The organism is Latilactobacillus sakei (assembly GCA_002953655.1).
GTDB classification, from domain to species: Bacteria; Bacillota; Bacilli; order Lactobacillales; family Lactobacillaceae; genus Latilactobacillus; species Latilactobacillus sakei_A.
The window spans coordinates 1,325,965-1,383,635 of record CP025839.1; the positions used below are offsets into that span (position 1 = coordinate 1,325,965).

Below are 57,671 nucleotides of genomic sequence, written 5' to 3' on the forward strand. Positions count from 1 at the left end.
TTTTTTTACAATCGCTTCATTAATTACGTTACTAATCTGTTCAACCGACATCTTAGCAAGATGCGTTCGGTGTAACTGCACGTCAGCAGCACTGGCTTCCTTGGCACGTACAGAAGTATGGTCACTTAAATAAAAGCCTTGCCACTTCATCATGCCTCGATCGTGATAATCATGCTTCAGAAATTGTGTCACTAGCTTATTATCAAAATACTCAGTCATAAGCATTGCCCCCTGCATGACCGCCAACTAATCCGGCTCGTTCAATTGCCGTTGCACCTTTGAGTTTACTTGATAACTTCACTAAAGATGTAAAGCCAAACTTCTGTCGAATTTCATCAACGGTTTGATCCAATTGCTGTTGCTTTAAATGACGTAATTCCGGATCAAAAAGATCCAACTGTTGCGCATCATCGTCAATCAATTGGCTACACGTTAGGCTAATACGGCGAATGGTTTGATGCTGCCACTGTTCTCGAAATAGTTGAAGCGCCGTTGTAATGATTTCATGATTGCCATTCGCGGGTTCCACTTTTAACGACCGCCCGAAACCTGAGCGCCTACTACTTTCATTTTCGGAAAAAGAAAAACCAATCCCTAAACTAATTACACACGCTTGTTTATGATGTGCACGCAAGCGGGCCGCAACTTGCTCAGCGAGTTCTCGGATCACCACTTCGATTTCCGCTTGTAAAAAATAATCCCGTGGTAAGATCTGGCTATTACCATAGGAGCGCTCTTTGGGCATGTATTTTTGATGAACAATTGCGCGATCTATCCCCCAACTGAAAGCAAATAATTGGCTGCCAATAATCCCCATTTTTTGTTTTAACTCGTATGGATTAGTATGCGCTAAATCAGCCATCGAATGAATATGTAATTGGTTTAGTTTGCTCGCTGTCTGCTGCCCAATTGACCAAACGCGTGCCAAATCCGTTACCGGCCACAACTTATCAGGCACATCTTCATAGTGCCATTCCGCAATTAAACTGTGGTTATGTTTAGCTTCCAGATCTAAAGCAAGTTTGGCAAGCAACGGTTTATCGCCTATACCAACTGTCAAATAAATACCCGTTTCTTTTTTTACCGCCAGTTGGATCTGGCGTGCTACTTCATAAGGGGTTTGACCAAAAAGATGCCAACTTGCCGTTATATCCAGTAGTGATTCATCAATCGAATAAGGTTGAATATCTTCTTCAGCCGTGAATCTCTGAAAAATACGATTAATCCTTAAATTTTCTTGGATATAAAGGTTCATCCGCGGTTCCGCAATAATAAGCCGTTTATCATGGATTGGCACTTGCGTCGCTCGGGTCACATTACTAATGCCAAAAAGTTGTTTCGCTCGAGGACTAGCTGCTAATACCAAACCACTACCAGCATTTTTGGCAGTAGACATCACCACCAGAATCGATTTCAGCGGGTTTAACCCCCGTTGAACTGATTCCACTGAAGCATAAAAAGATTTGGAATCAATCATCAAAATAACCCGTCGTGGTTCGTCGACGTAATCATACATTATCCACTCACCACATTTCTCACGTGGTACTTATCAATAATGAGTTGTTTTCTACGATTGTAATGACCAAAAACGGCAATAGGTGCATTCTGTATCGCTACATACATTAAGTTAAACGCATCCTTAGCAACCAAACAATTATAATCTTGCGTGCTTGTTTGTAACGTAAAACGAACTAAATATGGGTCAAACGAAATTACCTTGATTGTACTACTAATCGTTCCTTGAAGACTAACATATTGCATGGTTACCCCACCTTTGACTTAAACAATCCCTTTAGTTAAAGTTTGGATCAGCTGTACTTGCTGATCCAATTGATTTTGCCAACGATTAATTTTGACTAAGGTCACTTGTGGTAAGTGTTGCCCCATGAATTGCGGGAACTTACTACGATTATAGTAATAATTCATGGCGTCTATTAAATCGTTAGACTGACCTGTTTGTTGCCGTAATTCTAAGACACCAAAACCATTTAAATATAAACTTAAATTTTGTTGTTGCAAATCAATTATCACTCGACTTGTTTGCATCAAGCTCACCTCAATCATCTGTTCTCTGGTTATATTATACGAACGTACATTCGCATTAGTCAAGCGTAATTTAATTTTTGCAACAAAAAAAGCAGTGACATTAGCCACTGCTTTTTAGTTTAAACTATTTTATCTTAATACCAACCGTTTGCTAACCAGAAGCTCTTTGCGCCTTCCCATGAACCGTAACGGCTTGTTACATATTGATCTGCAACGCGTTCTTGGTTACTTGCTGAGTAGTCACCATTTAAATATGAGCTTGATAATTGGTAACGACCAACGAATTGACCGTTACTTGCTGTGTATGAACCACCTGATTCTTTGTTGGCAATCCATTCTTTAGCTGAGTTAGTTGTTGAAGTTGTTGTGTTTGTTGTTGTCGTAGTAGTTGTTGTTTGTTGTTGTTTAACAACTGGCGTTGTTTGTACTGGTTGTTGAACAGGTTGTGTTTGTGTTGCTACTTTTTGAACAGGTTGTTGTGTTGCCACTGGTGCTTGAGTTGTTTGTTGTGTAGCAACTGGTGTTGCTGCTGGGGTTGTAGCAGGTGCTACTGTAACAGTTTGTGTTTCTTCATCAATTGTTAATGTTTCGCCCACATAGATTAAGTTCTTGTTAGCAATTTTATTGGCGTTAGCGATTTTTTCGATTAGGCTGCTGTTACCAGCAAATTTTTGTGAGATTGATGATAATGTATCACCGCTGACAACCGTGTAGTTCGTAGCTGCATCGGCATGGCCGTTACTTGCGAATAAAAGACCTGCAGTTGCGGCAGTTGATAATGTAGCGCTGAATAAAAGTGTTTTAAGTGATTTCATATTGTGTGTTTATCTCCTTGTTGTTTCAAAAATTTAATGTCGTATTAATAACGTGACATTAATATACCATCTAAAAATCATTTGTAAGTATCAAACAAGTAACAATTGATGACAATCCTGTAACAAAACAACCGCTTAACGACCTAATCTGTAATATTCACCCTCATGATGACTGGTAATATAGGATTCTCACCCTAATAAAAAAAACGACTTTTTAAGTCGTTTTTTTTGCTTATTTTTTAAGATTCTTCTTGACGTCGTTTTAAATGGTACTTATTGGTTGCTTTTTGGCGACCTAAAACTAATGGAATCCGTTCAACAAAGACGTCACTATACTCTAAACCAAACCACGATGCTGGTGTATCTGTAAACTTCTCTAACCATAATCGCATTTGCACAATCCCTTTATCCATTGCCCTAATTTGGGTTTCCGGCGATAAATCTTCTTGAATGATCACGAATGAAAAATCGCCGACTTCACGATTTGGAATTGTCGTGTAATGTTGTGGTTGTGCTGGCAATTCGCCGTTATGGATCATTTCATGGATAATCTGACGAATAAAGATATTTACTTTTTGTTCCATTTTAAAACCTAAATACAACTGGACGCTAACAATATAATCTGTACCTAATGTATCAACCGTATACTCTGCAGTATAAGGTTCGTCTGTCACATTCACAGCAACAAACCAATAAACCTGAGCGCGTTTAGGCCGTTTATCTAATATTGAATAGAGGATATTCTTTTTCACCATATTCTTACCCCGCGGTTCTGCTTGGGGTTTTGACAGATAAACTAAGTTTGTTGTATATAACGGTAATGACGTTTCGTCTCGTAAATCATGTAATTGCCGTTTATAGGCTAATAACGATACTGTACTTGATTTAAAAGTATTGCTTTCCTTAATTGAATTGCTCCGATACCAAACAAACATGATAAACAAAATGACAAAAGCAATTAGGACTGTCACATACCCACCATGCATAAATTTAGCAGCACTTGCGATAAAGAAAATCGTTTCAATTGCTCCAAAGAATAGTAATACGGTATAAGCTAAGAACCACCGCTTTTCGCGCCGACCTAAATAATGGAACAAAAGAATAGTCGTCATTAACATCGTAATCGTGATTGCTAAACCATAAGCTGCTTCCATATGGGCTGAATTCTTAAAGTAGAAAACAACTGCCAAACAAACTGCCCATAAAATCCAGTTTACAATTGAAATGTAAAGCTGCCCCTTCAACTTAGCGGGGTAATCAACTTTAATCCGTGGTAATAAGCGTAATTTGATTGCTTCAGAAACTAACGTATATGAGCCAGAAATCAATGCCTGCGATGCGATAATGGCAGCAATCGTTGCCAAAAGAATGGCTGGAATCTTCAATTGTGCAGGCATCGCTTCAAAAAATGGGTTAAAATCAGCCATATTTTGATAAGCGGCGACTTCCTTGTGTTGTAATAACCAAACACCTTGGCCAAAATAATTAAGCACTAAACAGGCCGCAATATATGGCCAACTACCATAAATATTGTGCCGACCAACATGGCCCATATCAGAATAGAGTGCTTCAGCCCCAGTAGTTGCCAGGAAAACACTCCCTAATATCAAAATCCCAACCTTATTTTCAGGACTAAATAAAAGATGCAATGCGTAATATGGATTCAATGCTTTGAGCATCGTTAAATCCCCCATTAAATTCACGACACCAATTGCACCAATAAAGGTGAACCAGATGAACATAATCGGCCCAAATGACTTACCAATTAAATCTGTTCCGAACTTCTGGATAAAAAAGAGTACCGATAAAATCGTCACGGTCAAAATAATGACTTCACGTTGATTAGACACAAAAATATTGCCATTTATTGGCAATCCCTTCAATCCTTCAATCGCGGTTGTGACCGTCACAGCCGGCGTCAACATTCCATCCGCCAGTAATGTCGCCCCACCGATAATCGCTGGTATCACAAGCCACTTAGCCTGTTTGCGGATTAATGTATATAATGCAAAAATCCCACCTTCACCGTTATTGTCGGCTCGCAGTGCAATCAACACATATTTAACCGTTGTCATTAACATCAATGTCCAGAAAACAAGCGAGATACTTCCCACCACAAAGTCTTGGCTAATATTACGAATACCGCCATTACCTTCGACAATGGACTTCATCACATACAAAGGTGACGTTCCGATATCGCCGTAGACAACGCCCATCGTAATTAACATGCCAGCAATTGACAATTTTTGCTGTGTTGTTTTCTTCTCTGTTGCCAATTTCATCTTCTTACTTCCTTTACTTAGATATTAGCATTATCGTAGCTTGTTCTAAGCTGAATGTCTAGTTATATCTATAATTTCTAATGATTAGTCTCTCGCTTTATTAAAGATAGTATTTCATGCTATAATGGATGAACTGAAATAAAAGAGGTACATTAATATGAAAGATAAAGATCAAAAGAAACTCGAAATCGCTAAAAAGCAGTATAAAAAGCTAGCTAATCGTCCACTCGCTAAAGAACGTAAAAAAGCAGTTGGCACGTCTTCTATTTATCTGTTTGTTGTTGCTGCGATTATCTTAATCGTCCTAGCTGTTTTTCTTAAACAGCGTTAAAGCAAAAAAGGTTGCGAAAGCAACCTTTTTTTGATTGAATGTTTTTTATTTACCGTCTATAATGAAGAGGTTAAATATTTTAACTTAACTTTCTACCAAAAACACGAACATTATCTCAGAAAGGCGGCTCTTATGTCCACCAATAAAAAAATCTATCTCGCAGGTCCTTTTTTCAGTCCTGAACAAATAACTAGACTAGATCAAATTGCAACTTTACTAGCCAAGAATCCAACCGTGGCAACTGAAAATATTTTCCGCCCCAATGAACATAGTTATTCAGATGCCGAATTCGGGACTTTCGAATGGCAAACTGCCACTTTTGGCTTTGACATTCGCCAAATTGACCAGGCTGATCTCGTTTTAGCAGTCTTAGATTATCAAACCGAACTGGGTCAATTTGAACCTGATTCTGGTACTATGTGGGAATGTGGCTATGCTTTTGCCCACAACAAGCCGGTTATTTTAGTTCGTTACAAAGATGATTTACCAATTAATTTAATGTTATCTGGTAGTGCAACCGCCATTTTCAATGGCGAAGCAGATCTTGCTAATTTAGCAACTTACGATTTTAACACCCTTCAAACAAAATACGTTGCAACTAAAATTTATTAATCAAAAAATGTCTCGCTAAACCATTCTTGGTCTAACGAGACATTTTTTTAATTAAAAGCCATTATTCTCTGATAATTGACGATACCAATGACCACTTTTTTTCATCGTCCGTTGGGCATTATGTTCTAAATCAACCCGGAAGAAACCATAACGATTTTTAAACCCATTTAACCAAGACCAACAATCATTAAACGTCCAAGTATGGTAGCCAAAACAACTACTACCGTCCGTGATGGCACGCTGTAGTTGGCGTAAATGCTCCTCCATGAACTCAATCCGATAATCATCTTGAATCTCACCGTCGGCAGCCATAAAACACTCCTCGTCTGCAACACCCATGCCATTTTCAGAAACATACCACGGAATATTTTGGTAGTCGTTTTTCATCATCATCGCCACATCATATAAGGCTTCTGGATAGATTTCCCAGCCACGATAAGGATTAATCCGCCGTTCTGGCCAGACATAGTTCGTATAGAGATCATCAGTCGTCAGAGCCGGAAAGTGCGGATTAGTTGGTGCTTGTACTCGCAATGGTTGGTAATAATTAACCCCAATGAAATCAACGCGGTTAGCCGCTAATAAATCTTGGTCTCTGGCTTCAGTAACCGGTGTTAACTGATGTTCTGCCAGGAGCGTTATCAAAGCAGACGGTACTTGGCCTAGCACTGTTGGTTCCAAGAAACTTTTAGCCAAAAGCAAATCCGCTTTTTCTTTAGCTGCAAGATCTTCTGGTGAATCACTCTTGGCATAGGCCGGTGTAATATTAAGAATAATCCCAATTTGACCGTCTGGTTTCACTTTTCTAAATTCAGCAACTGCCGCAGCATGGGCTAATAATGTATGGTAGCCTACTTGAACAGCCTTCTTAAAATCAACGATGTCTGGATAATGATAGCCTGTTAAATAACCACATTCAATATGAACGATTGGTTCATTGAAAGTCGTCCAACGATCCACTAAATCACCAAACAATTCAAATGCTGTTTTGGCATAGCGTGCAAAGGCAACTACTGATTCACGGCTTTCCCAACCACCTTTTTCCATTAACCACCAAGGCATATCAAAATGAAATAAATTAATAATGGGCGTAATATTGGCCGCCTTTAGCCGTTTAAAATAATCACGATAAAATACCACAGCTTCAGGATTAACATGTTCACCATCCGGCATCAAGCGCGTCCAGGCAATGGAGGTCCGAAATGAATTCAAACCGATTCTTTGCATGTTAGTGACATCTTCTTTATACAGTCTATAGGTATCACTAGCAGAATTGGGGCCTTGATGCTCATTAAATTTTTCAGGATGCATTTCGAACCATTTATCCCATGTCGAAGCTGATTTACCGTAGTTAAGCGCGTAGCCTTCAGATTGTGGTGCTGATGTGGCTGCACCCCACATAAAATATTCTGGAAATTTGATCATTGACTCTTCTCCTTTAAAATGTAATCGGCATCATTTGTTATAACTTTATTGTAGCATGCCTTGTTTTAAGTTTCACTAGATAGCCCTAAGTTGATTAACCACTATTTGTAATCGCTATCAAAACGCCTAATTACTTTTTATCATTATTTTTTATACATTTTTTATGTTTTATGCGTAATTTACTTTAAATTTAGTAGTATTTATGATATATTTTAGCAGGAATGATTAATACTCCCCCAAGTAAGATCATTTCGATACTCATAAGATACCCGATTTACTCTCTTCCCCAATTAGAGTTTAAGTCGGGTATTTTTGTGTAAAAAAAATAGCCCTCACGGACTATTTGTTAATTATGCAAAAATAAATTGATAGATTCCTGCACCACAGATTGCGCCGATAATTGGTGCAACGACTGGTACCCAAGCATAACTCCATTGTGAGTCACCTTTGTTCTTAAGTGGTGTCAACATGTGCACCAAACGTGGGCCTAAATCACGAGCTGGGTTCAAAGCAGGACCAGTTGGGCCACCTAATGAAGCAACCAATGTCATAACTAATAAACCAACAACGATGTGTCCGGCAGCGCCAAACTTACCAGCACCAATTGCTAAAGCACCGAAAACTAAGATAAGTGTCCCGAGGAATTCATTTACAAAACCATTCATACGGCTATGAGCAGCATCAATTGTAACGAATGAGCCTAAAATACCTTCTTGGTTTGTTGTACGATCATAATATGGTTTGTAAGCTGCAACCAATAATAATTGACCAACCATTGCGCCTAAGAATTGAACAATGATATATGGTAAGACATTTTCCCATGGGAATAAGCCCATCACTGCAAAACTCAATGTCACAGCTGGATTAAGATGATTACCAGAAATGCTACCAAACATAACGGCGGGAATCATAACCCCACATCCATATCCAAAAGCGATTAAGAACCAATCACTACTAAAACCTTTTGTTCCCTTTAATTCAACGTTGGCTACTGCCCCGTTACCAAAAATAATCATAATTGCAGTTCCAATAAATTCGGCAGCCAAACGGGTTGTCAAAGAAGCATCCACTACTATTTCCTCCTAATGTTAACATAAGTATATATCACATGATACGTGATAATTTTCAGAAAAACAATTAGCTTTTCTAATTAAAGCCCTTTTATGAAAAAATTTGTCCTTTTTTCACATTATTCTATTAAAAATAACTTGCTTAAATTGTGTAAAATGGGATAATATTCATTGGTTAACCATGTTAACGCTGATTATCTAATTGGAGGTCACTTTATGAACTTAATGTTAGCCGTTATTCTCTATTTCGGCTTAGCCATCTTTGGATTGGGCTTATTACTACTCTTGTTCCTTCTTATCTTTAAAAAAAGCATTAAAGCCGCGTTGATTATTGCCTTAATCGGGTTGCTTGTTGCGGCCGCACCGGTTGGTTATCAATACTACCTCTCCCAAAAAGCCGCGCATGAAGCACAAGTTAAACTTGAAAAACGTGAGAAAAGCTTTAATAAACATGAACGTCAATTTTTAAAACATATCAAGCAAGCAACAGCTTCCACAGAATATGTTGCCCAAAAATACACTGCTACTTGGGAAACACTGATTAAAGACGGTTCCGTTACAATCGGTGATTCAACTTATACTGATAACGAAAATGCAATCGCTGGTGAAGGGCGTCGTCTAGTTGCTAAGGGCAAGCTTGATGATGCTGATAATTATTACGCTATTGCCCAAACCGATTATGAAAGCATGAAAGACTATAAGACAAGTCATAACAAAGAACGGCTTGTCTACGCTAAAAACGTTTTGGAAAAGACTAATGCTTTTATCTTAGCTGCAACGCGTCCTAACAGTACGTATCAAGATTACGCAGATGATATCTATAAAACAAATAAAAGTCATGTCCGTGCGATTGATCAGTTAAAAAATGCCCGTTCAACCGCTATTAATTAGCGAAACTAAAATATCATTTTTCAATTAGGTGCCAACAGTTTACGCCATTCAAATAAAATGCTGGGGAGCATTTTATTTTTGAAACTATGGTTAACCCCATTACATTTTGGAGGGTAAAAAAAATGCGTCGAATAACACTAGTTAGTTTATTAGCAAGTCTTCTTTTACTACTTACCGCCTGCGGAAACCCCGTAGCGGTTAAGCTTCATGAAAATGGGAGCGGGTTCAATGCAACCGTGACCGGTAAAACCAAGCAAAAACGGGTGTACTGGCAAATTGGCGATCAAACCCATTCAGTCAAAGTGACTGATGGGACTTTTGAAGTTGATATTCCCTACAAAGCCAAAGAATATCGTGTCACATTTGCCGATAACGAACAGCTTAATAATCCAACATACTTGCAAGGTCCTGCTGCAACACCTATTACAAAATGGTCTACTTTCATCGCACGTTACAATCCTTTAGCACGCCAAAAAAATTTAGGCGTTTTTGATGCTAAAGCGATTGAAGGTATTCGTTCGGATCAAATTGATGATCATAATGTTATCTCTATCAATGCTAGTGATGGACAAATCTTAGGGATTTCCGTTAAATCGCTAGATGCGAAGAACAACCTTGTCTTTAAAAACTATTTGGAATCTTTCACCGCTAGCCTGGGCACCGACAACAAGCAAGTTACAACGCTTGTAAAGCAGTCCTTCAACCGTCCCAATAAACTTTTACAATTAACAACTAAAAAGATTCGCTATTCAATCATTACAACCACTAATCAGAAACATAAAATGACACAACTTGCCATTACGCACGTTGAATAGGGCAATAAAAAAGACCTGAAGCTGACAATCTTCAGGTCTTTTTTATTTAATTAAATTATATAAGTAGTTTTTAATTTCGGGAGAAATTATTCACAAGTTCAGTATAACCCATCGCCATAATTACGTAAACGATCGGTCAAGCACAACTTAATACCACCAAATCAAATTAGCAGAAAAAGCTAATCCATTATGTTATATTTAAGTTATTAAGAAGGAGGTTTTTATCATGTTAGAATATCATAATATTTTAGTTGGATTAGACGGTTCAGAATTAGCTGATAAGGCGCTTAAACAAGCGATCGAAGTGGCTAAACGTAATCATGCCAAACTTTTTATTGCTCAGATTATTCCAGATGAAGTCTCTGTCAGCACAAGCATCACATATCCCGCTTCTTCTCTAGAGGCCGAACGAAAATCAACGAAGCTCTACTTAGAAGAAAAAGCCAAGGAAGCCAAGGATCAAGGCGTTGCAGACGTCCAAACCATTTTCAAGGTTGGTTCACCCCGCCGTGAATTAGCCATCACTATCCCACAAGAAGCCGATATTGATTTAACCATTGTCGGGGTTAGTGGTAAAGGTGCTATTGAACGATTGCTCATTGGTTCAGTGGCCCAATTTATCAGTATTCATTCGACCACAAATGTCTTGTTGGTTAAATAAGGCGAACGAGGCTTTAAAATTCGGTAAAGATTGTCATACTTGTTAAAGCGCCCCCAAGACCGTTTCATTCGTATTTAACATTTATCAAGCATTGTTATTGACCAATTCTATTAACAAAGTACTCTTTTTTACGCACCATTGGCCGACGATAATTGATTATTGATTGTTAATAACACCCTTGCTAATGTTAATAATTGTTATATAATGAAGGCTAAATCCCCTCTTAACAACTATATTTCAAGTAAGGAGTGTTATGTGTGGCATTTGATATTACTAAACTTTCGGATCAACATCTTAAGGCCGCCTGGCACAAACATCGAAAACAAATCTTAACGACATTAGTGCATCCTACCACCTGGTTCGATCAAATTAATCACCTCTTGATGGCCTTTTTCAAATAATTAATAAGCGTCTAGTCTTAAACAAAATTTTGTTTAGCACTAGGCGCTTTACTTTTGCGCTCATCAATGGTTGTCCCCCATACAAAATGGTATACTGCTATATAAGAAGTCTTTATAATATTGGAAGCGAGGCTTTTTTATGATTGCTGTCTTATTAGTTGTTTGCGAAATTTTTATTAGTACGGCCCTTATTCTCTGGACCAAGCACACTTGGAATTTACCCGTCCTTTTAATGGGCGGCGGGCTCATCCTACTAGCCCTTCTCACACAAATGTGGTGGCAAGTTCTGTGTATCAGTTTGCTGATAACTAGCTTTGAACTACTCGCCAGCCACTATCATCTATAGCAAGGAGTACTGATTATTGAAACTAAAAAAGAAGCACCGTCTAAGATTATTAGGGATACTACTGATGGCTGGCTTTGGCCTATTGATAGTCCAAGCGCAGTTTGGTAAGCCCCTATTAAAAATACAAAATGCCCAATCCGCACAAGATATCACTAAAAAGCCTAAAAAAGTCCTGTTAGATATCGCACCCATTTCTCAATTTCCAGAATTACCAACTGGCTGCGAAATCACGGCCGTCGCAATGCTGATGACTTATAAAGATATCGACTTACCCAAAACAGCTATCCCAGAATTGATTCCCTACACAACCACTGGCGATATGGAGACCGGTTTTTGGGGTAACCCATTTGATGATTCCGGTTATACCATGTACCCACCTGCTTGGGCCGATTTATTCGATCAATATCTAGGCAGCTTCACCGATCTTTCTAATGCATCCGTATCGACCTTAAAAAAGACACTTGATCATAAAAAACCAATCGTCGCGTGGATTAATTATCACGGGCAACCTGCTCATTCCGTTTTAATCGTCGGTTATGACCAAGACCACTTCTATTTTAATGATCCTTACACAGGGAAACGCAAAAAAATGACATTTAAGGCCTTCTGGAAGATTGCAAGTTACCAAGGCCACCGGGCAATGACTTATTAAGTTTAATTGGGGGAATTTATCATGTTTAAGCACCAAACACTAACACTATTATTCGGCACTAGTCTTTTATTACTAACAGCTTGCCAAGCAAAACAACCTAGTACGCACTCAGTGACATCATCCTCAGCTCAACAAAGCTCACAGGTTGCTCATTCAAAATCATCTTCTGCAGAAATGGTTTCTAAAACCACTACTTCTTCAGCAACAACTAGCCATACCGTTCAAGAAACGACTCACACTTATACTGATAGTCAAAAAGCAGCAATCACCCGTGATTTCTTAGAGTGGGCCGGTCAACGTGCTGAAGTTGGTAATATGGCTGTTAGTGACTGGTACTTTGACCACGGGGCTGACGATCCTGGTGATTGGTTTGCCGAAACACCGGATGGCCGTGTTTTAGTCCAACATGGTGAAGGTGATGGGCGCCACTACCCCATTCAAGCAGTTGGTGGTTGTGTTTTTTACACCGCATTAGATGGCACGACTGGTATCGATTCACAATTATACGATTCCTACGCCAGAAATTATGCTAGCAATATGAATATGAACCGCCCGATTAGTAAGTATTTATTAGGTGATAACGGTGTCGTTTACGAACTCAAAACGGGAAATGGGCAAACCACAAATACGGAAGATGGTTTTGCATTAGCCCCCTTTAGTGGTAGCCGAAATACATCCCCTACACCATTTACCGTTTCACAGGATACGGCTGCGCAACAAGAATTAAAATCGTTGTTAGCTGCCTATTAGACACATTTTAAGGAGAATTCAATGAATAATGCCGCTTTATTAGAATACCTCGAAGCAAACTCCCGCGCTCTCGATACCTTTCGCGATAAGAGCCTCGATTATCAAAATGAAAAAAATATGAAGCGTCAACCTGCCAAACGTTGGAATGAAGCTAAGGTTGAGCGTGCTGTCGATAAGATGGTCGCCGAATTCATCGCCAGTATCCAACAAAAGATGGCCTTTAACATTCGGGGTGAGCACGCTGATGACTATCAAACTTGGGTTGATTTTATCGAACAAAATGAGGTCCTAGAAGGCCTTGAAGAATCAGTCAATGAAATGACATTTGAATAATATAGATAAATTAAAGTCGGGTCAGCATCAATTTGGCCCGACTCTTTTTTTATACACTAAAAAAGCGACTAAAAATTAATTTTAGTCGCTTTCTTTAAAACGAAATACTATCAATTATAGGCGTTCGTTTAATTCTTTACCAAGTTCTTCAAAGCCAGGTTTGCCTAATAAAGCAAACATGTTCTTCTTGTAAGCTTCAACACCAGGTTGGTTGAATGGGTTAATGCCGTTCAAGTAACCTGAAATTGAAACTGCCATTTCGAAGAAGTAAATCATGTAGCCTAATGTATAAGCTGTTTGGTCAGGAATATTAACGGTCATAACAGGTACGCCACCATCAGTATGTGCTAAAACAACACCTTGGTAAGCTTTCTTGTTAACGAAGTCCATTGTATGGCCTTCTAAGTAACCTAAACCATCTAAGTTTTGTTCGTCAGCTGGGATGTCAATGTCGCTGTTAGGTTTTTCAACGTTAACAACAGTTTCCATCAAGTTACGACGACCTTCTTGGATGTATTGACCTAATGAATGTAAGTCAGTTGAGAAGTTAGCGCTTGAAGGATAGATTCCTTTTTGGTCTTTACCTTCAGATTCGCCCATCAATTGCTTCCACCATTCTGAGAAGTATTGCAATGTTGGTTCGTAGTTTTCTAATAATTCAGTTGTGTAACCCTTACGGTATAAGATGTTACGTAAGGCAGCATATTTGTATGCATCATTCTTAGTAACGTCTGTATCTGTATATTCTTCGCGTGCATCAGCGGCACCCTTCATTAATTGGTCAATATCGCCACCAGCAACGGCAATTGGTAATAAACCAACAGCTGTTAATACTGAGAAACGACCACCAATGTCATCAGGCACAACAAATTCTGCATAGCCTTCTGCATCTGATTCAGTCTTCAAAGCACCTTTAGCGCGGTCAGTTGTTGCATAGATCCGGCTCTTAGCTTCTTCTTTACCATATTTCTTGATTAACTTATCTTTTAAGACACGGAAAGCAATTGAAGGTTCCGTTGTTGTCCCTGATTTTGAGATAACGTTGATTGAGAAATCGCGGTCACCGATCAAGTTAACTAAGTCTGATAAGTAGCTTGAACTAATTGAATTCCCAGCGAATAAAACTTGTGGGAAATCGCGTTGTTCTGCTGGTAACATGTTATAGAACGTGTTGTTTAAGAAATCAATTGCAGCTTTAGCGCCGAGGTATGAACCACCGATACCAATTGCCACGAAGATTTCTGAATCGCTCTTAATCTTAGCAGCAGCTTCTTTAATCCGTGCAAATTCATCTTTATCGTAATTAACTGGTAAATCTAAGAAGCCACGGAAATCGTTGCCTGCGCCAGTTCCTTCACGTAATTGTGAATCTGCAGCATTAACCATTGCTTGCATTTCTGCAAGTTCGTTTGATTGAACAAATTTGTCCAAACGTGATGCATCAAATGAAATATGTGCCATAGTAGTCTATTCCTCCTGTTTTTAAAACACAAGTATACTTAATAACTTTAGCTTTTTTAAAGGTAAAATGCAAGCTAGATTACCCCCTTTTTCATGCAAGTTTTGCTTTCTTTTCAGAATTTATTTTCTTAAAGGCCTTGACTTCATTCTGGCAAGCCGCTATACTTTTCAACATCAAATAAAACGGAGGTTACTGAACATGACAAACACTCACTTAGTACAATTGAATATTCGTTGGCAAAGCCGCTAAGTGAGATTGTATACCGTCGTGGGATACAGTCTTTTGATTGTATCCATGCGGCCATTCATCAGTAATCGATTGAATTTTAAGCCTACATGGATTTTACTCGAGGAAATCCATGTAGGCTTTTTCTGTCCCCTACATGTCTATGTGGGGGACTTTTTTTATTTGAAAAATGAGTGTGTTCAGCCTGATTATACTTTGAAGAGTAGCTTAGTCCAGTGAATGAATGATGTCATCGTTCGTTTGCGGGACGTAGCTAACCGTAGAAGTATGGGCTGAAAAGCACGTTAAAGGAGCTTTCGTCAATGTCTAAACTAAAACGTTTTTTACCACTTATCTTAATTTTCGGTAGTTTACTCACACTACTAGGCATCAAAAAAATCAAAGAAGCTCACCAACCTGATTTGCCAACTGTTGGTATTTTACAGCCCTTATCCCATCCCGCACTCGACGAAATTCACCGTGGCATTGTCGCAGGTTTAGCAAGTGCCGGCTATCATAATCACAAAAATATTGAGATTGATTTTCAAAACGCACAAAACGATCAAAGTAACTTGCGCTTAATGAGTAACCGGTTTGTCACCGAAAAAGCTAAGATCACTATCGGTATTGCAACACCGGCCGCCCAAAGCCTGGCTAACGCAACAAAACAACTGCCAATTATCCTAGGGGCCGTGACTGATCCAGCCAGTGCCAACCTCGTTCAAAATAATCAACAGCCCGGTGCCAATATCACCGGTGTTTCCGATCAAGCACCCATTCAAAAACAACTCGATTTAATGCAAACCGTTATGCCGCAACTGAAAACCGTTGGTATCTTATATTCCAGCAGTGATAACTCGGCAACCAGTCAGATGCAACTATTCAAGCAACTCGCCAAACAAAAAGGCCTCCAAGTCATTGATGCAAGTCTTAGTTCCGTCAACGATCTGGAACAAGTCAGCCAAAATCTAGCGCCTAAAGTTGACGCAATCTACGTGCCGACCGATAACACGATTGCCAGTGCAATGGGCACGCTCGTCCATGTCACCGATAAAACCAAAACACCGGTCTTCCCTTCAGCCGAAACCATGGTTAAAGATGGCGGCCTTGCCACTGTTGGCTTAAGTCAATATGATTTGGGCGTTGAAACCGGCAAAATGGCCGCGGCGGTTTTAAGCGGTCGCGCAAAACCCGCTTCAACACCCATTCGCTATTTACGTAAAGGACACCTCGTCTTAAATCTTAAAAAGGCCAAAGCCTTGCACATCACCATCCCTCAAAATCTTGTTAAAACCGCTAAAGAAAAAGGAGCGATTATCAAATGAGCCTCATTATTTCAACCATCGACCAAGGATTATTATGGAGTTTACTCAGTTTAGGGGTCTTCATTACCTTCCGGATTCTCAAATTTCCTGATATGACGGTCGAAGGGAGCTTCCCACTAGGGGCCGCATTAAGTGCCGTCATGCTACAACAACATAATCTCGTCCTTTCACTACTAGTAGCCTTTATTGGCGGCTGTCTTGCCGGGCTAGTCACTGCTATCTTATATAATTATTTTCACGTACAAAGCCTGCTAGCTGGTATCTTGACGCTAACCGGTCTTTATTCGGTTAACTTGCGTATTTTAGGTCAAGCCAACCTTGCGATCGGTGATCAACATAATCTCTACCAATTGCCTTTTTTACAACAATTAACTGTCGATCAACGGTTGTTACTCTTGAATTTAATCATCATTGCTGTGGCGATGCTCGTTCTTGCCCTATTGCTCTATACTGAATTCGGGCAAGCACTCATTGCCGCTGGTGATAATCCGACAATGGCACTTTCTCAAGGCATCGCCGTCAAACGGACTAAGACAATCGGAATCGTCCTTTCTAATGGTCTCATCGCTTTAGCAGGGGGCTTAGTCGCCCAATATAACGGCTTTGCAGACGTTAATATGGGCATCGGCGTGATGGTCATTGGTTTATCCGCCATCATCATTGGTGAACGACTATTGGTTGGTCGCCACTTCATCTCTAAATTAATCAGCATTATTCTTGGGAGTATCGTCTACCGTTTAATCTTATTGTTGGTTCTCCAACTTGGCTTTAACGCCAATGATTTTAAACTTTTCTCAGCCGTTATCCTCGCCATCTTCATCATTGCTCCCCAACAAAAGAAAGGAATGACCGCTAAATGACACCGCGTATGACTTTAAACCAAATAAGTTATCAGATCACAGATAATGATGACCAAAAACAATTACTCAACCAGTTAGACCTCAATATCAATCCCGGCGAATTCGTTGTGCTATTAGGAGCCAATGGTGCTGGCAAATCAACTTTTTTCAATACTGTTGCTGGTGATTTAACGCCAACTAGTGGTCAAATTATTTTTAACGGGCAAGAAATTACCAAGCAATCGGCCCAACAACGGACACGTTTAATGAGCCGGGTCTATCAAGATCCCAAACTAGGGACGGCCGCTGATATGACTGTTGCTGAAAACATCCTGTTGGCTATGCGGCGTGGACAACATCGCCGTTTATTGCCGCGTCGTCTAAAACAACAATTACCGAAAATTAAGGCCCTCGCCAAAACGTTACCTAACCATCTAGAACAACAGCTTAATCGACCAGTCAGTACCTTATCTGGTGGACAACGCCAAACCCTAAACTTCTTGATGGCAACGATTCAAAAACCCGAACTGCTACTATTGGATGAGCATACATCGGCCTTAGACGCCGTTTCAAGCCAGGCATTGATGACTTTTACAGATCAAACCATTCGGGACAATCAACTCACCTGTTTGATGATCACCCATGATTTGGAAGACGCCCTCCGTTATGGTAATCGCCTCTTAGTCTTAAAAGCCGGCCAACTAATTGCTGATTTTAACGCGGTGGAAAAACAACAACTGACAACTGAAACACTTCTCAACTATCTTAATGCCTAAAAAAATAACAAGTATGCCTAGCGCTGATTAATGTTCAGAATAGGGGATACTTGTTATTTTATTTCTTCAAATTACCTGTATTTAGTTCAGTCTATTGATAAAATAAGCGAAACGCTTGTAATCGATTTCAACGTGTGCTAAATTATATGTCATAAGGTTGCACACAACCTAAATAGTTAATTCACTTAAAGGAGTTCTTTTACTATGACTGGTACAAATACTGAAATGCAAAAAACTATTCCAGCAAGCGTTGCAATGCTTCGTGTTCTTGAATCTTGGGGAGTTGACCACGTTTTTGGTTATCCTGGTGGCTCATTTAATTCAACAATGCGTGCGTTAACGATCGAACAAGATCGACTTAAATATATCCAAGTGCGTCACGAACAAGTTGGTGCACTTGCTGCCGCTGCTGATGCTAAATTAACAGGTAAAATTGGGGTTGCTTTTGGTTCTGCTGGTCCTGGTGCAACGAACCTTTTAACTGGCTTATACGATGCTAAAGAAGATCACGCACCCGTTTTGGCATTAATTGGCCAAGTGCCAAGTACGAATATGAACTACAATTACTTCCAAGAATTTAATGAAAATCCAATGTTTGACGACGTTTCCGTTTACAATCGACTTGTTATGACGCCAGAAAGCCTACCATATGTCGTTGATAAGGCTATCCGTGAAGCTTACAAACACAAGGGTGTCGCAGTTGTTATTATTCCTAATAACTTTGGTTACGTTGAAATTCCAGATACACCATACAGCTCAAGCTCACCAACAGATCGAAAACAAGTTGCCGGTCCTGCTGCGACTGACGAAGAAGTCGATCAATTCTTAGCAATGGTTAAAGACGCAAAACGGCCTGTGATCCACGTTGGTCGTGGGATTAAAGATGGCGGCGACCAACTCGTTGAATTATCGAAGAAATTACAAATTCCAATCGTCATGACTGGTCTTGCAAAAGGCTTAGTGCCTGATAGTTATGAAGGTAACTTAGGCATGGCTAACCGGGCTGCTTCAAAGGCGGCTGATGAAATCATGGCCGTTAGTGATCTAGTAATTGCCATCGGTGCTGACTTCCCATTTGCCAACTTAATTTACCGGACACATGACTTCAAGTTTGTCCAAATCGATAATGACGAAGCCCAATTTGGCCGTCATCATTTCTTAGACTTGGGAATCTGGTCAGATGCAACCACGTTTGTTGAAAAAGTAATTGCCCGTAGCCAAGCTGTTGCACCAAGTCCATTCTTCAAAGCGGCGGTTGCTGATATGAAGAACTGGCAAGCTTATCTTGATGACTTAACCAACCGGCCATCTGATCCGCTTGAATTTGAACCAATCTATAAAGAAATCAACCGGATTGCTGAACCAGATGCTGTCTTCTCAATCGACGTTGGTGATAATATCATCAATAGTTTCCGTCACTTACACTTAACCCCTAAGAATAAATGGGTGATTTCAGCCCTCTTTGCTTCAATGGGCTCAGGCGTCCCTGGTGCCTTAGCCGGTCAACTCAGCTATCCAGACCGTCAAGTCTTCAATATTGCTGGTGATGGTGCCTTTTCAATGGTGATGCAAGATTTAATCACCGAAAAGAAATATCAATTGCCAATCATCAACATCATCACTTCTAATGCCTCATTAAACTTCATTAAGAGTGAACAAGATGATTTACCAATGGATTATTCAGGAATCTTCATCGAAGATCAAGACTTCGCAATGATTGCTCAAGCAATGGGCATTGAATCAATTACCGTGCGTTCTTCTAAAGAACTACCGGCCGCTTTTGACAAAGCCCTTGAGGTCACAAAAGCAGGTCGCCCATTCTTGATTGATGCTAAAATCACTGATAAACGTAGTATCCCTGTTGAAGAATTAGAATTAACCATCAAAGATGGCAAGCTCACAGAATCAATTAGCGCAAGCTATGATGCTTCTCGTCCTGCTGGCAAAGAATACAGTGTGGCTGATTTCTTCGCTGAATACGATGGTCAATCACTTAAAACATTGCCAGAATTATTCGCAGAAAATGGCGTTGAACTCTAATCGTTTTAAATTAAAAAGCATCCTAACACATGTTAGGATGCTTTTTTTGCTGCTTTAGTTTTCAGTAATCGTTTCTTTTGGATGGAACCAAACAACATTCTTATCGAAAAATGACACTAAGTCGTTTGATAAGTACAAGATGTACGTGAAGAATAACACCCAGTTAGAACCACCTTGCATTGCTGTAATCCCCCATAAAGTAATTGAGACAATACTTTGGATAAACCAGAAGTAATAACTTTCTTTAAAACGTAACGTTGTCAATAACGCACCGGTAAAGCCAACTGAAGCGGCAATACTATCAATCAATGGTCGTGGACTGTCTGTCATATGACTTTCCCAGAGATATAACAATCCTACTGAAGCAGCGAAGAATAATAACGTTAATCCCCAGTTACGCAGGCCCTTGCCGCGACTGGCAAGACCCCGGACTTTTTTATCGACGTTTTGCGCCCAATCTGGCATTAATAAGACCGGGATGTCTAACATAATAATGTAGACCGTTTGTAATAACATATCATTATAGTTTTTAGCGTTATAAGCAACAATAATGTAGATTAACGCAGAAATAATCCCAAAAACACCATTTAAGGGTTTGGTATTGGTAATACTAATCGTACATGTAAAGCCTAGCATACCTGCTAACATCGTTAAAAATGACACACCGGTCATGGGACCACCAGAAATCGTGGCTGCCAAAATAAAACCTAAACCAAACATTAACAGACCATAACTACTAGTCGTCCACCCTTTCATTTGTTGAATATACCACTTTGGATTAAAAACACTAGCAATTGCGCGACTATCTTGCATTGAACTGAAACCCTCTTTATATTAAATTAGTTATCTATTTGGATTGTCAACACCATTTCCTATATATTGGTGTACAAATCGAATTAACAACACTATATATAGTACGCGCAGATTTTTTAAATTTAAACTCTTGTATTTAATTCAAATTATGGTAGTTCTCAATGGACGATTTTTAAGATGCCCATTAGTCCGCTAATGCAAGCGCTGAACTAGGCCAATTAAAAAAATGGTTTAAGCCTGGTAAATTGTTTTGGCGGCGTTCATTGCTGACCAAGCTTTTGCCCAGCCGACATAAAAGGCTAGATGTGTGATGACTTCAACAATTTCGGCCTCAGTAATGCCGTTATCCTTGCCAATCTTTAGGTGTGCTGGTAATTGTTCGAAATTACCACCAGAAATTAATGCGCTAATTGTAATTAAGCTTCGTTGATGCGCTGGTAATTCTGATTCTCTTGACCAGACTTGTCCAAATAAAACATCATCATTTAATTCAGCGAACTTAGGCGCAAAATCGCCCAATAAATCGCGACCTGCTGTTTGTTTTTTTGCCATTTTAAAAAGCTCCTTTTAGTTTTCTAATGCGTCGTAATCAATATCAGAAACGGCTTCTAGCCATTCCGGTGTCCCAGCTGTGATTGCGACGTGGCTAAACCAACTATCCTTAGTGGCACCATGCCAATGCTTAATACCGTCTTTAGTGACAATCACATCACCAGGCACCAAATGTTGCGCTGCTTCACCAGCTTCTTGATACCAGCCTTCACCACCAGTAACTAATAAAATTTGATAGCCATCATGATGAATGTGCCAGTTGTTACGACAGCCTGGTTCAAACGTGACATTTCCGACACCCACATTGACGTCTGGTTCGTTAACTAGCATGGATAAATAACTTTGCCCAACAAAGACGTCTTGGTAAGCGACATTCGGTTCGCCCACTGTAAATAATTGTTCTGTTTTCAATTGTTCATTTTTGACCATTTTAATAACCTCACTTTTTTATGATTCAAATCGTTGTAAATAAGTTTCGAAACTTTCTGATTGATCTATTGAATGGTCCAATTTGCCATCATACCAATCAATTTTGCGGCCCATAATCGCCAAGTTCGCTTGCAGTTCAGCGACTTCAGCTTCAGCCCGTGCTTTAACCTGCTGCAATAATGCCTTACGCGCCTCAATTGTCGAATCTCCTTGCGCCCGTAGCTTAACATAGTTTTGTAGCTCATTGATCCGCATTCCGGTGCCTTTTAGGTGGAGGATAAAACCAACCCATTTAACATCGGCTAACGTGTAATAGCGTAGCCCAGCTGGATCCCGTTGCGGTTTAATTAAGCCTTGTTCCTCATAATAACGTAACGTGTAGGTTGATAATCCTACTAAGGCTGCAAATTCACCAATTTTATACTGTTTTTCTGCCAAAATAGCCCCCTCCTTTGTTTCAGTAATTGTAGAATACACCTTCTAGTGAACTATAAGGCAAGCTTATTTTTAAATCATATTTCAATTTTGCACAATTTAAAAGTAATCGGTTGAAGTATCACAAGACGTAGTTTATAATAATTATAAAGTAATAAAGGTTATTGGAGGCTTCATTGTGACTAAGAAATTATCTCTTGCTCAAAAAATTAATGTTATGCGGGCCAGTGTGATGGGTGCCAACGACGGCATTCTTTCCGTTGCTGGTATTGTAATTGGGGTTGCCGGTGCCACTAGCGATCACTTCGCCATTTTTATCTCAGGGATTGCCGGTATGTTAGCCGGTACTATCTCAATGGCAATGGGCGAATACGTTTCGGTCAGCACGCAAAAAGATGCGCAAGAAATGGCAATTTTCAATACACAACTCAATCTCAAAAGTAATTATGAATCACAAAGCGCCTTTGTCCGTCAAAAATACATTAAAACGGGTATTGCCCCAGAATTAGCGACGAAAGCCACCCAAGAAATGATGACGGCTGACCCACTAACCACTGTTATCCGAGAAAAATACGGCTTTTTACCCAACGCTTTCACGAATCCTTATGCCGCTGCGATTGCCTCATTTATTTCATTTCCGATTGGCTCTATTTTGCCACTAGCAGCCATTACCCTTTTCCCTAATCGTATTAGCGTTATCGCAACTATCATCGCGGTGATGATTGCCCTCGCCATTACTGGTTATAGTGCCGCTGCCCTCGGTAAAGCCAATCGGCCCAAAGCCATTATTAGAAACGTTATCTCTGGTTTATTAACAATGATTGTCACTTACGCAATTGGAACGCTGTTCAAACAATAAACGCTTGCCTAACTGATTTTTAAAACACACAATTATTTTTTCTCGAAAGGATCCTTTGCTATGTCGATTTCAAAAACAACTGCCCCTTCAGTTGAAAAGCCCCACCAAACAATGGAAGAAAAAATGAATACATTACGGGCTGGGGTTTTAGGTTCCAATGACGGGATTTTAACCGTCGTTGGCGTACTTTTTAGTGTTGCCGCCGCCACAACTAATAATTTCACGATTTTTATCGCTGGCTTAGCAGACCTACTAGCCTGTGCCTTTTCAATGGCGGCTGGCGAATATGCCTCCGTCAGTTCTCAAAGTGACACTGAAAAAGCCGCCGTTGCTATTGAACAGCAACGCTTAATCCATGATAAGGAAGGCCAAATCCAAGAAGTACAAGCCTTCTACGAATCAAAAGGCGTTACCCCCGAAACCTCACTAGCGATTGCTAAAGATCTCATGTCAAAAAAGCCTTTGGCCACCATTGTTAATGTTAAATACGATTTAGAACTCGGCCATTATATGAATCCTTGGGCTGCCGCCTTTGCTTCTCTCTTCTCTGCAGCCTTCGGTGGTGTTTTCCCATTATTCGCCATGATTATTCTCCCTGAAGCTTACAAAATGACGGGGACCATCATCGCCGTTACTGTGGCGGTTTCGATTACAGCTTATATCAGTGCTAAACTGGGTGACGGCAAGGTCAAAGTTTCAATTATTCGGAACATTCTAATCGGCCTAGTCACCATGGCCATTCACTACGGTATCGGCCAACTTTTCTAACTTTAAATAACTAAAAAAGCCTCGGCACAAAAGTGATTTTTGTGCCAAGGCTTTTTTTAATGATCAATTTTTGTTATCAGAAACCGGGCAATCTTTTCATGACCGGCATCATTGGGATGCAAGCTGTCAAGACTAAGAGTCTCTGCTTGCTGCGCATTGGCAAAGGATAGTGTCTCTTCGTTAAAGAGACTGATATGCACAATCCCTAATAATTCGGTGACTTGGACAATTGCGTTTTCGTAATCGGTTTGTCGATAGCCACTTTGATTGATGGTCGGGAAAAAATCGGTGCCAATCTGGACATGCGATATAAAATAAACCGTTGCTTGCGGATAATGTTTACTAATCTGACCAAGCATTTGTTGCAATGCGCCATAAAAAGTCACGGTTGTTTGGTCACCAAGTTGGCCTAACGGGACATCACGACCAAAATCATTAATGCCAGCATAGATTAATAATAAATCTGTATCAGTGGGAATCAGCTGCCAGCGGTTGACCATTGGATCATATGGTTGGGCAACTGTCGAACCTGAAATACCGAGATTAGTCGTCTTAGGAATCGCTAACCAAGCCGCCAACCATTGGTAATACCATTGATGCGCATAGTGGTTTCGTTGATCAGTGATACTATCCCCTAAAACCGTTAAATGTTGATACTGTCTCACCTGTCATTCACTCCTATTGCCGAATAATCAATTAACTGCCAGTCATTGCTTGGCCAATATGCCATCGCTTGTAACGTTTTTAGCGTCTCCAGCTCAAGCAGACGGTTAGTGGTTAAGCTACTTTTTTGCCTTAAAGCACTAGATAAATACCCGACATGACTTAAAATAACCGGTAACACCGCTTGGTCAACTAACGATAACTGGTGGCGAATATCAGCGGGTGTTAAGTATGGCCCTTGTTGCGCCGTGATTAATGCGCCAGTCGTTTTAACCGCACTCTGTTGCCACAGATCTTGATAGGCTGTTCGCTGTTTTTGCGGTAACTTAGTGACTTCATGACGTAGCGGCACCTGATAAGTCTCAGCCAATTCAAGTACTAGTGCATAAATGGCAGGCGTTAAAGTAGCGATAAAATGATGAGAAGTCAGATGAGTCAATTTTAAACCGCTCGCTAAAAAGCAATCGATCTGAGCTTGAAATTCACGTCTGACCTCGTTGAGATCAAGTTCTTGCGCACGTGCTTGTAAATTGGCATAGCTCGCCAGTCGGCCAGTTGTCGTCACCAAACTGGGGATCCTTTGTGGCTCACAAATTGGCACATCCTTATCAAGGACCAGATGCAGGCCCATCCCCTGAATCCCATTTTGCTGGGCCAAGACAGCACTCGCTACAAAATCTGGTGACGTGACTTGCGCATTAGTTGCTGAGAGCAGCCCGCGCTTTAATCCCAATATAATCGCGCGTGAAATCGGGACAGTCATCCCGAAATCATCGGATTCAATAATAATTGCGCGCATATGACACCTTATTCCGCCATTAAATCGAACTGACCGATGACACTGTCCGTCGTCACTACAGCTGGTAGTGGTTCGGCTGGTGTAAACACCGCATTACTGCTGACGACCATAATTGTATTGGCTTTATCCGCGGCTTTTAGTTGTGCCCAGTCGATTGTCACCAGTGGTTCGCCGGCTTTTACTTTAAAATCAGCTTCCACATGCATCTCAAACGGTGCGCCTTGTAATTCAACCGTATCAATTCCCATATGAATCAAGACTTCAACACCTTGTTTCGTTTTAATCAAGATCGCATGTTTGGTTGGGAAGATTGAACTAACCACGCCATCGACTGGCGCATTAATCGTATTGGTCATTTCGTCCGGTACGATGGCAAAACCATCACCCACTGCTTTACTAGCAAAGACTTCGTCTGTTACTTTTTCGAGGGGTAAATAGTGACCCGTAACCGGCGCAGTTAGTTGGCCCGCCGGTGCTTTTTTCATAAATTTAAACATCATTTTAATCCTCTTTTCATTCAAGTTCTAACATAACGGCTTCATATGGACGTAATGTGATTTTGTCAGCCGTTAATTGTTGGTCTGGATAATTACTCATCATCACCGCTTTAACGTCCGCGTTAGCGCGTTGTTGTGTTTGATCTGTAAAGTTTGCGATCACACGCACTTTTTTATGATCTAATTGGCGTTGATAAGTATAAACCGCTTCATCTTCTGGTGCCAATAATTGATACTGGCCTTCAATGAGGACTGGTTCAGTCTTACGCAGCGCTACTAGCTGTTGGTAAAAGGCAAAGACGCTGTCAGGGGCTTGGGCTTTAGTTGCCACCGAATAGTCATCCGCAACAACCGGTTGCAACCAAGGTGTGCCAGTTGTAAAACCGTGATTGGCTGTCAGATCCCATTGCATTGGAATCCGACAATTTTCACGCGATTTTTGTTGCAAGATTTGGATCGCCAATGCTTCACTAATACCATCAGCTAACATTTGGTGATACGCATTAACCGATTCAGCGTCTTGATATTGATCAATCGAAGTGAAATTAGCGTTCTTCATCGCAATTTCTTCCCCTTGATAAATATACGGTGTGCCTTGTAATCCAAATTCAACTAATGCCAGTAACTTAGCGGATTGATCCCGATATTGACCATCGTCTAAAAAGCGTGAAATTGCCCGAGGTTGATCGTGATTTGACCAGAACAAGGCGTTCCAGCCACCGCCCGCTGCCATTTCAGTTTGCCATTGACTTAAAATCCGCTTCAAATCAGATAACCGGTATTGCCCTAATGTCCACTTTTTACCACCCGTATAATCCACTTTGACGTGATGGAAGGTAAACGCCATCGAGAGTTCTTCGCGTTCTGGATTCGTATACCGAATCGCTTCTGAGACGGGGGTTGATGATAATTCACCAACTGTCACAAAGTTGTTAGGCCCAAAGACGCGTTCGTACATTTCATGAATATATTCATGGACGTGCGGCCCATTGGTATAAAAGTTACGGCCATCATCACTTGGTGTCGCAAAGGTATCGTTAGGAAAATCTTTATCCTTCGAGATGTTATTGATAACGTCTAGTCGTAAACCATCAATTCCTAAATCAGCCCAAAATTGCATCATTTGATAGATTTCTTCACGTAATTGCGGGTTGCGCCAGTTTAAATCAGGCATCCGCTTCTCGTATAAATGCAAGTAATACTGATCTAACGCGGGGACATACTCCCAAGCACTACCACTAAATTTAGATAACCAATTGTTCGGTTCATGACCATCAACAGGATCACGCCATAGATAATAATCGTGATAAGGATTGTCCTTGCCCTTCAAACTTTCTTGGAACCAACGGTGTTGATCTGAAGTATGGTTGACCACCATATCCATCATAATTTTAATCCCGCGTTGATGGGCCTCTTTCAAGAGACGTTCAAAATCAGTTAAGTCCCCAAAAATCGGATCGATTTGATAGTAGTCCGCGATATCATACCCATTGTCGCGACCTGGCGAGACATACATCGGTGTTAGCCAAATTAATTCAATTCCCAAGTCTTGTAAATAATCTAAACGTTGGATAATGCCATTGATATCACCGATGCCATCCCCATTTGAATCTTGAAAACTCCGTGGATAAATTTGATAAACTGTTGCTTTTTGCCACCATTTCATATGACTCTCTCCTATGCTGTTACTTTTTTAGTCGTACCTGGTTTTTGTGGTTTAGCCATTCCTTGGCCTTCTTGCATTTGGTCGTTGTAACCCCAAACATAAGTGACGATGAATGGCACAATTGTTGCAACCGCTGAAGCGGCAATGAAAATCCAGAGGTTTGATAAATCTGCTGGGTGTTTGGGATCCAAGAATGATGCAAAGCCAATCCATGAACCAGCAAAACCGAACATATTACCATGCAATAAGCCGCTGACAAAACCACCAGCTGCGGAACCGATTAACCCAGAGATGAAAACTCGTTTGTATTTCAAGTTAATCCCATAAATAGCGGGTTCTGTTACCCCACAGAAAGCTGAAATGGCACCAGCAAATGATAATTCTTTTAAAGCTGTTTTTCGAGTCTTAATCGCCACTGCTAATACAGCAGCCCCTTGGGCAACCATCGTCGTACTTAAAATTGCGTTTAAATAACTGTGTCCGGAAGTGGCCACGTCGTTGGCAATGATTGGTAAAATCCCCCAATGAAGCCCGAAGATAACAAGCACTTGATAGAAGCCACCGATTAATAAACCGGATAACCAACCACTCTTTAAGAGTAAGAATTGAATCCCAAAGGCTAAACCGTTTGATAACCAAATAATTGCTGGACCTGTAATATAAAGTGTAATAGCTGCAACAACGGCAATAACAATTAGTGGTGTAAAGATAATTTGTAAGTAGCCTGGCAACCAACTCTTAACCCATTTTGTTAATCTAGCAACCAACCAGGCTGCTAAAATCATTGGAAAAATTGAATACGTATAGTTCACCATTGGGAAGTTTAACGAACCAATCTCAAGAAGTGATTTACCGTTTAAAGCGACTAATGATGGGTGGACTAAAACGCCCCCGATAACCGCGGTTAAGACCGGATCGCCTTTTAATTTTTTAGCGGCTGTAAAACCAACTAACATTGGTAAGAAGTAAAAGACAGCATCGCCCATTGCACTTAAAATAATATAGAATTCACTCTTTTGACTCACTAACGCGCCTAGTTGTGGCATCGTTAACATTGCTAATACGCCTTTTAAAATCCCGCCGGCAGCTAAGATTCCGACAATAGGACTCATGGCACCGGTGATCACACCAATTAATTGACTAAAAGCGTCCTTCACCCGTCCCCATGGGGTTAGGTTCTGTTTTCTTTTGGTGGTTGCCACTACTTGGGCTGTTTCCTCTTCGTCAGCAAACTCAGAACCAATTTCAGCAATTACGGCATCATAAACCGCTGTCACCTGATTGCCAATCACCACTTGATATTGACCGGATGCTTTTTGCACATTAATGACGCCATCCAAAGCTTTGATTGTTTCGGTTTGTGCTTTTGATTCATCTTTTAAATAAAACCGAAGCCGTGTAATACAATGAATTAAACTATCGATATTTTCTTTGCCCCCGACACCGGCAACGATTGCTTTTGCGAGTTGTGAATAATCTTTTTGTGCCATGTTAAATCCTCCCTTAATTTCTTTTTGTAAAAGCGCTTTCTGTTATGAACTCATATTACAACATGTATAGACAAGTTGTCAACGAACTTTTTTAAACCGTTTACAAATCCTACTTGCAACTTTCGTCATTAATTTATATGATGGAACTAATCAAACGATTGAGGTTTAGTTTATGTCGAAAAAATACGAAACAATCTACCGTGAATTGGTCCATAAAATTACAAACCAAGTCTATCCAGCCAATTCATTTTTACCGAGTGAAAATGAACTCGCGACAGCTTATGGTACTTCGCGCGAAACAGTCCGCAAGGCGCTTGCTAGTCTTTTAGAAAATGGCTTTATTCATAAGATTAAAGGCAAGGGGTCTTTAGTCCTAGACTTTGATAAATACGCCTTCCCAATTTCTGGCCTAACCAGTTACCGTGAGTTGGATAATCTCTTTGATATGCATACACAAACGACTGTCTTACAACTCAAAAAAGCCAATGTCCCCCAAGCATCCTTCCATCTAGATTCCACTGAGATTCTTCCTGCAACATACATTCAGCGATTACGAACGGTTAATGGTGAGCCAATTGTCATCGATAGTGACTACGTTTTAACCAGTGTCGTCCCCGAAATATCCCGCGCAGTCGCCCAAGATTCGCTTTATCACTATTTCGAACAAGAACTCGGGCTCAAAATTGGTTACGGCAATAAGGAGTTCACTGTTGTGCCAGCAACTGAAGAACAATGCGCCATTTTAAAATTAGCGCCTAATAGTGCCGTCGTTAGCGTCAAGGGGATCACGCATCTCCAAGATAATACATTAATTCAGTTTACAGAATCGATTCACCGCGCGGATAAGTTTAAATTTATAGAACATGCCCGTCGCCAATCAATCTAATATCAAAAAAAGAAAGTTAGTCGACATACTCAGGGTGTCAGCTAACTTTCTTTTTTATTAACCACTCTTAGAAATAGGCTCAGCTTTTAAAGTGCCAATGTGATTGAGCAATTGATTGATCTTATAACACTGTCGCTTTTGAATCTGCCGATTAGTCTCAAGTTTAGCCAATAATTGGGCCCCATCATGTTGGCCAATTGCTGCGATTAAATCTTCGGCTGCCTGTACATAATGATCAATGACGATGCGTAATTGTGTATGCACTTCAGAAAATTCAGAAGGTGGCTCGATACAATGCACTTGTTCGACAAATCGCTTTAGCGCTGCTAAATTCTTAATTGAATATCGACTTAATAATTGTAGATTTTCACCCACTAGCTTTTTCCCACGCGTGATATTCTTACTAGTTTGCGTATATTCACTAAAAACTGTTTCAAAAACAATAAATTGTTCTAAAAACCGATTCCATTGAATCACATAATCTTCAGCTGATAATTGGATGTGTTGATTTCGCATTCGCTAGTCGCCTCCTAAATAAAATTCTTATCGTTAATATAACTATATAGTATGTATAGTCATTCCGTCAATTATAGTGCACTTTTTCACATTGCTTGCTATTTATTAAGACTTGAAATAAAAAAAGTGCAATTAACAAAATATTTTGTTAATTGCACTTTTTCATTAGATCGCTATTCAGCGCTTAATAACTATTTTCTGCCAGTTAGCAACTAAGCCCCAAATACATAATGTTACTAAACTAATTATCTGGCCGATTAATAAGCCTGGTGCATAATATCGTAATTGCACGTCATTAGTACCTTTTTTTAATGGCAATGCCAACATATTAGCCATTACTTTCTTAGGTTTAACCGTATGATGATTGATTTTCGCATGCCACCCCGCATCATATGGGAGACTTAAATAAAGTAACTGACCTGCTGATTGGCTATCAATTCGGCCTTCAACGTGCCCGTTATCCCGCCATAAAGCGGTTGTCATTAACTTTTGATGACTAAGTTGCCTAATCGCTTGATCAAAGCGCTTTTGATTAAGGGTTGCAACTTGGAAATGACTTATTTTTTGGCGTTTGGGGCTAATCACGGTTAATCTCAGTGGTTGCCCTCTATGCGAATCTTCCAACGGTATAATTGCGGCACTATTAACTTTAATGGGTGTTTTTTTCTTACGGCCGTTCACCCAAAGCTTAATCTGGGTTAAATCCTGATGCGGTAAATATAGATAAGTCGGGCCTTTGGTATCACTTGGTACCTCTAACGTATAGCGATAGCGCTGGGCCTTAACCTCCTCGCGAACCGTATCGACCTGATGAATCTTATAAAACGGCTTGTCAGTATTTACCATTGCTTGTAACAGGCGATCTTGATTATCAAATGGCCGATGCTTTTTCAAAGTGACATCTGCTAAATCAGCATTAACTGCAAAGCCTAAGCCGAGGGTTTGATGACGTTGGATAATTGTTTGCCCTTTTTTTTGCTGTAAATCATAACGATTCGCAAACAATAAATCAGTAATGGCTGTATGCCCGACCCCATTAATGCGACGGACATTCTTACTGTAAAAGCCGAGATCTACTAACATGCTACGCATTTGTTCATCTAAAGTTGACGAATAATTATTCAATGTATATTGACCAAATAACAAAGCATCATTATAACCATAATACGGTTCTCGATAGGCTGATTTTAATAAAATTGACTGATTATTAACCCGATAAAAATCGTGATCAGCTTGACTCAGGCGTTTATAAACACTTGCTTGACGCTGATATTGTTGCGCATATTGTTTTTGATAACCTAAGGGTATTTTTTGCGTCATCAATTGAAAATTGGTCACTAATTCGCTAAAGGACACCAACGCTACACTAATCATCACTAATTTTTGATAACGTTGTCGCGCTTGCCCCCAATAATAAAATAATAACCCGAGAAATATTGTATAGCCACTTAATAATAACCAAGACTGTTGCGCAATCTGAGGATATTGGCTACTGTGTAATTTCAACTGGCCCATTACCAATAAGCCGCCGATTAAAATGATAGTCCCGACTTTGGCTCTTTTATTTTGCCCTCGTACTAAACTTGCCTCGTAAGCAAGCTTAATTAAGACAAATGAAAATAAATAAGCATTCCGATATGGAAAACCTTCTGGCTGCTGAAACATATGCCAAACCGTATTAAAAGTGGTTACCCAAAAACTAAGTGCTAAACTAAGCACCAAAAAGCCATTCGCATACTTCGCTTGTTTCCTAATTTGTGGCAAGGTAAAATATAAAACTGCAAATAACAACCCTAGCGTCCCAACAAAAAGCGTTGGTTCATGCGTTAGTCGCTGGGTATAATGACTACCGCCTACTTGAAATTGGGTCAGTACTTCCCAGCCAAACTGTGGGGTGGGGTAAAAACTAGTCATCGCAATCGTCTTTTTACCTGTCTTTAACATCCCTAATAACGCTGGGACCAAAATAATAGCACTCAGACCCCCAACAATTAGCGAGGACCAAATAAATTGCCAGATCACCCGTGCTTGTTGCTTCATTAATTGCAGCCATGTTTGCTGTGGTTGTCGTTGCTTAATCACGAGACTAATCATATATAAAACAGCAAATAAACATGTCATATAACCCAAATAATAATTGGTCAAGATTGAAACTGTCAAAGTCACAATGTAAAGCGTTGGTTTTTTTACTGAGAACAAGCGCTCGAGGCCAATGACAATCAACGGTACTAAGATTAAGGCATCTAACCACATGAGGTTATAAAAATTCATTGCTACAAAACCACACAAGCTATATGCGGTTGAAAAAATCAATGCCGAATAATGGTAAGATGTCGTCCGTGTTCTCAGGAAATAACTCATCGTCACCCCCATCGTACAAATCTTAAGGGCAATTACATAGCTAATCATTACTGGTAATTGACTATTAGAACCCAAAAGCAGCAATAGATTAAATGGACTAATTAAGTAATAGGCTGCTAAGGGCACTAAATTACCACCCAGTGATAATGAAAATGAATAAGCACTAAAATTAAAATGGGCCACCTGACGTTTAAATTCTGCCAAAAATGGCATGTACTGTGTTCCTAAATCGCTGAATAGTAAGTTATGATTGCCAAAAGGCACCAAACCCATCATTGCAAAGCCGATTAATAACAACACCAACGGCAATCCGAAACTAAGTCCATAATAACTGAGGGCCTGTTTATATTTTGTTTGCATCAACTTTCAATCCTCTCTTATCTGAAAACCAATCTAAGCATAGCATGCCACTTAGTTAAAATGCCATAAAACAAGTGCACTGATTTAGTGGTTATTTTTCAAACAAAAAAGCAGACTTCTACCTAATTTATGAAGGTACCAGTCTGCTTTTTAATTAAGATTAAGATTATTTCATCATACCCAATGTTACGCCACCGACAATGACTAATAAACACCCAAGGGTGACATACACCATTTCTTTTTTCGTTTTCCGTTCACCCAAGAGGTAGATACTACCAATTGTTGAGATGATAATCCCACATTGTGAAAGTGAATAACTGATGGCAAGACCGATATCTGACATTGAAATCAACATGAACAAGTTCCCTAAGCCCCATAATAGACCAGTACCAATGTTCAAAACTGTTTTCTTATCAAAGACTGCTTTACCAATACCAACACCAGCAAAGATAGCGGCGCCGATAAACATCCCAATTGCTTGTGGTAAGACAATGGTTGTTGCACTAATCCCTGACCAGTTAACAATGATTGTGTAACCACCATAACCGATTGTTGAAAGAATCAAGGCCCGGAAGCCACGTGCTAATTGTGTGTCTTCTTTAGCTGCTAAACTACTCTTAGGATCTTTCATGGATGTCAATGTTGCACCAGCAATCAAGATTACTAACGCGATAATCCCAAAGACGTAGTCGTGTGTTGTTTTCCATTCATGGAATAACAAAGCACCCGCTAAAGTGTTTACAATCAATTGCATCCCTGTTGACATTGGCACTGTCTTAGAAACACCCATTGCTTGCATTGATTGGAACTGTTGTCCTTGACCAATGCTCCAAAATAACCCGGAAATGATCCCGATTACCATGATAAATAAGTTTAACTGAGGCTGGATTACTAAAAAGGTACCGATTCCAAAAACCAGCGCACCGATTGTCATCCCAAAAGTTTGTTGATAAGCGTTACCACCTAATTTACCACTTACCAATCCGATACTACCCCAAGCAAGTGCTGGGATTAATGCAATTAAAATAGCCATTTTTAAATTCCTCTTCTTCTCTAAAGTACAAGAATCCATTATACAGACAAACGCAATTGATTTCTAGAGGGAAAACGGCACCATTAAGCGCATTCTAAAATGGTCTGTTTATTTAAAAGTGACAGTACCAGCAATGTTACCGGTTACCATTTTTTTGCGTATAGGTTAAATTTTTTTTACTTTTTTTTAGTAAACCCGCTAACCTTTTTTAGTAAACCCATTAACCTATTCTTCTGACACAATTAAAAAGGTATCGAAGCGTCATAATTTAACTTCGATACCCGCAATTTAATGTTTTAAAATTCGAACCCCTTTGTATAAGGTCACTCCAATTATCGCACCGATTGTATTAAAGATTAAATCATCAATATCGGCCATCCCGGTCCCTAAAATAAACTGGGCGGTTTCAATCCCTAATGAAAATAACGCGCCTTCGACAATCGTTAACAACCAAGTTCCCTTCCGATCTGTCAATGAACCGCGCAACCACCCAAACGGGACAAACCAAAGAATATTACCATAAAAGTTATACCAATAGTCTAACTGTGCTGGTGCATTCCGTAACTTAAACGTCTCCACAAACGGTGTTAAATTAATTTGCGTTAACGAGCGATTAATGTATAGGTGCATCTGCCAAGGATAATAAATATGACGTAACACTGTTAATGATAGTAGTAGACATAGATAAAAAACAAAGGTAAATAGTTTCAACTCATATTTAAATTGAATCCGTCTTTTTTTTAAGCCTAAGTATAATAAGCGGAGCCCAATAAAAATTAAACAATATAAAATTGTTTTATCCAAACTTTCTACCGTTAATTTAATTAAGGGTAGATGATTATATTTTGACCCCCAAGGGAGAATAATATTGTCATAAAGACCACCTAGAAATAACAAATAATAACCTCACTTATCCAACCAATTTAATTCATTTCATGTATAACGCCTTATCTCTTATTATATACACTTTGCGTCATAATTGGATAGTCAGACATCACAACTAAAGTGAATCTTAAACTTCTTACTAGAATCCACCTCACGTCGGAGGAGAGATTTTAAGAGCTATGCTATAATGGTGTGATTAGTTACCAATATAACGCGTCATAAGGAGCCATTTAATGAAAGTTTTATTATATTTTGAAAGCGAAAAATTATTAGCTAAATCCGGGATCGGTCGTGCATTAGACCATCAAAAGCGCGCCTTAACAGCAATGGGCATCGACTACACACTTGATCCCAACGATCCAGATTATGATATCTTACATATTAATACATACGGTTTGAATAGCCGGCGAATGATTAAAAAAGCACGTCAGGCTGGCAAAAAGGTGATTTATCACGCCCACTCCACTGAAGAAGATTTCCGCAATTCTTTTGTCGGTTCCAACCAACTTGCACCGTTGGTCAAACATCGTCTTATTAGTCTCTATTCAAAGGCGGATCATTTAATCACCCCCACACTTTATTCAAAATCACTTCTACAAGGTTATGGCATTCAAGTACCGATTGCCCCTATTTCAAACGGGATTGATCTCGCCAAGTATCAAACAACACCGGCCAAAAAACAGGCTTTTAGAGCTTATTTCAATTTAAGACCGGATCAAAAAGTCGTTATCTGTGTGGGACTCTTCTTTCAACGTAAAGGCCTACTCGATTTTGTTGAAATTGCCAAGCAACTACCTGAATACACCTTCATCTGGTTTGGCGATGTGCCAATGTACAGTATCCCGCGCAATATCCGCTTGATTGTTAAAAAGGACCATCCTGCAAATGTCCGCTTCCCAGGTTACATCAAAGGCGACATTATCGAGGGGGCTTATGCCAACGCTGATTTATTCTTCTTCCCTTCTTATGAAGAAACCGAAGGCATTGTTGTGTTAGAAGCCCTTGCCAGTCATCAAAAAGTTTTGGTACGCGATATTCCAGTCTACCACGGTTGGCTCAAAGATCAACAAAACTGTTATATGGGTACCGATAATGCGCAATTTAAGCAATTAATTCAAGCAATCATTGAACAGCGCGTTCCCGACTTAACCGAAGCGGGTTATCAAACCGCTGAATCTAAACAGATTACCGCAATTGGCCGTGAATTAGCCGCCGTCTATCAGCATGTCTTAAACCCTGATGAATCAAATCCCATTTACACGCAAATTATGCAGCCTACCTTAAAACTTTAAGTTTCCGTTTAAATCATGTCATGCACTTTGCGCTGGCTTCATTTGGGCGGTAAAATAAGTCAATGACGCGCTTTAGATTGATTTTGAAAGGATGTCACATTTCTTGAAACTCACAAAACTGAAACAATTTATGGCCACTAAGCTTGGCTTTTTAAGCCTATTAGTCTTTTTATTTTGGGTTAAAACTCTGTTTGGTTATTTCACCGATTTTAACCTCGCAGCAAGCGATCCCCTACAAATGGTCATTTTATTCTTCAATCCGCTTGCGACCACCCTACTGGTTCTAGGGATTTTGCTATATATTAAACAGCCAATTGTCAGCTATTGGACCGGTCTAGTAATTTATACGGCTAACACGGCGCTCTTGTATTTTAATGTCATTTATTACCGACAGTTCACCGATTACATGACGATTAACACCATTCTAGGCTATTCGAAAGTTTCGGCAGGCCTCAGCAAGAGTTCGTTAGCCCTAATGAACTGGCACGATGCACTCTACTGGCTAGACATTATCGTTTTAGCCGTTTTAATCCTATTAAAGGTCATCAAGATTGATCACCGCCAATTCCCTAAACGGTGGGCATTTAGTATCACGTCCTTAGCCGTTTTGTTATTCGGTGTTAATCTTGGTCTGAGTGAAATCAGCCGGCCGCAGATTCTCTCACGGACTTTTGATCGGAACTATATTGTTAAATACCTCGGTATCGACACTTTTACCGTCTATGATGCGGTTAAAACCACCCAGAATAATCAAGTACGGGCCCAAGCCGAAAGTTATGACTTAGACCCCGTCTTAGATTTCACCAAGCAACACTATGCCGCCCCCAATGCTGATTATTTTGGTGCTGCTAAGGGTAAAAATGTGATTGTTATCCATCTCGAAAGTTTCCAACAATTCTTAATTGATTTCAAATTTGAAGGTCAAGAAGTCACACCATTTTTAAATAGTCTCTATCATAATCAAAATACATTGGCCTTTTCCAACTTCTTCAATCAAGTAGGCCAAGGTAAAACCAGTGATGCCGAAAACATGCTTGAGACCGGTGTTTACGGATTACCTCAAGGTTCAGTTTTCACGACCCTTGGTTCCGACAATACCTTCCAAGCAGCACCTTCAATTCTCAAACAAAATGGCGATTATACCAGCGCTGTTTTCCACGGGAATGTTGGGACGTTCTGGAACCGGAATAATGTTTATAAAAACTTTGGTTATAACTATTTCTTCGATTCTAGCTATTTTAATACAAGTCCTGATAATGTCTTGCAATACGGCCTCAAAGATAAGCTCCTTTTTGGCCAATCGATTAAATATCTAGAACAATTACAACAACCGTTCTACACTAAATTCATCACCGTTACCAACCATTTCCCATTCCCACTGCCCAAAACAGACGGTGATTTCCCACGAGCAACAACCGAAAATCCAGCTGTCAATAACTACTTTGCAACCGCGCATTATCTCGACCAGTCACTTGCTGAATTTTTCAATTATTTGAAGAGTGCTGGCCTCTACGATAAATCGATGATTGTGTTATATGGCGATCATTACGGTCTTTCAAACTCCGATAATAAAGCTTTATCCGGCGTTTTAGGTCGCGATTATGATACTTGGACCGATAACGATAATGCGCAATTACAGCGCGTCCCTTACATGATTCATATGCCTGGCTTGAAAGGTGGGGTTCAAACCCAATATGGTGGTGAAATCGATGCCTTGCCAACCCTATTGCATTTATTAGGCATCAACAGCCAGAATTATGTGCAATTTGGCACGGATCTCCTTTCCAAACAACACGATCAAGTCGTCGCCTTCCGGAATCACAACTTCGTCACACCAGATTACACGGTATTAGACGGCACTATCTACCAAAATCAAGATGGTACAGAAGTGACTCAACCAACGGCTAAGTTGCAAAAACAAGTTGCTAAATGGCAAAAACAAGTCAATCATGAACTCAGCCTCTCAGATTCAGTGAATGAGAAGAATCTCCTCCGTTTTTACACACCAACCGGCTTCAAACCGGTTGATCCAGCTGATTATAATTATCAAACCGGCTATCAACAACTCGTCGACATTCAAAATAAGCTAGGCACTAAATCAACAAGTGTGCTTTCCCAAAACAAGGGTAAATCAACAGTGCCATTATTTAAAACAGATGCCCCTGAGTTAGCGGATGATCAATCTAGCTTAACTGAAGTCCCTAAAAGTAAAGCTTTAAAAGATAGTGCAACTACCGCAAGTAGCAGTAGCTCAGAAGCCAGTCAATCAGCAGCTGAATAGTCTTAAACAAAAAGCGTCATTCCGCATATGGAATGACGCTTTTTTATGTTTAACGCGTTAATACTTGTTTCTTAAAACTCTCAAAAACAGATTCTTGTACCGTTGTGAAGATGATAATTAATTTATTATCAGCCGCAATCTTACGCACATCATTTAATAATTGGCGTGCATCGCTTGGTGCTAGTTGATCCAAATAACTTGCTAGTACAAAAACCTGCTGTTGGTTCGCTAACCCCCGAATAAATTGGATCCAGAACTGGTCGATGGGTTTTAAGGCACTCCCCAGTGTTGTCCGAACCTTCTTGACATATTGATTAGTCAAAGTGCTAATTACCGACTGGTCGGCATCTTTAGGTAATAATAAATTATCCCACCCCGATAAGAATGGTAAAATTTTAGGTTGGGCATAATCAATCGTAAAAGGCTGTTGTGGTAGCTGTAAGCCCGTCTTTAACAACTCTGGTTGACTGAAATAAATCTGACCGGCTCTTAAAGGTTGTTTATTTAACATACCGACTCACCTCTTGCATATTTTTTCTTAAAGCGGCTAACTTGAATTCCGCTAATTATTAGAACCGGTACTCCTAAGCTAATGACCGCTTGCCATAGTTGTCCAAAAATCTGATTAGTTAATGTTTGTTTACCATTATTATGAAGAGTCGGATTTAAAAGTGAATGACTGCTAAAGTCCGTCAAATGATTCTTAAAAAGTGGGTTTAATGTTTTAGGCGCTTTTTGCATGGTCTCTAATGGTTGGTGCCAGTAATGATTGACTGCTTCTAAGCCCCGCCAGAACGGCTGATTAACAATTAGTAACAAAAAGCTAACTGTTAAAATGGCGAAAAATAACAGACACAACGCGGTTAACCCATAATACAGGGTAACTTTTGTTCGCGTCCAATTTGCGCTGAGAAAAGTTTCAATATCACGTGCCAAAATTTTAAATGCCACCCAGCTAATGATTACCGTGCTAATGACACCCACTATTAGCAATAAATAATAAGCGATTTGATACCGTCCTAACACGATTTGATTAGCATGTAGAAGGTTTTTTACCGGATAACCAGCTGCCACTTTTTCAGCCGCTGTAAAATGAGCCAATTGGCTTTTAAGTTGAGTCAAGTTATGTTGTTCTAACCGAATCAAGCCCAAGATTATCATAGCCAAGCCTAGAAATAGGCAATCTAATAGATAAATCGCTAGTGACTGTCGCCAATAATAACGAATATTGGCCGGAATCGATTTCAAGAAAAACATAGACTCACCTCCTAATAGAAACAGTGTAAAGCTAAAGTGTGAAAAAAATATGAACTATCTGGTAAAAAAATAAAAAAGTCAGTATAAAAATATTTTATACTGACTTCTCATTATCATTTAAATGATTCTTTAGTTTGAATTTGAACAACTATCCCATACAGAATTGCTGTGATTAACATAGCGATAAATGTTGCACCGGTATAAGCGTGCACGATTGCGAATTGGTTCAAAATTAAATAACTGATAACGCCGACTCCCCAACTAAACATCGCTGTTAAATGGTAGCCTTTTGTGTACCAATATGGCCCAGCAATCGTATTAAGCGCGTCCACTTGATATTGTCGCCGTCTAATCCAAAAATAATCGACTAAGAAAATGGCAATCTCTGGTCCTAAGAACATTCCAATACTGTCTAAGAAAGTTTCAAAAGTCGTCAAAAATGAAGCGACATAAACTGGGATAAAAGTCACAACCGTTGCCAACAAAGTGACACACCAGAGTGCTGGCGTTAACTTGAGCTTTGGAAAAATATTAGTGAGCGCCGAACCAGCAGCCATTAAATTAACGGCATTCGCGGTCGTACTGGTAATTACAATCACCAACAAGGCCAAAACGCCGAGTCCTAATTTGGCAGCAATCGTACTTGGATCAGCATTATTAGGATCAAAGTGATTCAACGTAATCGCAGTCGCAATTGTCGCTGTCAAACCAATGAAGGCAAACCAGAATAAGCCGATATTCGCGCCTAGGAATGAATAAACCGTAGCGGCCTTCTTACGCTTAGCAAAGCGGCTAAAGTCAGCAGCTGCTGTGACCCACGCTAAATTAAAGGCCGCCAAAATATCGATGGCCCGGCCAGCTTCCAGACGAAACTTGGTAGCTGGCAGCCAAGCCACCAAATCTTTAAATGGCACCATTTTAAAAACAATAATTGATTCCCAAGTCACTAGGATAATCACGAGTACAATCCCAATCCGTTCGATCCAACGAACAGATTTTTCACCTAACGAAATGCTGATAAGATGCAAAATCGACATGATAATGATCCCCACGACTAGGCTCAAACGGTTCGTAGTGGCATCATTGCCCGACCAGCCCATAATTTCTTTCAAAATAAAACTCACAGAAGTCGCCGCAATGTAGGTATTGACAGCTGCCCAACCGATGAACTGCACCACGTTAATCAGTGATGGTAAGACTGAACCTTTGACGCCAAATGAAGCACGTGTTAAACCCATTGCACCCACGCCTGTTTGGTAGCCCATATAAGAAGCAAGCGCTAGTAAGATATAGGATAAACAGCCGATGGCAATCAACAATGTGGAGCCTTGAATAAGACCGGTTGCGGCAATAATCCCGCCGATGTACCACGTCCCATTATTAGCGTTGGCACCTATCCAGGTGGCGAATAAATCCCAATCACCCATCGTTCTTTCAGACTTAGCGACTGAGTGAATCGTGTGTTGTTTTGCCATATTATCTCCTCCAACTTCGACCATCACAAACAAAAAAGGCCCACTCCAAAACAGAGCGAGGCCATAGTATCCCGATAGTCGCTCCTTTGTCAGCCTCTCTGGACTGCACTTAAAAGGAATTATATTTATAAGCATTGTATTAAACCTACTTGCCAAAGTCAACCCAGTATTGTTATACTCACTATTAAAAAATAGCGAGGATGGATTCAGATGCTTATTCAAAACGTTCATATCGAGAACCAGACAGCCTTAAAATCAATTAGAATTGAAAACGGTCTTATCACAGCGATCGAATCCCATCTTGAGCCCCAACAAAATGAAAAAGTAATTGATGGTCAACAACAATTAGCACTCCCACCGTTTGTTGACCCCCACGTTCATCTCGATTCAACACTAACCGCCGGACAACCAGAATGGAATGAATCCGGCACACTTTTTGATGGTATTCGAATCTGGTCTGAGCGTAAAAAAACATTAACGCACCAAGATGTTAAAGAACGGGCCCTTAAAGCCCTTAAAATGCAGGCTAGTCACGGCGTCCAATTTGTTCGCTCACACGTTGACGTTACCGATCCTGAATTGGTCGCTCTTAAAGCGCTGATCGAGGTCCGTGAAGAAGTGAAGGACTGGATGACATTGCAACTGGTTGCCTTCCCCCAAGAAGGGATTCTCTCCTTTCCAAACGGTAAGGCACTAATGACTAAGGCCGCTCAACTAGGGGTGGATGCCATTGGTGCCATCCCCCATTTCGAATTCAATCGAGAATACGCTGTCGAATCCTTAAAATTTGCCTTTGAATTAGCCCAAGAATATGATTTATTATTCGATGCGCACACTGATGAAATTGATGATCCTAATTCACGGAGCCTCGAAACAGTCGCCACACTCGCCCTAGAAACTGGCATGAAAGATAAGGTAACAGCTTCACATACAACGGCAATGGGCTGTTACAACGATGCCTACATGTATAAGCTAATGCGCTTATTAAAAATGGCCGACCTTAATTTTATCGCTAACCCTTTAGTTAACTTATTTTTGGGCGGGCGTTTTGACACCTATCCCAAACGTCGTGGCCTCACCCGGGTCAAAGAATTAACCGCTAACGGCTTGAATGTTGCGTTTGGTGAAGATGATATTCAAGATCCTTGGTATCCGATGGGCGATGGTAACATGTTAGATGTCCTCCATGCCGGTTTACATGCTACACAAATGATGGGTTACACCGAAATCATGAACGCTTACCGCTTCATTACCCATAACGGCGCGCGGGCGATGCACGTCACTGATCAATATGGCCTTGAAGTTGGAAAACCTGCCAACTTCATCTTAATGGCTAGTGATAATTTCTATAACGCACTTAATCAACGAGCCGCTGTTACGCTATCAATCCATGCTGGTCGTATCATTAGTGAAACCCAACCAGCGACTACTCAGTTATTTATTTAAAAGCTAAAAAAACGCAACCTTATAGGCTGCGTTTTTTGTTTGCGTAATTATTAATTAGCATCAGTTGTGACTGTTTCGTCTGGGAAAGTTAATGTAAAGGTTGTCCCTTGATCCGGTTCGCTTTGAACCTCAATAGTCCCATGATGCAATTGGACTAGTTGATGGACAATCGCTAGACCCAAACCAGACTCGCCGTATTTGGTATTCTTCCGGGAAGGATCAGCTTTATAATACCGTTCCCAAATATTCTTAACTTGCTCAAGGGTCATTCCAATCCCCGTATCACTAACCGTCAGAATGGTTTCGTGGAAACCAGCTTCTGCGGTGACTGTAATCTGGCCATCACTAGTAAATTGAATGGCATTTTGTATGATATTAAACATGACCTGAACAAAACGATCGTAATCAGCATAGATTGGTACCTGTTCTTGGGCTTCAAGTACGATGGTATCACCGGCATCCGCCGCCTTTTTCTGGAGTTGTTCTTGAATATTTTGCAAAGCTTCTACCGCATTAAATGTTTGTTGATTCAATTTAATTTGGTTCGTTCGAATCTTTTCATAATCCAAGTTTTCATTAACCAAACGAATTAAACGATTGGTTTCATTTTGCATTAACGAAATACTCTTTTCTCGCATTTCTTCTGGAATGGCATCGTAGGCTAAGCCTTCCAATAGCCCCTTCACCGTCGTTAATGGCGTCCGCATTTCGTGTGCAGCATCGGCCATAAACTGACGACGGCGATCTTCTTGCCGCTTAATTTCGGCCTCAGATTCATTCAGCGAGTGGACCATTTCGTTAAAATCTGTTGCCAAATCATCCAGCTCATCCTTACCAGGATTATCGATATGCACATCAAAATCCCCTTCAGCAACCAGATGGGTCGCATTTCGTAAGCGACTAATCCGATAAATCTGGTAGCGCGCTAAGACGTAACTGAGTAAGATCCCACCAATCGTCGAAAGTAAGAAGGCAATCAATAAGTTCTTGCGCATCGTTACTAAGCCCGACTTAACATTTTTGATGGAAGAACCCACGCCAATGACATAAATCAACTTATCATTATAGAAAACTGGTTTAAAAACAACCAGTTGATCTTGATCATTGTTAAATTGCCGGGAGTCCTTGCGCATACTAAGCCGTTGGACCTGCCCCTTCTTTAGATATTGCCAATACTTTTTCTTAATCGAAACGTTTGTATTAGGTGCTGGGTAGACCATTTCATTTTGCGCATTAAAAAAGTTAAAGCTAACTCGTTGTTGCGACAGGATGGCTTGGCTATCATCAATAAACTGTTTGGATAACGTTGCTTGTGCGCCCTGTTTGAACGCTTCACGTTCAATAACTGATGCGTAACCTTCCAACTGATCCCAAGTATTATTATAAGCCGTCTTGGTTGAGTACTGCGTAAACGCAATGCCAACAATCACGATGGTCGTCATAATAACCCCAAAAAAGGCCAGCATCCACTGATAAATCAGTTTCATTAGCGCTTATTAACCGCTGAATCATCAAATTTGTAGCCGACACCCCAGACCGTCTGGATCACTTGGGGACCAACCTTTTCGATCTTTTGACGGAGTTTTTTAATATGGGCATCGACTGTTCGTTCATCACCAAAATATTGGTAATCCCAAACAAGTTCTAACAGCTGCTCGCGTGAGAAAACTTGACGGGGATTCTTGGCTAAAGTCTTCAATAAATCAAATTCTTTGGGCGTGAGGTCCAAAATTGGTTCGTCCATTAAATAGGCCTCGCGCGTCTTAGAACTCATTTTGAAGTGATCCGTTTGTACATCATAATCAGCGTTATCAGTTTCTTCAGATTGCGCCTCTTCAGCAATGACTTGCTCATCAACTAATTCAGCACGACGATGAAGCGCCTTAATCCGAGCAATCAAGGTAATCGGACTAAAAGGCTTGGTCACATAATCATCCGCACCCAATTCGAGCCCTAAGACCTGATCACTCTCTGAATCACGGGCCGTTAACATAATAATCGGTACCACTTTAGATTGTTCACGAATCTTTTGGGCGACTTGCATCCCGTCCATCCCCGGTAAGTTCAAATCTAACGTAATAATATCCCAACTATCAGGCTCAACACTAAATTGTTCCACCGCTTCATTACCATCATACGCAAAGTGGGCATCCCACGCTTCTTTTTGAAAGAACATGCCCATCATTTCAGAGACCGACTTATTATCTTCAACCATTAATATTTTCATTAGAATTCCTTCTCTTTTGTGTGATTATATTCTTATTATACAGTATCTTAACCAATGGCGGATGAATTAAATATGAAGAAGCTATGAAATTTACACCCCATTGACGCATCTTGACACGCTTGTTAAAATTAATTTATAATTTAAGTGCTTTATACGCAAGTCAAAAATTAATTTCTACCCCGTCACTAGTCTTTTATAAAATTAAATCTCCTGTAAGCTAGGGCTTAACCAATTGGTTAGGCCCTTTTTTAATGGCCCATCAGATTATAGGAGATGGTCAACTTGATCGAACACGAAGTACTTTTATTCAAAAACCTGAAGATTCTTCAAGATTTGAAGTTTATGATTTACAAACGAACTACACCAGCAATCGACTTTCATTGCTTTGGGATTCTCTACCTCGAAGTCAAGCAACAAAAGATTGACCTCGCAGCAGAATATCAGGCTTTAAAAGGTGACCATTCATTGGACGAAATTGCTCAGACGATCGTTAATCACTATCAGCTATCGTAGTTTTACTCGGAGGTATATCAATCAAGTGCATGAACCATTTAGTCATCTTTCAAACCAGAAGGACGTTTATTTGCATGCCTGCTGAAACCATGCTAGCATGGAGTTTATTACGCTATTAGGAGGCACTTATTTTGACCTATAAAGGACTTGTATTTTTTGATCTTGACGGGACACTTTACAATGAACACTCTCGCGTGGACCCAGCAGTCGCCATCGCTGTTAAACAATTACGCGCCAATCACTACCTCCCAATCATTTCAACTGGCCGCTCACCACTTGAAATTCAAGAGGCGCTAGCAATCACCGGTATTGACTCGTTCATCGCATTAAACGGCAGTTATATTCAATTTGAAGGCCAACCAGTTTATCAAGGAACGATTCCAACTAAGACGATTGAAAAAGTAGTTACAATCGCCAAAGAAGCTGGCGAAGCAGTCGCCTTTTATGATGAGCAAGCCATCCGAATTACAAATATCACACAAGCTGCCAAGGATGCCTATGCTGAGGTCAATGCGCCATTACCAAGCGTTGATCCAGAATATTATTTAAACCATCCAATTGAAATGTTATTAATTTTGACGAACGATAACGATGCCGCTTATGCAACGGACGAGTTAACGTTCTACCGGAACACGCCTTATTCCATCGATACGGTTGAAAAGAACGGTTCTAAACAAACTGGGATTAAGCGGCTACTCGCTTCTCAAGGATTAGAAAGCCTTCCGACTTACGCTTTTGGTGACGGTCGTAATGACATTCCAATGCTCAGCTACGTCGATTATCCAACAGCCATGGGCAACGGGATTCCAGAAGCCAAGGCCCAAGCCAAATACATCACATCAGCAAACGTAGACGGCGGCATTATTGAAGGCTTAAGACACTGGTCATTAATCTAAATAACAACTAACACTTTTTTTAATCATTTAAACACCTTTCCGTTTGCACGGCATGGTGTTTTTTTATTGCTTATCCCTATTGACTGTTTGCTCCTTCACAGCTTACAATAATAACTATTTACTACTAATAAACGGTTAATCAAAGGAGTCCTATTATGTCCAAACATTCTTTATTTGCTAAAAAGAAAATCGATGCGAGCCAATTTAAAAATGGCTTACTTGAACGAAACTTAACCGCAGTTGGCTTAACTGCGATGGGGGTTGGTGCCGTCGTAGGGGCCGGTATTTTCATCACACCCGGAATCATTGCCGCTAAGTATGCTGGGCCAGGGGCAATGTTATCTTACTTATTAGCGGCCGTCGTTTGTGCACTGGCAGCCCTTTGTTATTCTGAATTTGCTTCCACTATTCCACTAGCTGGTAGTGCCTACACTTATGTCTACACCGTCTTTGGCGAACTAGTTGCTTGGATTTTAGGCTGGGCATTGGTTTCGGAATATTTATTTGCAGTTGCTTCGGTTGCAGTTAGTTGGTCAGCTTATTTTCAAAATTTAATGGCCGGCTTTGGGCTTCATTTACCAACTGCGCTTTCGGCAGCGTGGGAACCTGGAAAACCAGCTGGCGTTAACTTGATTGCTGGCATTGTCGTTTTAATTGTCGGCTTCTTACTCTCAAATGGTATGCGTGAATCAACTCGGATTAATACCATCATGGTCGGCGTTAAGATCGCCGTCATTGTCATTTTCCTCGGCGTTGCTATTTTCTACGTTAAGCCAGCTAACTTCCACCCATTCCTCCCTTATGGCGCATCTGGTGTCTTATCTGGTGCTGCCCTAGCCTTTTACGCTTATATTGGGTTTGACGCTGTTTCAACAGCCTCTGAAGAAGTTATTAACCCCCAACGTGATATGCCAATCGGAATTATCGCCTCATTGTTGATTGCTTCATTATTATATGCCGCTGTCGCAACCGTATTAGTAGGTGTTGTTCACTATACAAAATTAAACGTTGGTGATCCAGTGGCCTTCGCACTGCAATTGATGCATCAAAACTGGGTGGCTGGGATCATTTCATTAGGTGCGGTAGCCGGGATGACAACTGTTTTACTCGTAATGACTTACGGTGGAACCCGGTTAATCTTTGCAATGAGCCGTGATGGTTTATTACCAGCTGTCTTTGCTAAGATTAATCCTAAAACCCACGTGCCAGTTGCCAATACTTGGATTTTCGCAGTCGTTACCAGTGTCGTGGCTGCCCTCGTACCCCTTGATAAAATTGCCGAATTGGTTAATATCGGCACGCTCTTTGCCTTTGCAACGGTTTCATTAGGCGTCATCTTCTTAAGAAGAATTCCAAACTACAATGAGTTACCTCAAGGTTTCAAAGTGCCACTCTATCCAATCGTACCAATCCTTTCGTGTATCCTCTGTGTCCTCTTAATGACACAACTGCAAATAACAACTTGGATTGTCTTTGTCATCTGGCTCGTTATCGGATTGGTGATTTACTTTAGTTACAGCTATCACCATAGTCAACAAAGAATGTAGGGTATCAAAAAAAGCGTAACACCCAATTGATTATTGAGGTGTTACGCTTTTTTTATGCGCATACTATATTGTATTAAACGTTCAAAAAATATACCTAAACTCAACAAATCAGCGGTTCCACCTGGGCTAAGATGTGCTTCAATTAACTCGGTATCTAATTGTCGTAATTTACGCTTAACTAGTAGCATATTATCTGTTTCTTGCAAAATGACGGTGGCTGCTTTTTGTACCATTTGCCAGCCGTCAATGCCACCACGATGAACAAGATTCATATCCTGAACCTCAGTCATCAACGTCAACATTAATATTAAGTGGCGATCATCTTCTGGAAGCATCCTATATTTTTGTAAGGTTGGTAAAGCAACATATTCAAGCGATGGATACCCAGCTTCCGCTTCACCACGAATCCCTGTAAATCCGTATTCTACATAAAGTTGCTCACCATAACTAAGCTGTACTTTACTTGCAATTTGACTAAAATCTCGACTAACAAGGCCTTTAGTCATATCACGAACAATCGCAAAGACGGGCTTAAAATTTAGGTTGACTAACTCAGACAACGTTAACGTCTGACTAGCACGTCCTATTGCACCTAAAATCAAAGCATAGGAAAAATTAGCCCCTTTATGCGTATTGATTTGGTTCGTTGCCAGTAACATCTGATTTTCGGCTTCTTGACCAATTTGTCGTAATGCCAAGAAAAGCTGCTGTTCAGAAGTGCTTTGATAACCGGCTTCGATATAAGCTACCAGATATACTTTTAAAGCAGCAATACTCTTTAAGAAAAGCGGATAATCCATATCGTCATGGGCGCCATTTGAATCTGGGTCAACTAATCCTGGCTTAGGTGCTAATTGCACTTCTGAAACTAATGATTGGTATGCAAGTATCGCAATCGCTTTTAAATCACTATTCAAGATGACGATGCCTCATTTCCTTAACTATAAAATCTAATGAATGATTCAAATGCTCATGGGTAATTAAGTTAATTTGGTTAATATCCTGATTCAACATACCACGATAAATTAACCAATGTTCTGCTAATGCTAAATCACACCTATCAGTGCTTCTAATACAAATATCTCGGAAATAAATTAAATATGCTTGTAACTCAACCGCAATTGTTTTTAACCGGTACATTTGACTCTTATCATAAATAAACTGATTGAATTCAGAAAACTTTTGTAAAACGGCCGTTACATCGCCTGCTTCATTCAAATGATTAGTTGCTAATAACAATTGATTTAACTGTTCAAACTCATCCGTTGTCATTAACCGCATTGCTTGACGTGTTGCTAACGCATCCAATTCTTTACGAATTGCATAAATTTCATAGGCATCCTTCACAGAAATCCCCTTAACAATAACACCAATGCCGGGTTTTCTAATCACTAAATCTTCATCGGCTAATCGTTTTAACGCATAGCGAATTGGTGTCCGGCTGATATTCATCATCTCTGAAAAGTATTTCTCATTAATTCGGACCCCGGCAGGAATATCTCCTAGAATAATCGTTTTCCGAAGAGCCTCATAGATTAATTCTTTGATGGGTCGATTTTGTGAGAGATCAAGATTCTTAGCGACTGCATTAACGATTTTATCCATGCCAATACATCCTTCTTATTTTTAGCCTCATTATATACTAAATTACTTAGCACTTGTTAACTACAAAAATAAAACGTCCATTTAAAATTCTGTCTCAAATTTGATTTCGATTTTTTGAACTGGTACATCATAGAAACGATCTTCACGACGCCCCAAGAAATCACGCGCCTGTTCTGGAAATAGTGCATATATCAAAACATCCTCAATATTATGTGCATATTGTTGAATCTCTTTTTCAAATTCAGGTAATTGCGATGCTAATAAATCAGCTGGCCGTTGTGTAATAGGCTGTTGGTCGCCAATAATCTTAGTAACCATTTCCGGTTTAATAGCTACTGGCGGATGACCATATAATCCTTTAACATAATCCTTAATTTCGTTAGGTACCACTTGGTAGCGTTGACCAGAAACAATATTCATTAATGCTTGAGTCCCCACCATTTGTGATAGCGGTGTTACCAATGGCGGGTAACCTAAATCTGCGCGCACTTTAGGGATTTCTTCCAACACGTCTTGATACGCATCCGCCATATTTTGGGCCTGTAATTGTGCTAATAGATTAGAAAGCATCCCGCCTGGTACTTGATAAACAAGTGCCTTAGGTTGAATATCTTTTACTTTTGGATTAAGGATGCCTTCTTCTCGAAAACGATCTCGAATGGGTGCGAAGTAGTCAGCCATTTCTGATAGTTTAGCTTGGTCTAAATCAACTTCATAACCTAAATTTTGTAAACTAATTAACATTGACTCAGTTGCTGGTTGACTAGTCCCGCCAGCAAATGGTGAGATTGCTGTATCAATAATATCAGCCCCAGCCTCAACCGCTTTAAGATAGGTCATTTCTGCAATACCACTTGTTGCGTGAGTGTGTACTTCTAAAGGTAAATCAACCTCTGCCTTTATTTTAGTAACCAGATCAAAAGCCGTTTGAGGTGTTAAAATACCAGCCATATCTTTAATACAAATTGAATCGGCACCCATATTAGCCATCTTAACGGCTAATTCGACATAATAAGGTACGGTATGAAAATCGCTTGTTGTATAAGCAATCGCTAACTGTGCATGCCCACCGTATTTCTTGGTTGCTTTTAAAGCTGTCTCCAGATTACGAGTATCATTCAAAGCGTCAAATAAACGAATGATATCAATCCCATTCGCTAACGACCGCTCGATAAAACTTTCAACAACATCATCAGCATAATTTTTATATCCTAATATATTTTGGCCCCGTAATAACATCTGTAGTTTCGTATTTGGTACTTGTTTACGAATTTGCCGTAACCTCTCCCAAGGATCTTCATTTAAATAACGAATGCAAGCATCAAAAGTTGCGCCACCCCAAACTTCGAGCGCATGATAACCCACTTGATCCATTGTTTTCAAGATCGGTAGCATATCCGCAATTGGCATTCTAGTTGCAATCAGGCTTTGCTGACCATCTCGTAAAACAGTTTCCGTTATTTCTACTTTCCGATTCACCATCTAGCATCCCAACCTTCTTCGATTATTTGTTCAATTTTTAGTTGGACTTCTAACAGACCATGCTGCCGTGAACGACTACAATTTTTCGCATCTTGACCACAAACTAGGCAGGTTCGTCTTGGTGCCCCTAAAGCCCCGCGACTAACTTGTACTAATTGTTCCGGTCCCCAATATAAGACATCCAAGTCCCAAATTGCCCCTAAGGGATTGCCTTGCTCAAAGCGAATCATCTCTTGCTTAATCTGTTTTGGCGCGATATCTAAAACAAAATAGAATTCCGGACCAGTTATTGCTTCAAGCTTAATGAGTTGGTCAACAAGTTTGTCCTTATATTGCTTTTGAATAGTCTCACAAAATTGCTGAACCAGTCCTTTTAAATTAGGTCCGGTTTTTATCGGACCCGGAATCCGCATCGTACCGCACAGTAAAGTCGCTTCTGGATATTTTTTAAGCAATCTTGTTTGATTAACAACCCGCTGCTCACGCGCTGTTAACATCTGACCTAAATCGATAGCTGGACCTGTTAGTTGCCGGAATTCAGACATTTTTGACCACATCGATCAATGTGCCATCACGGTATTCAATTAAAGCCACTGGTCGATCCCCATATTTAATAGGTGCCGGTTCACCTGTGATTGCATAAGCTTTTTCCTTTAAGGTTTCGATTGTCAGTTGTGGGATTTTACTATCTTTAAAAGCAGCAATTAAATCCGTTCGTAGTGGATTTATCGCAATCCCAAGTTCGGTAACGACCACATCAATGCTGCTACCAGGTGTAACCACCGTTGTCACTTGATCAACAATCGTTGGAATTCTTCCTCGAACGATTGGCGCAATCACCATACTCATCTTGCAAGCTGTACTTGTATCTGAATGGCCACCTGACGCGCCTCTCAATACACCATCTGAGCCGGTAATCACGTTCACATTAAACTGCGTATCAATTTCTAACGCTGATAAAATCGCAATATCCAATTGGTTAATTACTGCACCTTTGCTCAAAGGTGAGGCATACATGGCAGCGTCAATTTCGTAATGTTCACTATTTTTACCTAACGAAATCGCTGATGGATGATCAAAATCTTGAACATCAATTACTTTCTCTACTAAGCCATCTTCTAATAGTTCTGCCATTGCATTCGTAATACCGCCTAAGACAAAACTTGCTTTAATATTTTGATCAATCATTGCCTGTTTTAAAAAGCGGGTCACTGCTAGTGCTGCCCCACCTGTTCCAGTTTGAAATGAAAAACCATCTTTGAAATAAGTTGATTCTGTAATCATTTTAGCCGCATACTCAGCAATTAATAGTTCCTTAGGATTCTTCGTAAAACGAGTTGCTCCTTTAGCGATACCCTCTGGATCGCCAATCGCATCAACTTCAACAACATAATCCACTAATGTTTGCGGAATACTGATTGGTGTATTAGGATAAGGCATCAAACTATCAGTGATGATTACCACCTGATCTGCATATTGTGCATCAACCATCGCATAACCTAATGAGCCACACGTTGTTTTACCCTTCACACCATTAGCATTACCATACTCATCGGCACTAGGTGCACCTAAAAAGGCTACATCAATATGAATATCCCCCCGTTCGATTGCTCTAGCACGGTCCCCGTGAGAACGAATAATAACGGGATCAGCTAGAATACCTTCTGAAATTGCCGCACCAACTTTATCACGCAATCCGCTAGAGGTAACGTGGGTCACAACACCTTGTTTAATATAATCAATTAATGGTTCATGTACATTTGCAATGGAACTCGGTGCAATTGCAAGATCCTTAATGCCCATTTTAGCAATTTCAGCTAATACCATATTCATGATATAGTCGCCTTCTCTAAAATGATGATGGAATGAAATCGTCATACCATCTTTCAAACCAGTTTGAATAATCGCATCATGAATACTTGCTAATAGCTTACTATCTCGTGGTTTAACCGGATGTACTTTTTTAGTAGCACGTTGATAATCTTTAATGTTGGTTAATTCGCCAGCATAAACGCCATATTGGTTTGCATATTGGTCTGGAATATCCCGACCGACTTGATTAATCGTCATTATTTTACCTCCATATTAGCTGCTTTTGCCATTGCTAAAACGCGATAAGCGCGTTCAACAATTGGTTTATCAACCATTTTACCGTTAATCGCAATTACACCAGAGCCCTTTGATTCTGCTTCTTCAATTGCGGCTAATACTTCTTTTGCGTTTTGAATCTCAGCTTGCGTTGGTGCATAGATTGCATTAATAATTGGAATTTGGCGTGGATTGATAACAGATTTTCCGTCAAATCCTAATTGTTTAATGAGACTTGCTTCTTGTCGTAAGCCGTCTTCATTATCAACATCTGAATAAACAGTATCAATCGCGGCAATCCCTGCTGCACGTGCTGCATGTAAAATATAATTTCTAGCAAAAAACAACTCTTGACCATCTGGATAACGTCTTGTTTTTTGACTAGTAACATAGTCTTCGGCCCCAAGTGCAATCCCAATCATTCGGTTTGAAGCGATAGCAATTTCACGTGCATTTAATACCCCTTCAGCTGATTCAATCGCAGCCATCATTTTAGTTGTCCCAACTGGTATTTGATAGTGTCTTTCAACTGATTCAATCGCAGCATCTACAGCTCTGATATCATCGGCTGTTTCAGTTTTAGGTAGTCGAATAACATTAATACCGCCTAAAATCATGGCTTCGATATCCTGACGACCACCACTAGATAATTCATTAATTCTAACAACAGTTTCAACACTCTGATAATCAAATGTCTTTAAAGCTGAGTAGACTAACAAGCGTGCTGAGTCTTTTTCCTTCATTGAAACAGCATCTTCTAAATCAAACATAATCGAATCTGCACCATATAAAATTGCATCCCGTAACATTGCAGGGTTAGCACCTGGTACAAACATCATTGTTCTTCTTAAGCGATCCATTTGTTAATCTCCTCCCAATCGTAATCTTCTTTACCTAGGCCGCGATAAACAGCAACAATGGTTCTGGCCTTAATCGTACAATCCAAAGCACCTTTATCAACTGCATCTACCGTAACGTTTGTAATCTCAAATTGCTTTAATACGGATTCAATCATCGTTCTAATCTGTTGACCAAACTGTTTTTCAACATTACTTTGTAGTTTAATTTCTAAACCTGTCTTATTGGGACTTAAGGTAATCATAATATCACTTGATTCCATCGTCCCCGCTGTTGCAATTTGCTTTAATTCCATTAGCCCTAACTCCCTTTCAAAATTGTATAAGTCTGTTGTGGTACTAATTTTTGAACCGTTTCCCAATCATCCTGCTCAATCGCGGCCCGAACGCGAGTTGCACTAATCACCGTGCCATCTTGTGTGAGCCTTGGGATGATTTTTAGTTTAAGTTTATTCCCAAAAACGGCCATCATTTGTTCATTATAAATTTGCGTTACTGGCGATAAAGGTTCTTCACCCACCCAACGCGTTTGAATTGATAAAATAGGTGCAATAATTTCTAGAAATAAAGTGGCATCAACTTTAGCTTGTACCTTAGCAATATCTTGATTCGCTTTTTCCTTTAAAAAATAAGTTGGAAACGTCATATTGGAAACAATATAGTTATCGGTTGGCAATACCACGATCTTAGGATTATCTTGCGTCACTTGACGAACAATCTCAAGGCGTGTCGCTTCTGAAAAAGTCGAGCGATTCTCAGAAACGACAAACAGATATAGCACATCACTAGCGGCAGCCGCTGTTTCAATCAAATATTGATGTCCCAGAGTCAGTGGATTAGCGTTCATTACAATAGCGCCTATCCGCCGGCCTTCTCTTTTGGCAGTTAGTAATTTCTGACGATAGGTGTCAATATTAGGAAAACCTCGTTCCAAAACAACAACAGTATCTGTTTTTACAATGACTTTAAATCCTAATGATTCAAAATAGACAGCTGTTGCTGGTTTTGTATAAACAAAACTATGATATTTTTGAAGTTCTTCCAGGTAAGTCAACAGATCTTGAACCACTAATGCTAGTAAATTCTGGGACTGTTGGTTATTCTTAATCGCAACACATTTGATGATATTGTCATAAACTGAGCCGGTGGCGATCAATTCTTCACCTTCAAACAAACCAACCGTATAATCAACTTGCCAATCCGCCGTTAAACCAGATTCATTTAATAGCACTTGCCATTTTTGCGCTTCTTCTTGATTAATCGTTAACCAAATCCGTTTACTCGTTACCATTTTTAATTAACCGGGAAGAACTTGATTAATAATTTAGCTGCGACGAAAAGGATAAAAAGTACTAGAAAAACGCCACCCATTCCGAATATCATTAGTTCTAAAGCTGTTTCTAGATTAGTCCACATTAAGCTTCTCCTCCTAGCTGAAAAATGATAGTAATAACCCACCAGCAATTACTGAGGCAATTTGTCCTGAAACATTTGCACCAACTGCATACATTAATACAAAGTTTTTAGGATCTTCTTCTGATGCCATTTTCTGAATGACTCGACTTGACATTGGAAATGCCGAAATACCAGCGGCACCAATCATCGGATTAATTTTTTCTTTTCTAAAGATATTCAATAACTTAGCGAATAACACACCACCCACTGAATCCATAATGAATGCGACTAAACCAAACGCAATAATCATTAATGTTTGAACATTCAAAAATAAACCAGCTTGCATCTTAACTGAAATTGTCAACCCTAATAAAATACTGACAATATTCACTAATTCATTCTGAGCCGTGTTGGATAACCGATCTAGTACACCACATTCTCGCAATAGATTGCCAAACATTAAGAAACCAACTAACGGTAATGAAATTGGTGCGATAAATCCAGCCAAAATAGTGATAATGATTGGGAATAAAATTTTAGTCATTTTTGAAATATTTTCTGCCTTATAGGTCATGCGAATCTGACGTTCTTTTTTAGTCGTTACGGCTTTAATTGCCATCGGCTGAATAATGGGCACTAAGGCCATATAGGAATAGGCCGCAACTGTAATTGGTCCCAGTAACTTCGGCGCTAATTGATTAGAAACAAAGATGGCTGTTGGCCCATCCGCCGCACCAATAATACCAATTGAAGCCGCTTCTTGAATATCAAATCCAAACAACACAGCGACAACAATGGTGAAGAAAATCCCGAACTGAGCGGCTGCACCAAATAACAACATAAATGGATTCTGTAGTAACGGCCCAAAATCAATCATTGCACCAATTCCGATAAAAATTAGTAACGGAAATAATTCGGTATTAATACCAGCATTGAATAAAACATCTAGAACGCCTTCTGTTTTGGAACCACCCACAACTTGTGTTAAAACCCCAGTCCCCGGGAAGTTAACGAGTAACGTTCCTAAACCCATCGGTACTAGCAAGGTAGGCTCGTATTCTTTTTTAATCCCTAAATACATCAATAAACAACCAATCAGCATCATCACAATTTGACCGATTGTAATACTTGTAATGCCTTGCACTAAGGCTGCCATAATAAGCCCCCCTACTTAATCGTAATTAATGCATCACCTGCATTAACCGATTGATTTCGTTCTACAAATATTTCTGATACTTGACCTGAGCGATCAGCAACGATTTCATTTTCCATTTTCATTGCTTCTAAAACCAATAATGGTTGATTTTCAACGACTTGATCACCTGGCGTCACTAGTATTTTGATAACAGTTCCGGGCATTGGTGCTGCCATCGCATCAGCACCAGCTGACGCTTGATTCACAGCTGGTTGACTCTCTGTTTTTTCTTCAGATGCCGGTGCTGCTGGTTGCTCTACAGCTTGTGTGACTGGTGCCACCGGTGTTGGTGTGCCGCCAATTTCTTCCATTTCAACTAAATATTCTTGACCATCAATTGATATTTTAAATTTTCTTAACATTACGCTTCCTCACTCACTCTCTTTTTAATTGAACGTACAACGTATTGTTGCTGTTCTTGTGTCGCCATCAAACAACTGGCAATCATGCTAACCCGTTTTGCCTCTGGATTAGGCACTAGTAATCGCCGAACAATAAATTGGCTCTTGGGATTTTCGCCACTAGCAATACTGGTCGCAATTAATATTACCTGTGGATATGCCTTAGGATTAACCGAGACGTATTTAGGTACCGTTAGCCATTCTTCTTTTATAGATTCTTCTGGCTGTTTAAGCGGTTCAGATACCGGTTGTTTTTGCTTTTTGAACCAACCAAACATCTCATCATCTCTCCTTTCAATTAAGAATGTTTAATGTTGTGGAATATAAAGTGGCATATGGCCTGATAAAATAATTGTAATCACAAAGATGACAAACACCCCTAACGCATATTTAGCGGCTTCTTTTTGCCATTGCCCCATATCTAATCCTGTTAATCTTAATAATAGATAGATAAACGCAACCAATGGGCTGAGTAGATGGAATGCTTGACCCATTAATGAGGCTAAAGCCATATCCATATTACTGAAACCATATGCACGCCCCGCCTGTGCTAGAACCGGTAATACCCCAAAATAAAAACCATCATTTGAGATAAAGAATGCACC

60 protein-coding genes (2 of these 60 only partly in view) are annotated in these 57,671 nt (G+C 40.1%); 21 read left to right on the forward strand and 39 right to left on the reverse strand.

Annotated elements, in window-relative coordinates:
- The 6 genes from C0213_06585 to C0213_06610 form a co-directional block, all read right to left on the reverse strand.
- Positions 1-219, reverse strand: the 5' portion of a protein-coding gene (locus C0213_06585; protein AUX12094.1) for a hypothetical protein. Its footprint begins 156 nt before the window's first position; 219 of the gene's 375 nt are visible here — the first part of the coding sequence; it begins with the start codon at positions 217-219; the stop codon falls past the left edge of the window.
- Positions 212-1,516, reverse strand: a complete 1,305-nt coding sequence (locus tag C0213_06590; protein AUX12095.1) for an excinuclease ABC subunit A — start codon at positions 1,514-1,516, stop codon at positions 212-214. The genes C0213_06585 and C0213_06590 overlap by 8 nt, the downstream gene beginning before the upstream one ends.
- A complete protein-coding gene (locus C0213_06595) occupies positions 1,516-1,761 on the reverse strand; it encodes a hypothetical protein (GenBank protein AUX12096.1) in 246 nt (81 codons plus the stop codon). The genes C0213_06590 and C0213_06595 overlap by 1 nt, the downstream gene beginning before the upstream one ends.
- An 18-nt stretch (positions 1,762-1,779) precedes the next feature.
- Positions 1,780-2,154, reverse strand: a complete 375-nt coding sequence (locus C0213_06600) for a hypothetical protein (protein ID AUX12097.1) — start codon at positions 2,152-2,154, stop codon at positions 1,780-1,782.
- A gap of 26 nt (positions 2,155-2,180) precedes the next feature.
- Positions 2,181-2,861 carry a peptidase M23 gene (locus C0213_06605; GenBank protein ID AUX12098.1) on the reverse strand — a complete coding sequence of 227 codons (681 nt, stop codon included), beginning with the start codon at positions 2,859-2,861 and terminating at the stop codon, positions 2,181-2,183.
- Between the two features lie 239 nt (positions 2,862-3,100).
- Entirely contained in the window at positions 3,101-5,143 is a 2,043-nt protein-coding gene (locus tag C0213_06610) for a potassium transporter Kup (GenBank protein AUX12099.1), read from the reverse strand.
- Positions 5,144-5,606: 463 nt separating this feature from the next.
- Here C0213_06610 and C0213_06615 point away from each other — a divergent pair, with 463 nt between their 5' ends.
- Complete coding sequence (locus tag C0213_06615; GenBank protein AUX12100.1) at positions 5,607-6,086, forward strand: nucleoside 2-deoxyribosyltransferase; 480 nt, start codon at positions 5,607-5,609, stop codon at positions 6,084-6,086.
- A gap of 51 nt (positions 6,087-6,137) precedes the next feature.
- On the opposite strand, the gene C0213_06620 is transcribed toward C0213_06615, so the two are convergent.
- Both C0213_06620 and C0213_06625 read right to left on the reverse strand, forming a co-directional pair.
- Positions 6,138-7,511: a 6-phospho-beta-glucosidase gene (locus C0213_06620; protein AUX12101.1), complete on the reverse strand. Its 1,374-nt coding sequence runs from the start codon at positions 7,509-7,511 to the stop codon at positions 6,138-6,140.
- Positions 7,512-7,861: 350 nt separating this feature from the next.
- Positions 7,862-8,581 (reverse strand): aquaporin family protein, encoded by a 720-nt coding sequence (locus tag C0213_06625; GenBank protein AUX12102.1) that lies wholly within the window; start codon positions 8,579-8,581, stop codon positions 7,862-7,864.
- 216 nt (positions 8,582-8,797) lie between these two features.
- Here C0213_06625 and C0213_06630 point away from each other — a divergent pair, with 216 nt between their 5' ends.
- From C0213_06630 to C0213_06660, 7 genes are all read left to right on the forward strand, one after another.
- Positions 8,798-9,472: a hypothetical protein gene (locus C0213_06630; GenBank protein AUX12103.1), complete on the forward strand. Its 675-nt coding sequence runs from the start codon at positions 8,798-8,800 to the stop codon at positions 9,470-9,472.
- A 122-nt stretch (positions 9,473-9,594) separates the two neighbouring features.
- Positions 9,595-10,287: a hypothetical protein gene (locus C0213_06635; GenBank protein ID AUX12104.1), complete on the forward strand. Its 693-nt coding sequence runs from the start codon at positions 9,595-9,597 to the stop codon at positions 10,285-10,287.
- A 226-nt stretch (positions 10,288-10,513) separates the two neighbouring features.
- Complete coding sequence (locus C0213_06640) at positions 10,514-10,948, forward strand: universal stress protein (protein ID AUX12105.1); 435 nt, start codon at positions 10,514-10,516, stop codon at positions 10,946-10,948.
- Positions 10,949-11,488: 540 nt separating this feature from the next.
- Positions 11,489-11,695, forward strand: coding sequence for a hypothetical protein (locus tag C0213_06645; GenBank protein AUX12106.1), 207 nt, complete (start codon positions 11,489-11,491; stop codon positions 11,693-11,695).
- A 64-nt stretch (positions 11,696-11,759) separates the two neighbouring features.
- Positions 11,760-12,347 carry a hypothetical protein gene (locus C0213_06650; GenBank protein ID AUX12107.1) on the forward strand — a complete coding sequence of 196 codons (588 nt, stop codon included), beginning with the start codon at positions 11,760-11,762 and terminating at the stop codon, positions 12,345-12,347.
- A gap of 21 nt (positions 12,348-12,368) precedes the next feature.
- A complete protein-coding gene (locus C0213_06655; protein AUX12108.1) occupies positions 12,369-13,097 on the forward strand; it encodes a hypothetical protein in 729 nt (242 codons plus the stop codon).
- A 21-nt stretch (positions 13,098-13,118) separates the two neighbouring features.
- Entirely contained in the window at positions 13,119-13,430 is a 312-nt protein-coding gene (locus C0213_06660; GenBank protein ID AUX12109.1) for a hypothetical protein, read from the forward strand.
- A 114-nt stretch (positions 13,431-13,544) separates the two neighbouring features.
- Here the strand turns inward: C0213_06660 and C0213_06665 are convergent, their stop codons facing one another.
- Entirely contained in the window at positions 13,545-14,891 is a 1,347-nt protein-coding gene (locus C0213_06665) for a glucose-6-phosphate isomerase (GenBank protein ID AUX12110.1), read from the reverse strand.
- A gap of 549 nt (positions 14,892-15,440) precedes the next feature.
- Between C0213_06665 and C0213_06670 the strand changes: the two genes are divergently transcribed.
- The 4 genes from C0213_06670 (at position 15,441) to spxB (ending at position 20,097) form a co-directional block, all read left to right on the forward strand.
- Positions 15,441-16,442 carry a peptide ABC transporter substrate-binding protein gene (locus C0213_06670; protein AUX12111.1) on the forward strand — a complete coding sequence of 334 codons (1,002 nt, stop codon included), beginning with the start codon at positions 15,441-15,443 and terminating at the stop codon, positions 16,440-16,442.
- Positions 16,439-17,302 carry a branched-chain amino acid ABC transporter permease gene (locus tag C0213_06675; protein ID AUX12112.1) on the forward strand — a complete coding sequence of 288 codons (864 nt, stop codon included), beginning with the start codon at positions 16,439-16,441 and terminating at the stop codon, positions 17,300-17,302. Before C0213_06670 ends, C0213_06675 begins: the two co-directional genes overlap by 4 nt.
- Entirely contained in the window at positions 17,299-18,057 is a 759-nt protein-coding gene (locus C0213_06680) for an ABC transporter ATP-binding protein (GenBank protein ID AUX12113.1), read from the forward strand. Before C0213_06675 ends, C0213_06680 begins: the two co-directional genes overlap by 4 nt.
- A gap of 204 nt (positions 18,058-18,261) precedes the next feature.
- Positions 18,262-20,097: a pyruvate oxidase gene (gene spxB / locus C0213_06685; protein AUX12114.1), complete on the forward strand. Its 1,836-nt coding sequence runs from the start codon at positions 18,262-18,264 to the stop codon at positions 20,095-20,097.
- A 54-nt stretch (positions 20,098-20,151) separates the two neighbouring features.
- Here the strand turns inward: spxB and C0213_06690 are convergent, their stop codons facing one another.
- From C0213_06690 to C0213_06705, 4 genes are all read right to left on the reverse strand, one after another.
- Positions 20,152-20,910, reverse strand: coding sequence for a nicotinamide mononucleotide transporter (locus C0213_06690; protein ID AUX12115.1), 759 nt, complete (start codon positions 20,908-20,910; stop codon positions 20,152-20,154).
- A 231-nt stretch (positions 20,911-21,141) separates the two neighbouring features.
- Positions 21,142-21,462, reverse strand: coding sequence for a 4-carboxymuconolactone decarboxylase (locus C0213_06695; GenBank protein ID AUX12116.1), 321 nt, complete (start codon positions 21,460-21,462; stop codon positions 21,142-21,144).
- Between the two features lie 15 nt (positions 21,463-21,477).
- The gene (locus C0213_06700) at positions 21,478-21,891 is read right to left on the reverse strand and encodes a cupin domain-containing protein (GenBank protein AUX12117.1); all 414 of its coding nucleotides are present in this window, start codon (positions 21,889-21,891) and stop codon (positions 21,478-21,480) included.
- 18 nt (positions 21,892-21,909) lie between these two features.
- Positions 21,910-22,329, reverse strand: coding sequence for a MerR family transcriptional regulator (locus C0213_06705; GenBank protein AUX12118.1), 420 nt, complete (start codon positions 22,327-22,329; stop codon positions 21,910-21,912).
- 175 nt (positions 22,330-22,504) lie between these two features.
- Between C0213_06705 and C0213_06710 the strand changes: the two genes are divergently transcribed.
- Both C0213_06710 and C0213_06715 read left to right on the forward strand, forming a co-directional pair.
- Positions 22,505-23,185, forward strand: a complete 681-nt coding sequence (locus C0213_06710) for a hypothetical protein (GenBank protein AUX12119.1) — start codon at positions 22,505-22,507, stop codon at positions 23,183-23,185.
- A 60-nt stretch (positions 23,186-23,245) separates the two neighbouring features.
- On the forward strand, positions 23,246-23,953 hold the full coding sequence (locus tag C0213_06715; GenBank protein ID AUX12120.1) for a hypothetical protein: 708 nt from the start codon (positions 23,246-23,248) through the stop codon (positions 23,951-23,953).
- A gap of 56 nt (positions 23,954-24,009) precedes the next feature.
- Here C0213_06715 and C0213_06720 read toward each other — a convergent pair whose 3' ends face one another.
- The 5 genes from C0213_06720 to C0213_06740 are packed head-to-tail and all read right to left on the reverse strand — an operon-like array spanning position 24,010 to position 29,068.
- Entirely contained in the window at positions 24,010-24,618 is a 609-nt protein-coding gene (locus C0213_06720; protein ID AUX12121.1) for an SGNH/GDSL hydrolase family protein, read from the reverse strand.
- Positions 24,615-25,415 carry a hypothetical protein gene (locus C0213_06725; GenBank protein AUX12122.1) on the reverse strand — a complete coding sequence of 267 codons (801 nt, stop codon included), beginning with the start codon at positions 25,413-25,415 and terminating at the stop codon, positions 24,615-24,617. The genes C0213_06720 and C0213_06725 overlap by 4 nt, the downstream gene beginning before the upstream one ends.
- An 8-nt stretch (positions 25,416-25,423) precedes the next feature.
- Positions 25,424-25,900: a PTS glucose transporter subunit IIA gene (locus tag C0213_06730; protein AUX12822.1), complete on the reverse strand. Its 477-nt coding sequence runs from the start codon at positions 25,898-25,900 to the stop codon at positions 25,424-25,426.
- A 28-nt stretch (positions 25,901-25,928) separates the two neighbouring features.
- Positions 25,929-27,578, reverse strand: a complete 1,650-nt coding sequence (locus C0213_06735) for an alpha,alpha-phosphotrehalase (protein ID AUX12123.1) — start codon at positions 27,576-27,578, stop codon at positions 25,929-25,931.
- An 11-nt stretch (positions 27,579-27,589) separates the two neighbouring features.
- Positions 27,590-29,068: a PTS glucose transporter subunit IIBC gene (locus C0213_06740; GenBank protein AUX12124.1), complete on the reverse strand. Its 1,479-nt coding sequence runs from the start codon at positions 29,066-29,068 to the stop codon at positions 27,590-27,592.
- A gap of 172 nt (positions 29,069-29,240) precedes the next feature.
- Between C0213_06740 and treR the strand changes: the two genes are divergently transcribed.
- Positions 29,241-29,954 (forward strand): trehalose operon repressor, encoded by a 714-nt coding sequence (gene treR, locus C0213_06745; GenBank protein AUX12125.1) that lies wholly within the window; start codon positions 29,241-29,243, stop codon positions 29,952-29,954.
- 57 nt (positions 29,955-30,011) lie between these two features.
- On the opposite strand, the gene C0213_06750 is transcribed toward treR, so the two are convergent.
- The 4 genes from C0213_06750 to C0213_06765 all read right to left on the reverse strand — a co-directional run bounded on the left by C0213_06750 (position 30,012) and on the right by C0213_06765 (position 35,121).
- Positions 30,012-30,470, reverse strand: coding sequence for a hypothetical protein (locus tag C0213_06750; protein ID AUX12126.1), 459 nt, complete (start codon positions 30,468-30,470; stop codon positions 30,012-30,014).
- 177 nt (positions 30,471-30,647) lie between these two features.
- The gene (locus C0213_06755; protein AUX12127.1) at positions 30,648-33,191 is read right to left on the reverse strand and encodes a hypothetical protein; all 2,544 of its coding nucleotides are present in this window, start codon (positions 33,189-33,191) and stop codon (positions 30,648-30,650) included.
- A gap of 166 nt (positions 33,192-33,357) precedes the next feature.
- Complete coding sequence (locus C0213_06760) at positions 33,358-34,224, reverse strand: glucose transporter GlcU (protein AUX12128.1); 867 nt, start codon at positions 34,222-34,224, stop codon at positions 33,358-33,360.
- A gap of 288 nt (positions 34,225-34,512) precedes the next feature.
- Positions 34,513-35,121 carry a VanZ family protein gene (locus tag C0213_06765; protein ID AUX12129.1) on the reverse strand — a complete coding sequence of 203 codons (609 nt, stop codon included), beginning with the start codon at positions 35,119-35,121 and terminating at the stop codon, positions 34,513-34,515.
- 221 nt (positions 35,122-35,342) lie between these two features.
- Between C0213_06765 and C0213_06770 the strand changes: the two genes are divergently transcribed.
- On the forward strand, positions 35,343-36,401 hold the full coding sequence (locus tag C0213_06770) for a glycosyl transferase family 1 (protein AUX12130.1): 1,059 nt from the start codon (positions 35,343-35,345) through the stop codon (positions 36,399-36,401).
- Between the two features lie 103 nt (positions 36,402-36,504).
- Positions 36,505-38,682 carry an alkaline phosphatase gene (locus C0213_06775; GenBank protein AUX12131.1) on the forward strand — a complete coding sequence of 726 codons (2,178 nt, stop codon included), beginning with the start codon at positions 36,505-36,507 and terminating at the stop codon, positions 38,680-38,682.
- A gap of 49 nt (positions 38,683-38,731) precedes the next feature.
- Here C0213_06775 and C0213_06780 read toward each other — a convergent pair whose 3' ends face one another.
- The 3 genes from C0213_06780 to C0213_06790 all read right to left on the reverse strand — a co-directional run bounded on the left by C0213_06780 (position 38,732) and on the right by C0213_06790 (position 41,414).
- Positions 38,732-39,193, reverse strand: a complete 462-nt coding sequence (locus C0213_06780) for a hypothetical protein (protein AUX12132.1) — start codon at positions 39,191-39,193, stop codon at positions 38,732-38,734.
- Positions 39,187-39,939, reverse strand: coding sequence for a hypothetical protein (locus tag C0213_06785; protein ID AUX12133.1), 753 nt, complete (start codon positions 39,937-39,939; stop codon positions 39,187-39,189). Before C0213_06785 ends, C0213_06780 begins: the two co-directional genes overlap by 7 nt.
- A 113-nt stretch (positions 39,940-40,052) precedes the next feature.
- Entirely contained in the window at positions 40,053-41,414 is a 1,362-nt protein-coding gene (locus tag C0213_06790; GenBank protein ID AUX12134.1) for a hypothetical protein, read from the reverse strand.
- A 210-nt stretch (positions 41,415-41,624) separates the two neighbouring features.
- Between C0213_06790 and C0213_06795 the strand changes: the two genes are divergently transcribed.
- Positions 41,625-42,860, forward strand: coding sequence for a cytosine deaminase (locus C0213_06795; protein ID AUX12135.1), 1,236 nt, complete (start codon positions 41,625-41,627; stop codon positions 42,858-42,860).
- 50 nt (positions 42,861-42,910) lie between these two features.
- Here C0213_06795 and C0213_06800 read toward each other — a convergent pair whose 3' ends face one another.
- Together C0213_06800 and C0213_06805 are read right to left on the reverse strand one after the other, a co-directional pair.
- Positions 42,911-44,347, reverse strand: a complete 1,437-nt coding sequence (locus C0213_06800; GenBank protein ID AUX12136.1) for a two-component sensor histidine kinase — start codon at positions 44,345-44,347, stop codon at positions 42,911-42,913.
- On the reverse strand, positions 44,347-45,087 hold the full coding sequence (locus tag C0213_06805; GenBank protein AUX12137.1) for a DNA-binding response regulator: 741 nt from the start codon (positions 45,085-45,087) through the stop codon (positions 44,347-44,349). Before C0213_06805 ends, C0213_06800 begins: the two co-directional genes overlap by 1 nt.
- 282 nt (positions 45,088-45,369) lie before the next feature.
- On the opposite strand from C0213_06805, the gene C0213_06810 reads away from it, so the two are divergent.
- The 3 genes from C0213_06810 (at position 45,370) to C0213_06820 (ending at position 48,043) form a co-directional block, all read left to right on the forward strand.
- On the forward strand, positions 45,370-45,600 hold the full coding sequence (locus tag C0213_06810; GenBank protein ID AUX12138.1) for a hypothetical protein: 231 nt from the start codon (positions 45,370-45,372) through the stop codon (positions 45,598-45,600).
- A 131-nt stretch (positions 45,601-45,731) separates the two neighbouring features.
- The gene (locus tag C0213_06815) at positions 45,732-46,496 is read left to right on the forward strand and encodes a Cof-type HAD-IIB family hydrolase (protein AUX12139.1); all 765 of its coding nucleotides are present in this window, start codon (positions 45,732-45,734) and stop codon (positions 46,494-46,496) included.
- A 155-nt stretch (positions 46,497-46,651) separates the two neighbouring features.
- On the forward strand, positions 46,652-48,043 hold the full coding sequence (locus C0213_06820) for an amino acid permease (protein ID AUX12140.1): 1,392 nt from the start codon (positions 46,652-46,654) through the stop codon (positions 48,041-48,043).
- 41 nt (positions 48,044-48,084) lie between these two features.
- On the opposite strand, the gene citG is transcribed toward C0213_06820, so the two are convergent.
- The 12 genes from citG to C0213_06880 form a co-directional block, all read right to left on the reverse strand.
- Complete coding sequence (citG, locus tag C0213_06825; protein AUX12823.1) at positions 48,085-48,939, reverse strand: triphosphoribosyl-dephospho-CoA synthase CitG; 855 nt, start codon at positions 48,937-48,939, stop codon at positions 48,085-48,087.
- 13 nt (positions 48,940-48,952) lie between these two features.
- Complete coding sequence (locus C0213_06830) at positions 48,953-49,648, reverse strand: GntR family transcriptional regulator (GenBank protein AUX12141.1); 696 nt, start codon at positions 49,646-49,648, stop codon at positions 48,953-48,955.
- Between the two features lie 81 nt (positions 49,649-49,729).
- Positions 49,730-51,130 (reverse strand): oxaloacetate decarboxylase, encoded by a 1,401-nt coding sequence (locus C0213_06835; protein AUX12142.1) that lies wholly within the window; start codon positions 51,128-51,130, stop codon positions 49,730-49,732.
- Positions 51,124-51,687 (reverse strand): citrate lyase holo-[acyl-carrier protein] synthase, encoded by a 564-nt coding sequence (gene citX, locus C0213_06840; protein AUX12143.1) that lies wholly within the window; start codon positions 51,685-51,687, stop codon positions 51,124-51,126. Before citX ends, C0213_06835 begins: the two co-directional genes overlap by 7 nt.
- Positions 51,668-53,200, reverse strand: coding sequence for a citrate lyase subunit alpha (citF, locus tag C0213_06845; GenBank protein ID AUX12144.1), 1,533 nt, complete (start codon positions 53,198-53,200; stop codon positions 51,668-51,670). The genes citX and citF overlap by 20 nt, the downstream gene beginning before the upstream one ends.
- The gene (gene citE, locus C0213_06850) at positions 53,200-54,078 is read right to left on the reverse strand and encodes a citrate (pro-3S)-lyase subunit beta (protein AUX12145.1); all 879 of its coding nucleotides are present in this window, start codon (positions 54,076-54,078) and stop codon (positions 53,200-53,202) included. Before citE ends, citF begins: the two co-directional genes overlap by 1 nt.
- The gene (gene citD, locus C0213_06855; protein AUX12146.1) at positions 54,066-54,371 is read right to left on the reverse strand and encodes a citrate lyase ACP; all 306 of its coding nucleotides are present in this window, start codon (positions 54,369-54,371) and stop codon (positions 54,066-54,068) included. Before citD ends, citE begins: the two co-directional genes overlap by 13 nt.
- 5 nt (positions 54,372-54,376) lie before the next feature.
- On the reverse strand, positions 54,377-55,366 hold the full coding sequence (gene citC / locus C0213_06860; protein AUX12147.1) for a [citrate (pro-3S)-lyase] ligase: 990 nt from the start codon (positions 55,364-55,366) through the stop codon (positions 54,377-54,379).
- 138 nt (positions 55,367-55,504) lie between these two features.
- The gene (locus C0213_06865) at positions 55,505-56,626 is read right to left on the reverse strand and encodes a sodium ion-translocating decarboxylase subunit beta (protein ID AUX12148.1); all 1,122 of its coding nucleotides are present in this window, start codon (positions 56,624-56,626) and stop codon (positions 55,505-55,507) included.
- An 11-nt stretch (positions 56,627-56,637) separates the two neighbouring features.
- Complete coding sequence (locus C0213_06870) at positions 56,638-57,027, reverse strand: acetyl-CoA carboxylase biotin carboxyl carrier protein subunit (GenBank protein ID AUX12149.1); 390 nt, start codon at positions 57,025-57,027, stop codon at positions 56,638-56,640.
- Positions 57,027-57,344, reverse strand: a complete 318-nt coding sequence (locus tag C0213_06875; protein ID AUX12150.1) for a hypothetical protein — start codon at positions 57,342-57,344, stop codon at positions 57,027-57,029. The genes C0213_06870 and C0213_06875 overlap by 1 nt, the downstream gene beginning before the upstream one ends.
- Before the next feature lie 30 nt (positions 57,345-57,374).
- A protein-coding gene (locus C0213_06880; protein AUX12151.1) for a citrate transporter crosses the window boundary here: on the reverse strand, positions 57,375-57,671 show its 3' end. It continues 1,053 nt past the right edge of the window; 297 of the gene's 1,350 nt are visible here — the last part of the coding sequence; its start codon lies off the right edge, out of view; it ends in the stop codon at positions 57,375-57,377.

Coding starts and splice junctions, on each gene's coding strand:
- C0213_06790 (AUX12134.1), bottom strand. CDS start 41,414: ATGGCAAAACAACACACGATTCACTCAGTCGCTAAGTCTGAAAGAACG.
- C0213_06655 (AUX12108.1), top strand. CDS start 12,369: ATGTTTAAGCACCAAACACTAACACTATTATTCGGCACTAGTCTTTTA.
- C0213_06735 (AUX12123.1), bottom strand. CDS start 27,578: ATGAAATGGTGGCAAAAAGCAACAGTTTATCAAATTTATCCACGGAGT.
- C0213_06820 (AUX12140.1), top strand. CDS start 46,652: ATGTCCAAACATTCTTTATTTGCTAAAAAGAAAATCGATGCGAGCCAA.
- C0213_06660 (AUX12109.1), top strand. CDS start 13,119: ATGAATAATGCCGCTTTATTAGAATACCTCGAAGCAAACTCCCGCGCT.
- treR (AUX12125.1), top strand. CDS start 29,241: ATGTCGAAAAAATACGAAACAATCTACCGTGAATTGGTCCATAAAATT.
- C0213_06630 (AUX12103.1), top strand. CDS start 8,798: ATGAACTTAATGTTAGCCGTTATTCTCTATTTCGGCTTAGCCATCTTT.
- C0213_06870 (AUX12149.1), bottom strand. CDS start 57,027: ATGTTAAGAAAATTTAAAATATCAATTGATGGTCAAGAATATTTAGTT.
- C0213_06615 (AUX12100.1), top strand. CDS start 5,607: ATGTCCACCAATAAAAAAATCTATCTCGCAGGTCCTTTTTTCAGTCCT.
- C0213_06680 (AUX12113.1), top strand. CDS start 17,299: ATGACACCGCGTATGACTTTAAACCAAATAAGTTATCAGATCACAGAT.
- C0213_06725 (AUX12122.1), bottom strand. CDS start 25,415: ATGCGCGCAATTATTATTGAATCCGATGATTTCGGGATGACTGTCCCG.
- C0213_06875 (AUX12150.1), bottom strand. CDS start 57,344: ATGTTTGGTTGGTTCAAAAAGCAAAAACAACCGGTATCTGAACCGCTT.
- C0213_06795 (AUX12135.1), top strand. CDS start 41,625: ATGCTTATTCAAAACGTTCATATCGAGAACCAGACAGCCTTAAAATCA.
- spxB (AUX12114.1), top strand. CDS start 18,262: ATGACTGGTACAAATACTGAAATGCAAAAAACTATTCCAGCAAGCGTT.
- C0213_06800 (AUX12136.1), bottom strand. CDS start 44,347: ATGAAACTGATTTATCAGTGGATGCTGGCCTTTTTTGGGGTTATTATG.
- C0213_06865 (AUX12148.1), bottom strand. CDS start 56,626: ATGGCAGCCTTAGTGCAAGGCATTACAAGTATTACAATCGGTCAAATT.
- C0213_06740 (AUX12124.1), bottom strand. CDS start 29,068: ATGGCACAAAAAGATTATTCACAACTCGCAAAAGCAATCGTTGCCGGT.
- C0213_06760 (AUX12128.1), bottom strand. CDS start 34,224: ATGGCTATTTTAATTGCATTAATCCCAGCACTTGCTTGGGGTAGTATC.
- citC (AUX12147.1), bottom strand. CDS start 55,366: ATGGTAACGAGTAAACGGATTTGGTTAACGATTAATCAAGAAGAAGCG.
- C0213_06670 (AUX12111.1), top strand. CDS start 15,441: ATGTCTAAACTAAAACGTTTTTTACCACTTATCTTAATTTTCGGTAGT.
- C0213_06645 (AUX12106.1), top strand. CDS start 11,489: ATGATTGCTGTCTTATTAGTTGTTTGCGAAATTTTTATTAGTACGGCC.
- citF (AUX12144.1), bottom strand. CDS start 53,200: ATGACGATTAATCAAGTCGGTCGGGATATTCCAGACCAATATGCAAAC.
- C0213_06605 (AUX12098.1), bottom strand. CDS start 2,861: ATGAAATCACTTAAAACACTTTTATTCAGCGCTACATTATCAACTGCC.
- C0213_06635 (AUX12104.1), top strand. CDS start 9,595: ATGCGTCGAATAACACTAGTTAGTTTATTAGCAAGTCTTCTTTTACTA.
- C0213_06695 (AUX12116.1), bottom strand. CDS start 21,462: ATGGCAAAAAAACAAACAGCAGGTCGCGATTTATTGGGCGATTTTGCG.
- citX (AUX12143.1), bottom strand. CDS start 51,687: ATGTGGTCAAAAATGTCTGAATTCCGGCAACTAACAGGTCCAGCTATC.
- C0213_06610 (AUX12099.1), bottom strand. CDS start 5,143: ATGAAATTGGCAACAGAGAAGAAAACAACACAGCAAAAATTGTCAATT.
- C0213_06700 (AUX12117.1), bottom strand. CDS start 21,891: ATGGTCAAAAATGAACAATTGAAAACAGAACAATTATTTACAGTGGGC.
- C0213_06640 (AUX12105.1), top strand. CDS start 10,514: ATGTTAGAATATCATAATATTTTAGTTGGATTAGACGGTTCAGAATTA.
- C0213_06620 (AUX12101.1), bottom strand. CDS start 7,511: ATGATCAAATTTCCAGAATATTTTATGTGGGGTGCAGCCACATCAGCA.
- C0213_06780 (AUX12132.1), bottom strand. CDS start 39,193: ATGTTAAATAAACAACCTTTAAGAGCCGGTCAGATTTATTTCAGTCAA.
- citE (AUX12145.1), bottom strand. CDS start 54,078: ATGGATCGCTTAAGAAGAACAATGATGTTTGTACCAGGTGCTAACCCT.
- C0213_06755 (AUX12127.1), bottom strand. CDS start 33,191: ATGCAAACAAAATATAAACAGGCCCTCAGTTATTATGGACTTAGTTTC.
- C0213_06590 (AUX12095.1), bottom strand. CDS start 1,516: ATGTATGATTACGTCGACGAACCACGACGGGTTATTTTGATGATTGAT.
- C0213_06715 (AUX12120.1), top strand. CDS start 23,246: ATGTCGATTTCAAAAACAACTGCCCCTTCAGTTGAAAAGCCCCACCAA.
- C0213_06830 (AUX12141.1), bottom strand. CDS start 49,648: ATGGATAAAATCGTTAATGCAGTCGCTAAGAATCTTGATCTCTCACAA.
- C0213_06805 (AUX12137.1), bottom strand. CDS start 45,087: ATGAAAATATTAATGGTTGAAGATAATAAGTCGGTCTCTGAAATGATG.
- C0213_06730 (AUX12822.1), bottom strand. CDS start 25,900: ATGAAAAAAGCACCGGCGGGCCAACTAACTGCGCCGGTTACGGGTCAC.
- C0213_06595 (AUX12096.1), bottom strand. CDS start 1,761: ATGCAATATGTTAGTCTTCAAGGAACGATTAGTAGTACAATCAAGGTA.
- C0213_06770 (AUX12130.1), top strand. CDS start 35,343: ATGAAAGTTTTATTATATTTTGAAAGCGAAAAATTATTAGCTAAATCC.
- C0213_06835 (AUX12142.1), bottom strand. CDS start 51,130: ATGGTGAATCGGAAAGTAGAAATAACGGAAACTGTTTTACGAGATGGT.
- C0213_06650 (AUX12107.1), top strand. CDS start 11,760: ATGGCTGGCTTTGGCCTATTGATAGTCCAAGCGCAGTTTGGTAAGCCC.
- C0213_06665 (AUX12110.1), bottom strand. CDS start 14,891: ATGGCACATATTTCATTTGATGCATCACGTTTGGACAAATTTGTTCAA.
- citD (AUX12146.1), bottom strand. CDS start 54,371: ATGGAATTAAAGCAAATTGCAACAGCGGGGACGATGGAATCAAGTGAT.
- C0213_06785 (AUX12133.1), bottom strand. CDS start 39,939: ATGTTTTTCTTGAAATCGATTCCGGCCAATATTCGTTATTATTGGCGA.
- C0213_06675 (AUX12112.1), top strand. CDS start 16,439: ATGAGCCTCATTATTTCAACCATCGACCAAGGATTATTATGGAGTTTA.
- C0213_06750 (AUX12126.1), bottom strand. CDS start 30,470: ATGCGAAATCAACACATCCAATTATCAGCTGAAGATTATGTGATTCAA.
- C0213_06690 (AUX12115.1), bottom strand. CDS start 20,910: ATGCAAGATAGTCGCGCAATTGCTAGTGTTTTTAATCCAAAGTGGTAT.